This window comes from Streptomyces luteolifulvus (genome assembly GCF_008806595.1).
In the GTDB taxonomy this organism is placed as follows: domain Bacteria; phylum Actinomycetota; class Actinomycetes; order Streptomycetales; family Streptomycetaceae; genus Streptomyces; species Streptomyces luteolifulvus.
Map to the genome: position 1 here is coordinate 1 of NZ_VZRB01000017.1, position 57,100 is coordinate 57,100.

The 57,100-nt window shown below is 71.1% G+C and carries 51 protein-coding genes (1 of these 51 cut by a window edge); 18 read left to right on the top strand and 33 right to left on the bottom strand.

Annotated features, from left to right (window positions below):
* Positions 1-609: 609 nt before the first annotated feature.
* Entirely contained in the window at positions 610-1,617 is a 1,008-nt protein-coding gene (locus F7R91_RS23320; RefSeq protein ID WP_150951053.1) for a stage II sporulation protein M, read from the bottom strand.
* Positions 1,618-1,747: 130 nt separating this feature from the next.
* Between F7R91_RS23320 and F7R91_RS23325 the strand changes: the two genes are divergently transcribed.
* Complete coding sequence (locus tag F7R91_RS23325; protein ID WP_150951054.1) at positions 1,748-2,806, top strand: RDD family protein; 1,059 nt, start codon at positions 1,748-1,750, stop codon at positions 2,804-2,806.
* 105 nt (positions 2,807-2,911) lie between these two features.
* Here the strand turns inward: F7R91_RS23325 and F7R91_RS23330 are convergent, their stop codons facing one another.
* From F7R91_RS23330 to F7R91_RS23365, 8 genes are all read right to left on the bottom strand, one after another.
* Positions 2,912-3,526, bottom strand: a complete 615-nt coding sequence (locus F7R91_RS23330; protein WP_150951055.1) for a hypothetical protein — start codon at positions 3,524-3,526, stop codon at positions 2,912-2,914.
* A gap of 140 nt (positions 3,527-3,666) precedes the next feature.
* On the bottom strand, positions 3,667-5,124 hold the full coding sequence (gene ahcY / locus F7R91_RS23335; RefSeq protein ID WP_150951056.1) for an adenosylhomocysteinase: 1,458 nt from the start codon (positions 5,122-5,124) through the stop codon (positions 3,667-3,669).
* 411 nt (positions 5,125-5,535) lie between these two features.
* Positions 5,536-6,516, bottom strand: a complete 981-nt coding sequence (locus F7R91_RS23340; RefSeq protein WP_150951057.1) for a cation diffusion facilitator family transporter — start codon at positions 6,514-6,516, stop codon at positions 5,536-5,538.
* Positions 6,517-6,634: 118 nt separating this feature from the next.
* On the bottom strand, positions 6,635-7,786 hold the full coding sequence (gene manA, locus F7R91_RS23345; RefSeq protein ID WP_150951058.1) for a mannose-6-phosphate isomerase, class I: 1,152 nt from the start codon (positions 7,784-7,786) through the stop codon (positions 6,635-6,637).
* A gap of 76 nt (positions 7,787-7,862) precedes the next feature.
* Entirely contained in the window at positions 7,863-8,990 is a 1,128-nt protein-coding gene (locus tag F7R91_RS23350; RefSeq protein WP_150951059.1) for an SIS domain-containing protein, read from the bottom strand.
* 53 nt (positions 8,991-9,043) lie between these two features.
* Positions 9,044-9,214: a Trm112 family protein gene (locus F7R91_RS23355; protein ID WP_007382472.1), complete on the bottom strand. Its 171-nt coding sequence runs from the start codon at positions 9,212-9,214 to the stop codon at positions 9,044-9,046.
* A gap of 224 nt (positions 9,215-9,438) precedes the next feature.
* Complete coding sequence (locus F7R91_RS23360) at positions 9,439-10,803, bottom strand: phosphomannomutase/phosphoglucomutase (RefSeq protein ID WP_150951060.1); 1,365 nt, start codon at positions 10,801-10,803, stop codon at positions 9,439-9,441.
* 128 nt (positions 10,804-10,931) lie between these two features.
* The gene (locus F7R91_RS23365; protein ID WP_150951061.1) at positions 10,932-11,354 is read right to left on the bottom strand and encodes a DUF3499 domain-containing protein; all 423 of its coding nucleotides are present in this window, start codon (positions 11,352-11,354) and stop codon (positions 10,932-10,934) included.
* Positions 11,355-11,650: 296 nt separating this feature from the next.
* On the opposite strand from F7R91_RS23365, the gene F7R91_RS23370 reads away from it, so the two are divergent.
* Positions 11,651-12,100: a metallopeptidase family protein gene (locus tag F7R91_RS23370; RefSeq protein WP_161068362.1), complete on the top strand. Its 450-nt coding sequence runs from the start codon at positions 11,651-11,653 to the stop codon at positions 12,098-12,100.
* Positions 12,101-12,184: 84 nt separating this feature from the next.
* On the opposite strand, the gene F7R91_RS23375 is transcribed toward F7R91_RS23370, so the two are convergent.
* From F7R91_RS23375 to F7R91_RS23385, 3 genes are all read right to left on the bottom strand, one after another.
* Entirely contained in the window at positions 12,185-13,684 is a 1,500-nt protein-coding gene (locus F7R91_RS23375; RefSeq protein ID WP_150951063.1) for a DUF5719 family protein, read from the bottom strand.
* A complete protein-coding gene (locus F7R91_RS23380; protein WP_150951064.1) occupies positions 13,681-17,379 on the bottom strand; it encodes a glycosyltransferase family 2 protein in 3,699 nt (1,232 codons plus the stop codon). Before F7R91_RS23380 ends, F7R91_RS23375 begins: the two co-directional genes overlap by 4 nt.
* Positions 17,380-17,570: 191 nt before the next feature.
* A complete protein-coding gene (locus F7R91_RS23385; protein WP_003975777.1) occupies positions 17,571-17,834 on the bottom strand; it encodes a WhiB family transcriptional regulator in 264 nt (87 codons plus the stop codon).
* Between the two features lie 684 nt (positions 17,835-18,518).
* Here F7R91_RS23385 and F7R91_RS23395 point away from each other — a divergent pair.
* From F7R91_RS23395 to F7R91_RS23410, 4 genes are all read left to right on the top strand, one after another.
* Entirely contained in the window at positions 18,519-19,031 is a 513-nt protein-coding gene (locus F7R91_RS23395; protein ID WP_150951066.1) for a cysteine dioxygenase, read from the top strand.
* Positions 19,032-19,065: 34 nt separating this feature from the next.
* Positions 19,066-20,025, top strand: coding sequence for a 2-phospho-L-lactate transferase (cofD, locus tag F7R91_RS23400; RefSeq protein WP_150951067.1), 960 nt, complete (start codon positions 19,066-19,068; stop codon positions 20,023-20,025).
* On the top strand, positions 20,022-21,353 hold the full coding sequence (locus F7R91_RS23405) for a coenzyme F420-0:L-glutamate ligase (RefSeq protein ID WP_150951068.1): 1,332 nt from the start codon (positions 20,022-20,024) through the stop codon (positions 21,351-21,353). The genes cofD and F7R91_RS23405 overlap by 4 nt, the downstream gene beginning before the upstream one ends.
* 94 nt (positions 21,354-21,447) lie before the next feature.
* Entirely contained in the window at positions 21,448-22,449 is a 1,002-nt protein-coding gene (locus tag F7R91_RS23410) for a DNA-3-methyladenine glycosylase family protein (protein WP_150951069.1), read from the top strand.
* A gap of 160 nt (positions 22,450-22,609) precedes the next feature.
* Here F7R91_RS23410 and manB read toward each other — a convergent pair whose 3' ends face one another.
* Both manB and F7R91_RS23420 read right to left on the bottom strand, forming a co-directional pair.
* Positions 22,610-23,692, bottom strand: coding sequence for a mannose-1-phosphate guanylyltransferase (manB, locus tag F7R91_RS23415; RefSeq protein WP_150951070.1), 1,083 nt, complete (start codon positions 23,690-23,692; stop codon positions 22,610-22,612).
* 168 nt (positions 23,693-23,860) lie between these two features.
* Positions 23,861-25,264, bottom strand: a complete 1,404-nt coding sequence (locus F7R91_RS23420) for a peptidoglycan recognition protein family protein (RefSeq protein WP_150951071.1) — start codon at positions 25,262-25,264, stop codon at positions 23,861-23,863.
* A 129-nt stretch (positions 25,265-25,393) separates the two neighbouring features.
* On the opposite strand from F7R91_RS23420, the gene F7R91_RS23425 reads away from it, so the two are divergent.
* The 4 genes from F7R91_RS23425 to F7R91_RS23440 all read left to right on the top strand — a co-directional run bounded on the left by F7R91_RS23425 (position 25,394) and on the right by F7R91_RS23440 (position 31,715).
* The gene (locus F7R91_RS23425) at positions 25,394-26,149 is read left to right on the top strand and encodes a TIGR03089 family protein (RefSeq protein WP_150951072.1); all 756 of its coding nucleotides are present in this window, start codon (positions 25,394-25,396) and stop codon (positions 26,147-26,149) included.
* Between the two features lie 495 nt (positions 26,150-26,644).
* The gene (locus tag F7R91_RS23430) at positions 26,645-27,943 is read left to right on the top strand and encodes an LCP family protein (protein ID WP_150951073.1); all 1,299 of its coding nucleotides are present in this window, start codon (positions 26,645-26,647) and stop codon (positions 27,941-27,943) included.
* 231 nt (positions 27,944-28,174) lie between these two features.
* On the top strand, positions 28,175-29,920 hold the full coding sequence (locus F7R91_RS23435; protein WP_150951074.1) for an LCP family protein: 1,746 nt from the start codon (positions 28,175-28,177) through the stop codon (positions 29,918-29,920).
* A gap of 103 nt (positions 29,921-30,023) precedes the next feature.
* Complete coding sequence (locus F7R91_RS23440) at positions 30,024-31,715, top strand: LCP family protein (protein WP_150951075.1); 1,692 nt, start codon at positions 30,024-30,026, stop codon at positions 31,713-31,715.
* Positions 31,716-31,760: 45 nt separating this feature from the next.
* On the opposite strand, the gene F7R91_RS23445 is transcribed toward F7R91_RS23440, so the two are convergent.
* Positions 31,761-32,789, bottom strand: a complete 1,029-nt coding sequence (locus F7R91_RS23445; protein WP_150951076.1) for a glycosyltransferase family 2 protein — start codon at positions 32,787-32,789, stop codon at positions 31,761-31,763.
* Positions 32,790-32,915: 126 nt separating this feature from the next.
* Here F7R91_RS23445 and F7R91_RS23450 point away from each other — a divergent pair, with 126 nt between their 5' ends.
* The gene (locus F7R91_RS23450) at positions 32,916-34,382 is read left to right on the top strand and encodes an LCP family protein (RefSeq protein ID WP_150951077.1); all 1,467 of its coding nucleotides are present in this window, start codon (positions 32,916-32,918) and stop codon (positions 34,380-34,382) included.
* Positions 34,383-34,421: 39 nt separating this feature from the next.
* On the opposite strand, the gene F7R91_RS23455 is transcribed toward F7R91_RS23450, so the two are convergent.
* Positions 34,422-34,997, bottom strand: coding sequence for an acyl-CoA thioesterase (locus tag F7R91_RS23455; protein ID WP_150951078.1), 576 nt, complete (start codon positions 34,995-34,997; stop codon positions 34,422-34,424).
* 92 nt (positions 34,998-35,089) lie between these two features.
* Here F7R91_RS23455 and F7R91_RS23460 point away from each other — a divergent pair, with 92 nt between their 5' ends.
* Positions 35,090-36,355 carry an LCP family protein gene (locus F7R91_RS23460; RefSeq protein WP_150951079.1) on the top strand — a complete coding sequence of 422 codons (1,266 nt, stop codon included), beginning with the start codon at positions 35,090-35,092 and terminating at the stop codon, positions 36,353-36,355.
* Positions 36,356-36,373: 18 nt separating this feature from the next.
* Here the strand turns inward: F7R91_RS23460 and F7R91_RS23465 are convergent, their stop codons facing one another.
* The 4 genes from F7R91_RS23465 to F7R91_RS23480 all read right to left on the bottom strand — a co-directional run bounded on the left by F7R91_RS23465 (position 36,374) and on the right by F7R91_RS23480 (position 39,565).
* Positions 36,374-36,964, bottom strand: a complete 591-nt coding sequence (locus F7R91_RS23465; protein ID WP_150951080.1) for a GrpB family protein — start codon at positions 36,962-36,964, stop codon at positions 36,374-36,376.
* Positions 36,961-37,821: a class I SAM-dependent methyltransferase gene (locus tag F7R91_RS23470; RefSeq protein WP_150951081.1), complete on the bottom strand. Its 861-nt coding sequence runs from the start codon at positions 37,819-37,821 to the stop codon at positions 36,961-36,963. Before F7R91_RS23470 ends, F7R91_RS23465 begins: the two co-directional genes overlap by 4 nt.
* Positions 37,822-37,929: 108 nt before the next feature.
* Complete coding sequence (locus F7R91_RS23475) at positions 37,930-38,289, bottom strand: four-helix bundle copper-binding protein (protein ID WP_150951082.1); 360 nt, start codon at positions 38,287-38,289, stop codon at positions 37,930-37,932.
* A gap of 118 nt (positions 38,290-38,407) precedes the next feature.
* On the bottom strand, positions 38,408-39,565 hold the full coding sequence (locus F7R91_RS23480) for an acyl-CoA dehydrogenase (RefSeq protein ID WP_150951083.1): 1,158 nt from the start codon (positions 39,563-39,565) through the stop codon (positions 38,408-38,410).
* 206 nt (positions 39,566-39,771) lie between these two features.
* Between F7R91_RS23480 and F7R91_RS23485 the strand changes: the two genes are divergently transcribed.
* On the top strand, positions 39,772-41,115 hold the full coding sequence (locus F7R91_RS23485) for a UDP-glucose dehydrogenase family protein (RefSeq protein ID WP_150951084.1): 1,344 nt from the start codon (positions 39,772-39,774) through the stop codon (positions 41,113-41,115).
* A gap of 239 nt (positions 41,116-41,354) precedes the next feature.
* On the opposite strand, the gene F7R91_RS23490 is transcribed toward F7R91_RS23485, so the two are convergent.
* On the bottom strand, positions 41,355-41,858 hold the full coding sequence (locus F7R91_RS23490) for a CGNR zinc finger domain-containing protein (protein WP_150951085.1): 504 nt from the start codon (positions 41,856-41,858) through the stop codon (positions 41,355-41,357).
* Positions 41,859-41,995: 137 nt separating this feature from the next.
* Here F7R91_RS23490 and F7R91_RS23495 point away from each other — a divergent pair, with 137 nt between their 5' ends.
* Positions 41,996-42,355: a VOC family protein gene (locus F7R91_RS23495; protein ID WP_150951086.1), complete on the top strand. Its 360-nt coding sequence runs from the start codon at positions 41,996-41,998 to the stop codon at positions 42,353-42,355.
* 15 nt (positions 42,356-42,370) lie between these two features.
* Entirely contained in the window at positions 42,371-42,766 is a 396-nt protein-coding gene (locus F7R91_RS23500) for a VOC family protein (protein WP_150951087.1), read from the top strand.
* A gap of 24 nt (positions 42,767-42,790) precedes the next feature.
* On the opposite strand, the gene F7R91_RS23505 is transcribed toward F7R91_RS23500, so the two are convergent.
* The 4 genes from F7R91_RS23505 to F7R91_RS23520 form a co-directional block, all read right to left on the bottom strand.
* Positions 42,791-43,918, bottom strand: a complete 1,128-nt coding sequence (locus F7R91_RS23505) for a dipeptidase (RefSeq protein ID WP_150951088.1) — start codon at positions 43,916-43,918, stop codon at positions 42,791-42,793.
* A gap of 147 nt (positions 43,919-44,065) precedes the next feature.
* Positions 44,066-45,244 (bottom strand): dipeptidase, encoded by a 1,179-nt coding sequence (locus F7R91_RS23510; RefSeq protein ID WP_150951089.1) that lies wholly within the window; start codon positions 45,242-45,244, stop codon positions 44,066-44,068.
* Positions 45,245-45,249: 5 nt separating this feature from the next.
* Entirely contained in the window at positions 45,250-45,774 is a 525-nt protein-coding gene (gene purE, locus F7R91_RS23515) for a 5-(carboxyamino)imidazole ribonucleotide mutase (RefSeq protein WP_150951090.1), read from the bottom strand.
* A complete protein-coding gene (locus F7R91_RS23520; RefSeq protein WP_150951091.1) occupies positions 45,771-46,910 on the bottom strand; it encodes a 5-(carboxyamino)imidazole ribonucleotide synthase in 1,140 nt (379 codons plus the stop codon). Before F7R91_RS23520 ends, purE begins: the two co-directional genes overlap by 4 nt.
* Positions 46,911-47,074: 164 nt before the next feature.
* Between F7R91_RS23520 and F7R91_RS23525 the strand changes: the two genes are divergently transcribed.
* Positions 47,075-47,578, top strand: a complete 504-nt coding sequence (locus F7R91_RS23525) for a GtrA family protein (RefSeq protein WP_150951092.1) — start codon at positions 47,075-47,077, stop codon at positions 47,576-47,578.
* 75 nt (positions 47,579-47,653) lie between these two features.
* Here F7R91_RS23525 and F7R91_RS23530 read toward each other — a convergent pair whose 3' ends face one another.
* The 8 genes from F7R91_RS23530 to F7R91_RS23570 form a co-directional block, all read right to left on the bottom strand.
* The gene (locus F7R91_RS23530; protein WP_150951093.1) at positions 47,654-48,925 is read right to left on the bottom strand and encodes an ATP-binding protein; all 1,272 of its coding nucleotides are present in this window, start codon (positions 48,923-48,925) and stop codon (positions 47,654-47,656) included.
* A gap of 158 nt (positions 48,926-49,083) precedes the next feature.
* A complete protein-coding gene (locus tag F7R91_RS23540) occupies positions 49,084-49,761 on the bottom strand; it encodes a response regulator transcription factor (RefSeq protein ID WP_150951094.1) in 678 nt (225 codons plus the stop codon).
* 266 nt (positions 49,762-50,027) lie between these two features.
* Positions 50,028-51,275, bottom strand: a complete 1,248-nt coding sequence (locus F7R91_RS23545) for a hypothetical protein (protein ID WP_150951196.1) — start codon at positions 51,273-51,275, stop codon at positions 50,028-50,030.
* A gap of 77 nt (positions 51,276-51,352) precedes the next feature.
* On the bottom strand, positions 51,353-52,411 hold the full coding sequence (locus F7R91_RS23550) for a hypothetical protein (protein ID WP_150951197.1): 1,059 nt from the start codon (positions 52,409-52,411) through the stop codon (positions 51,353-51,355).
* 14 nt (positions 52,412-52,425) lie between these two features.
* Positions 52,426-53,289, bottom strand: a complete 864-nt coding sequence (locus F7R91_RS23555; RefSeq protein WP_150951095.1) for a COG1470 family protein — start codon at positions 53,287-53,289, stop codon at positions 52,426-52,428.
* Between the two features lie 90 nt (positions 53,290-53,379).
* The gene (locus F7R91_RS23560; RefSeq protein ID WP_150951096.1) at positions 53,380-54,081 is read right to left on the bottom strand and encodes an LPXTG cell wall anchor domain-containing protein; all 702 of its coding nucleotides are present in this window, start codon (positions 54,079-54,081) and stop codon (positions 53,380-53,382) included.
* Between the two features lie 234 nt (positions 54,082-54,315).
* On the bottom strand, positions 54,316-54,822 hold the full coding sequence (locus F7R91_RS23565) for an ATP-binding protein (protein ID WP_150951097.1): 507 nt from the start codon (positions 54,820-54,822) through the stop codon (positions 54,316-54,318).
* Positions 54,823-55,039: 217 nt separating this feature from the next.
* On the bottom strand, positions 55,040-55,426 hold the full coding sequence (locus F7R91_RS23570) for an STAS domain-containing protein (protein WP_150951098.1): 387 nt from the start codon (positions 55,424-55,426) through the stop codon (positions 55,040-55,042).
* A gap of 249 nt (positions 55,427-55,675) precedes the next feature.
* On the opposite strand from F7R91_RS23570, the gene F7R91_RS23575 reads away from it, so the two are divergent.
* Both F7R91_RS23575 and F7R91_RS23580 read left to right on the top strand, forming a co-directional pair.
* Positions 55,676-56,623, top strand: a complete 948-nt coding sequence (locus F7R91_RS23575) for an RNA polymerase sigma factor SigF (RefSeq protein WP_150951099.1) — start codon at positions 55,676-55,678, stop codon at positions 56,621-56,623.
* A 190-nt stretch (positions 56,624-56,813) separates the two neighbouring features.
* A protein-coding gene (locus tag F7R91_RS23580) for an RICIN domain-containing protein (RefSeq protein ID WP_150951100.1) crosses the window boundary here: on the top strand, positions 56,814-57,100 show its 5' portion. The gene runs 1,300 nt beyond the window's last position; 287 of the gene's 1,587 nt are visible here — the first part of the coding sequence; it begins with the start codon at positions 56,814-56,816; the stop codon falls past the right edge of the window.

The following is a 57,100-nucleotide window of genomic DNA, read 5'->3' on the forward strand; positions in this document are numbered from 1 at the left end:
GCCAGCGTTCGTCCTGAGCCAGGATCAAACTCTCCGTGAATGTTTTCCCGTAATCGGGACGACACCACGAGAGCGGAACAGCCAGGCGGAATAAGCCCGGCCGTTCACAGCGTCCTCGCTGTGTTTTATTTCAAAGGAACCTCGCCCCGGCCGTGACGGCCGGAGACGGGGTATCAACATATCTGGCGTTGATTTTTGGCACGCTGTTGAGTTCTCAAGGAACGGACGCTTCCTTCGTACTCACCCGAGACCATCTCTCGGGCTTTCCTCCGGGCGCTTCCCTTCGGTCTTACGTTTCCGACTCTATCAGATCTTTCCGATCCGATTTCCTCGGTGCTTTCCAGGTTTACGCTTCCGCGTTTCCCTTTCCGGCGGATCCGACTTTATCAGAAATTTTGAGCCGGACTGACCGGCCACCGTTTCCGATTCATCGGGGAAGAGGCTTCTTTGAAATCAAAGTTTCTGGAAGCAGACAGACACTCTCGGTTGCCGTTCCGGGGTAGCACCCGGTTCCAGGCAACTGTTCGAATCTACCTCCCCAGTCCTTCCGTGTCAACGGCTCTCTTGGGGCGAAGGAGAGACTAGCAGCTCAGCCGCGCTATCCGCACATCAGGCGGCCGTCGGCACGGTGGCGCTGCGTTCGGCCGCTTCGACGTCGCCGGTCTCTCCGGCGCGGGCCGCACGACCGCCGAGTACATAGACGTACGCGAGGAAGGCCAGTTCAGCCACGATTCCGATGCCGATGCGGGCCCATGTGGGCAGCCCCGACGGGGTCACGAAGCCTTCGATGGCGCCGGAGACAAAGAGGACGAGCGCGAGACCTATCGCCATGCCCACGGCTGCCCGGCCCTCCTCGGCGAGGGCCGATCGTCGTGTCCGCGGGCCGGGGTCGATCAGGGTCCAGCCCAGCCGCAGCCCTGTTCCGGCGGCGACGAAGACTGCGGTCAGTTCGAGCAGCCCGTGCGGGAGGATCAGGCCGAGGAAGGTGTCGAGCCGGCCGGCCGAGGACATCAGCCCGAAGCCCACGCCCAGGTTGAGCATGTTCTGGAAGAGGATCCACAGAACGGGCAGTCCGAGGAACACTCCCAGCACCAGGCACAGGGCGGCGGCCTGGGCGTTGTTCGTCCACACCTGGGCGGCGAAGGAGGCCGCGGGGTGGCTTGAGTAGTACGTCTCGTACTGGCCGCCCGGGCGGGTGAGCTCGCGCAGTTCGCTGGGGGCCGCGGTGGAAGCCTGTACGTCAGGGTGGGTACCGATCCACCATCCCAGAAGTACGGCGACGGCCGTGGACACCAGGGCGGTGGGTACCCACCAGTGGCGCGACCTGTAGACCGCGGCGGGGAAGCCGTAGGTCAGGAAGCGTGTGACATCGCGCCAGGAAGCGCGGCGGATGCCTGTCACGGCGCTACGCGCGCGTGCCACGAGTTGGCTGAGGCGACCGGTCAGCTGGGGATCGGGGGCGCTCGACTGGATCAGTGAGAGGTGGGTGGCCGTTCGTTGATAGAGGGCGACGAGTTCGTCGACCTCCGCACCGGTGAGGTGGCGCTGGCGCTGGAGCAGGGCTTCCAGGCGGTCCCATTCCGCTCGGTGGGCGGTGACGAAGACGTCGAGGTCCATCGGTCTGCCTGCTCCTAGGCTGTTCGTCGGCGGCTCGTCGTGGGTTTCAGCTTGTCGTACTGCGGCGCGATGCGCCCACAGCTTGGCAGACTGGGCGTTCTCAAGGCAGGTCAGGGGAAGGACGGCGGGCGTGAGTGAGCTGGTGACCGGTGAGGCGGTGGCGCTTGAGCTGCGCCCGGCGAGGCTGCCCAGTAGGACACTGGCCGTGTTGATCGACCTGGCCGCGGCCGTGGCCGCCTACATCGCGGTGAGTCTCGTCCTGGCCGCCTCGACGGCCTCGCTGGACGAGGCCGCGCAGATCGCGCTGTCCATCGCGGCGTTCCTGCTGGTGCTGGTGGGCGGGCCGATCGCGGTGGAGACGCTCAGCCATGGGCGTTCGCTCGGGAAGCTGGCCTGCGGACTGCGTGTGGTCCGGGACGACGGCGGGCCGATCCGGTTCCGGCATGCGCTCGTGCGGGGCGCGATCGGCATGATCGAGATCCTGATGACGTTCGGGGTCGTCGCCGTCATCGCTTCGCTCGTGTCGACGCGCGGGCGTCGGATCGGCGATGTGTTCGCCGGGACTCTGGTCGTCCGGGAGCGTGTCCCCGCCGCGCGGACGGGATTCGTACCGCCGCCTCCGCCCTGGTTGGCGGGGCGTTTCTCGGGGCTTGACCTGTCTGCCGTTCCCGATGGGCTGTGGCTGGCCGTCCGCCAGTATCTGACGCGGATGCAGCAGTTGGATCCCCAGGTCGGCTGGGCCATGGCCGAGCGGCTCGCAGAGGACATCGCGTTGCGTACGGGGACGCCGGCACCGCAGGGCGTTCCGCCGGCGGCTTACCTGGCGGCGGTGGTGCAGGAACGGCAGGCCCGCGAGGCGCGACGGGCCTTCGCCAAGCATGGCGCGGCAGGCGCAGCGGGCGGGGCGGCGGTCGGCGGCGCCGGGCAGCTGGTGGGCGCACCCGGCCCGTACGGGCAACCGGCTGCAGCGCCTCTCAACTACGGCCCCCCGACAGCGTCGGCAGCATCGCCGGTGCCGGCAACGCCACCCGCGGCTGCGGCTCCCTCTCCCTCGGCGTCCTTCCCCTACGCGGGAGCGACGCGCCCCGACGAACGGCCCGAGACCCCGACTCACCGACCCTCGCAGCCCGCACCACAGCCGGCGTCTTCGGACGAGCGCCCCGCCACCGGCTTCGCACCTCCGGCGTAGCGAAAGCCCCGGGCCTCGGCCCGGCCCCCCAGCGGCCAGTTGCCGGCTGCCGGTTGCCCCCTGCCCGCTGTCCCCTGCCTGCCTGCCTGCCTGCCTGCCTGCCGCTCAGCCGAACACGGACGGCGGCGACTCAAGGTCCTCAAGCTCGACGCCCGGCGCCGCGAGCACCACGTCGCCGGCGATGTGCACGGCATGCTGCTCGCCCGTGTCCAGGGCTGTGACCTGGTATTCGTCCACGGTCAGAGGGCCGTTGTCAGTGGCGTGTGTTTCTCTTTTCAGCAAGGCCCAGGACTGGTCCACGGTGCGGGGGGCGAGGACCGGGTCCGTGAAGGCGACGAGGCGCACGCGGGTTGCCGAGGTGGAAGGAGTGAGGCGCAGGAGACGGGTGATGGCGATGAGGAACGCGGGGGATGTGCCGGTGAAGGCGTGGGCGCGCACGTTGCCTTCTGTGGCATGAGCCCCGGTGGGGTCGGTGCGGACCCAGGTGACGCCGTCAAGGGCCGCGCCGCGCACCTGCCAGTTCGCGGCATGGAGTTCGAGGCGGATGGGGCGGCCGAGTTCGTCGAGGGCGAGGTCGACCGAGCCGATGTGGTCGCCCGTGGGGGTGGTCCGTTGGGAGACATAGCGCCAGCCGGAGGGGCCGGGGGCGCAGTGGAAGTGCTCTTCTGCGAAGGGGGTGTGATCGTGCGGATCGTGGAGCGAATAACGGCCGCGGGGCATGGGGGTCCTGGGTCTTGACGGGCTGGTCCGGCCAAAGGGGCAGGCCCCCGGCACGGGGGTGCGGGGGCCTGCCTCGGAGGACCTGCCGCTGAGGAGCGCGTCAGTGCACGGACGCGCTCACAGCGGGAGGAGTTGCGGACTCAGTAGCGGTAGTGGTCCGGCTTGTACGGGCCCTCGACCTCGACGCCGATGTACGACGCCTGCTCGGGGCGCAGGGTGGTCAGCTTCACGCCGAGCGAGTCGAGGTGGAGGCGGGCGACCTTCTCGTCCAGGTGCTTGGGCAGCGTGTAGACGCCGATCGGGTACTCGGACTGCTTGGTGAACAGCTCGATCTGGGCCAGCGTCTGGTCCGCGAACGAGTTGGACATCACGAACGAGGGGTGACCGGTGGCGTTGCCCAGGTTCAGCAGACGGCCCTCGGACAGCACGATGATCACCTTGCCGTCGGGGAACGTCCAGGTGTGGACCTGCGGCTTGACCTCGTCCTTCACGATGCCGGGGACCTTGGCGAGGCCGGCCATGTCGATCTCGTTGTCGAAGTGGCCGATGTTGCCCACGATCGCCTGGTGCTTCATCTTGGCCATGTCCGAGGCCATGATGATGTCCTTGTTGCCGGTCGTGGTGACGAAGATGTCGGCCTTGTCGATCACCTCGTCGAGCGTGGTGACCTGGTAGCCGTCCATCGCGGCCTGCAGCGCGCAGATCGGGTCGATCTCGGTGACGATCACGCGGGCGCCCTGTCCGCGCAGGGACTCCGCGCAGCCCTTGCCCACGTCGCCGTAGCCGCACACGACCGCGGTCTTGCCGCCGATCAGGACGTCGGTGGCCCGGTTGATGCCGTCGACCAGCGAGTGGCGGCAGCCGTACTTGTTGTCGAACTTCGACTTGGTGACGGCGTCGTTGACGTTGATCGCCGGGAACAGGAGGTTGCCGTCCCGCTGCATCTCGTAGAGGCGGTGGACGCCGGTGGTGGTCTCCTCGGTCACGCCGCGGATCTCCGAGGCGAGCTGGGTCCACTTCTGCGAGCCGTCCGTGATGGTGCGGTGCAGGAGTTCGAGGATGACGCGGTGTTCGTCGGACTCGGCGGTGTCGACGGAGGGGACCTTGCCGTCCTTCTCGTACTCGACGCCCTTGTGGACGAGGAGGGTGGCGTCACCGCCGTCGTCCAGGATCATGTTCGGGCCGCCGGTGGGGGTGTTCGGCCAGGTCAGCGCCTGCTCGGTGCACCACCAGTACTCCTCCAGGGTCTCGCCCTTCCAGGCGAAGACCGGGATGCCCTGCGGGTTGTCGGGCGTGCCGTCCGGGCCGACGGCGATGGCGGCGGCCGCGTGGTCCTGGGTGGAGAAGATGTTGCAGGAGGCCCAGCGGACCTGCGCGCCCAGGGCGACCAGGGTCTCGATGAGCACGGCGGTCTGCACGGTCATGTGCAGCGAGCCGGTGACTCGGGCGCCGGCGAGGGGCTGGGCCTCGGCGTACTCCTTGCGGATGGCCATGAGGCCCGGCATCTCGTGCTCGGCGAGGGTGATCTCCTTGCGGCCGAACTCGGCCAGGGAGAGGTCGGCGACCTTGAAGTCCTGTCGGTTGTCGACAGTCGTCATTGCGAGCTGCTCCTTGGGGTTGGGGCGAGGTTGGGTACGGCTGGTCTGCGCGGCGGCGGCCACAGGGGTGCCCGAAGAGGACACAGGCATGCCCGCGTGCGCGCAGCGCAGTCCGTCGGAGGCCCTCTCTCCCTCGGTCGGTCCGCACGGGGACCGCCCGACCGCCATCAGCAGCGACGTCTGGCTCGGTTCCAAGCTACACCGCTGGGCCCGGCGGTCCCCAGCCCGCCTTCGAACACATCAGGCCGTTTCCTGGCGGGGTGGGCGTCCGGACCGGGGTCGGGTGGTGACCCGGGCGACCGCGGACGGGGCGCGGTTTCGGGGCGTTCGGCCCGATCACGCGGGTCTGACGACGGAAGAAGGGGCCCGTAGCCTGCTCGACGGGCCCCGTGGACGGACGGAAAGAGGGTGTCAGTGTCCGGCTGCGTGCGGAGCCGGTCCACCGGGCGTGGCCTCCCGGTCGGGGCCCTTGGCCGCCTCGGCCTCGCTGTAGATGTCCGGTTCGAGGTAGATCACGCGGGCGATCGGGACGGCCTCGCGGATGCGGGCCTCGGCGGCGTCGATGGCGGTGGCCACCTCGGCGGCCGTGCTGTCGTGCCGGACGGAGATCTTGGCGGCGACCAGGAGCTCCTCGGGGCCGAGGTGGAGCGTGCGCATGTGGATGATGCCGGTGACGGCCTCGCCGTCGACGGCGGCGGCCTCGATCTTCTTGACGTCATCGGTGCCCGCCGACTCGCCGAGCAGAAGCGACTTGGTCTCGGCGGCCAGGACGAGGGCGATCAGGACGAGCAGGACACCGATGCAGACCGTGCCGATGCCGTCCCAGACTCCGTCGCCGGTGAGCAGGGCCAGGCCGACGCCGCCGAGGGCGAGGATCAGGCCGACCAGGGCGCCGAGGTCCTCCAGCAGGACGACCGGGAGTTCGGGTGCCTTGGCGCGGCGGACGAACTCCTTCCAGGAGAGGTCGCCGCGCACGGGGTTGGATTCCTTGATGGCGGTGCGGAAGGAGAAGGACTCCGCGATGATCGCGAAGACCAGGACGCCCACGGGCCAGTACCAGTGGTCGATTTCGTGCGGGTGCTTGATCTTCTCGTAGCCCTCGTAGATGGCGAACATGCCGCCGACGGAGAAGAGGACGATGGAGACGAGGAAGGCGTAGATGTAGCGCTCGCGGCCGTAGCCGAAGGGGTGCTGCGGGGTGGCCTCGCGCTCGGCCTTCTTGCCGCCGAGCAGCAGCAGGGCCTGGTTGCCGGAGTCGGCGAGCGAGTGCACGCCCTCGGCGAGCATCGACGAGGAACCGCTGAACGCGAACGCCACGAACTTCGAAGCCGCGATCGCGAGGTTGGCGCCGAGTGCCGCAACGATCGCCCTGGTACCGCCTGACGCGCTCATGTGTTCGCGTTGTCCTTTCGGTGCGTACGCCGTCCAGGCCTTTGCCTGTCCTTTGCCGGTGGGCCATTGTTGCAGCCCCCTCCGGCAACGGCGCCTCAGGTCACCACAACCCCGGCCGTCACGCGACCACGGTGGCCCGGAAGACCGTGCCGGATCCGGACACTTCGGCCTTTTCGCCCGCCGGTACGAAGACGGAACGGCCGGGGGTGAGGGCGTGGTCGCCGGCCCGTACCGAGCCCGCCGTGCAGAGGAGGATCTGCGGGGTCGGGCGGGTGAGGTCGTGGGTGGCGCCGCCTTCCGGAAGGACGTAGCGGGAGAGCCGGAACTCGTCGATCGGGGTCTCGTAGACCTCCTCGCCGTCGGGGGACGCCTCCGGGCGCAGGACGCCGGGGTCGGCTGCCTCGAAGCGGACGATGCGCAGGAGTTCGGGGACGTCGACGTGCTTGGGGGTCAGGCCGCAGCGCAGGACGTTGTCGGAGTTGGCCATGATCTCGACGCCGAGGCCGCTGAGGTAGGCGTGCGGGATGCCGGCGCCGAGGAACAGGGCCTCGCCGGGCTGGAGCCGGACGTGGTTGAGGAGCATGGCGGCGATGACGCCGGGGTCGCCCGGGAAGTGGTGGGCGATGTCGGCGTAGGGCGCGTAGTCGCCGCCGAGGCGGGAGCAGGCGGCCGTGGCCTCGGCGACCGTGTGGGCCATCTCCTCGGGGTCGGCGCTGAGGACCGCCGTCAGTACCTCGCGCAGGGCGGCTTCCTCGGGGTGGGCGTGCAGGAGGTCGACGTACGGCTTGAGGGAGTCGACGCCGAGTCCGGCCAGCACGTCGGCGGCCTGCACGGGATCACGGAAGCCGCAGAGGCCGTCGAACTCGGTGAGCGCGCAGATGAGTTCGGGCTTGTGATTGGCGTCCTTGTAGTTGCGGTGCGGGGCGTCCACGGGAATGCGGCGGCGCTCCTCGTCCTCGTAACCCTCCTTCGCCTGCTCCGGATTGGGGTGCACCTGGAGGGAGAGCGGGGCGCCGGCGGCGAGGATCTTGAACAGGAAGGGCAGGCGGGGTCCGAACTTGGCGACGGACTCGGCGCCCAGTTCCTTCTCCGGGGCCGCATCGATGACGTCGACGAGCGTTCCGCGGTCGGTGCGCGAGGGCGCGCCGGGGTGGGCCCCCATCCACATCTCCGCCTGCGGTTCGCCGGTCGGCTCGGCCCCGAGCAGTTTCGGGATCGCGGTGGTCGATCCCCAGGCGTAGGGGCGGACGGTGTTGTCGAGGCGGTCCATGGGGTTCTCTCTGCCGGTTCTCTGCGCGTGTCTTTGGGGCTCTGTGCGTACGTCGCTCAGAGCGTCCTGGGCAAGATCAGGCGCCCGAAGCGAGCGCCAGGTAAACGGCGGCGAAATCCGTGATGGCGATCAGTTCCGCGAGGGTCTCCAGTTCGCCGCCTGCCTCGGGCTCCAGCTCGCTGATCGGCGTGTCGTGGCTGAGAGCCAGGTCACGGGCGGCGGGAGCGGCGGTGAGGCCGCCGATCGGGCGGTCACGCAGCAGCACCACGCGTGCGTGGAGGGCGGGCGGCTCCTCGACACGGTCGCGGAAGAAGTCGTCGGGGTCGGCGCTGGCGGCGAGCGGGCCCGCGAGCAGGGCATGGTGTGCGGCGAGCGCCTCGGGCAGTTCGGCGACGAGGGCGGGGCGGCCGCCGAGTTCGGCGAGGGCGGCGGCGAAGCGGCGCCCGGCGGGGCCGGCCGAGACGCCTTCCGTCCAGATCACCGGGAGCGCGTCGGCGAGTTCGGCGGCCAGTGTCTTGGCGGCGTTGCTGTAGGTCGCGATGGCGGGACCGCAGCGTTCGGCGATCTGGTCGAGCCGGTCGGCGACCTTCTCCAGGGCGTCCGGCGGGGCGGTGAGCAGGCCGGTGCGGTCGAGCAGGGTCAGCAACGGGGTGAGCAGGGCCCACAGGACCCCGGGGGCCGAGGCCGCGAGGGGTTCGTCCTGGTCGTACGGGGCCGTCGCCAGCGGTACGAAGAGGCCGTGGGCGCCTGCCACCGCTTCGGCGACCGGAGTGCGGGCGGGGGCCACGGCCACGACCGTGCAGCCGCGGCGGTACGCCGCGTCGGCGAGCAGGGACAGGCCCGGCTCGGTGCCGTCGGGGGTGGCGATCAGGAGCAGGTCCACCGAGCCGGTCCAGCCGGGCAGTTCCCAGCGCAGGGCGCCCGCGGCGGGGGCGACGCCGCTCGGGGCGAGGCGGGTCACGGGGCTGCCGGCGCCGGCGAGCGTGCCGAGGAAGTCGGCGGCGTGCGTGGCGGCCGCGCCGGGGCCCGCGATGAGGACCGCGCGGGGGCGGCCGTCGGGCTTGAGGTCGTGGACGCCGGCCTCGACGGCGTGCCGGGCGGCCGTACGGACACGGGCTCCGGCCTCGGCGGCGCCGCGCAGCAGTCCGCGGCGGTCGGCCGCCGAGAGTGCCTCGGGGGAGTCGAGCAGCGATTCGTCGAGCATGGGCGGCAGTCTCCGATCGCCGGGTCGTCGGTTACGCGGGTCGCCGGGGGGGGTCAGGCGGGGCGGCGGGCCTCGTCGACGAGCAGGACAGGGATGCCGTCGCGGACGGGGTATGCCAGGCCGCAGTCCTGGCCGGTGCAGATCAGCTCGGTGTCCTGCTCCTTGAGGGGGGCGTGGCAGGCCGGGCAGGCGAGGATCTCCAGGAGACCGGCTTCGAGCGGCATGGGGGTTCCCTTCGGGCGGGGGTGTGCGTGTGCGCTACGTGTGCGGATGTGCCTGGTCAGGGTACCGCCGTGGGGGGTTGCGTGCGGGAGTTGCACTGGGCCGGCGTTCGTGGGGCGAGCGCAGGCCGGCGCGGGCGGGTGGGCCGCGCGACCCCGTGCTGCAGGGGTGCCGCCGCGCCCACCCGTGCCGCCCCTGCGGCACGACTGCCCGCGGTGACGCGGCTTCAGCCCCTGATGATCGCCAGTGCCTCGTCGCGTACCTTCGCCATCGTGGTCTCGTCCTTCGCCTCCGCGTTGAGGCGCAGCAGCGGTTCCGTGTTGGAGGGGCGGACGTTGAACCACCAGTCGGCGGCGGCGATCGTGAGGCCGTCCAGCTCGTCCAGCTCGATGCCTTCGCGGCCCTCGTACGCCGCCTTGATCGCCGCGAGGCGGCCGGTCTGGTCGTCGACCGTGGAGTTGATCTCGCCGGAGCCGGCGTAGCGGTCGTACTGGGCGACGAGGGCCGACAGGGGACCCTCCTGGCCGCCGAGGGCCGCGAGGACGTGCAGGGCGGCCAGCATGCCCGTGTCGGCGTTCCAGAAGTCCTTGAAGTAGTAGTGGGCGGAGTGTTCGCCGCCGAAGATCGCGCCGGACCTGGCCATCTCGGCCTTGATGAAGGAATGGCCCACGCGCGTGCGTACCGGCGTGCCGCCGTTCTCCTTGACCACCTCCGGCACGGACCACGACGTGATCAGGTTGTGGATGATCACGCCCTTGCCGCCGTGCTTGGCGAGCTCGCGCGAGGCGACCAGGGCCGTGATGGCGGACGGGGAGACCGGATCGCCGTGCTCGTCGACCACGAAGCAGCGGTCGGCGTCGCCGTCGAAGGCGATGCCGAGGTCGGCGCCCTCCTCGCGGACCCGCTTCTGGAGGTCCACGATGTTCGCCGGGTCGAGGGGGTTGGCCTCGTGGTTCGGGAAGGTGCCGTCGAGCTCGAAGTACATCGGGACCAGGGTCAGCGGCAGACCGGCGAAGACCGTGGGGACGGTGTGGCCGCCCATGCCGTTGCCGGCGTCAACGACGACCTTCAGGGGGCGGATGGAGGCCAGGTCGACGAGGGAGCGGAGGTGGGCCGCGTAGTCCTCCAACGTGTCCCGCTGGGCGATCGTGCCCTCCGTGTCGGCCGGTGCCGGGCCGCCCGAGTCCACCCAGGACTGGACGAGTTCACGGATCTCCGCGAGGCCGGTGTCCTGGCCGACCGGGGCCGCGCCCGCCCGGCACATCTTGATGCCGTTGTACTGGGCCGGGTTGTGCGAGGCCGTGAACATGGCTCCGGGCAGGTCGAGCGCGCCCGAGGCGTAGTACAGCTGGTCGGTGGAGCACAGGCCGATCTCGGTCACGTCGACGCCCTGGGCGGCCGCCCCGCGCGCGAAGGCACGCGACAGCCCGGGGGACGAGGGCCGCATGTCATGGCCGGTCACGATGGCGCGTGCTCCGGTCACCCGGGCGAACGCCGCCCCGAAGAGTACGGCCAGTGACTCGTCCCACTGGTCCGGGACCACCCCGCGTACGTCGTACGCCTTCACGATCTGCGACAGATCAGCAGTCACGGCCAACCCTCCTGAAAGTCCTATGCGTCATCCCAAAACTACCCGTCCGGGCCGTCAGGAGGGGGAGCACAAGGAGAACGGGAGGAGGGGGAGCACGAAGGGAACGAGAGGAGGGGGAACGATCCGGCTCAGTTGTCCGGGGAGCGAAGGACCCGCAGATGGCCGCGGCGTGCGACCTCCATCGGGTCGGCCGTCCGTGCGCCGCCGCCCGCGCCGGCCGCTCGCTCGTGCGGGCGGGCCGCCTCGCGGACGGCGTTGGCGAGTGCCTCCAGGTCGTCACCGCTGGGCCGGGCCGGAGCCGAGCCGTCGAGGAGCCGGACGACCTCCCAGCCGCGCGGTGCGGTGAGGCGCTCGGAGTGCTCGGCGCAGAGGTCGTAGCAGTGGGGTTCGGCGTAGGTGGCGAGCGGGCCGAGGACAGCGGTCGAGTCGGCGTAGACGTACGTCAGCGTCGCGACGGCGGGTCGGCCGCAAGCGGTGCGCGAACAGCGACGTACAGGGCTCACGACGTTGGACGGTACCGCACTCTTGAGCGGGCCGCGACGACTCTCCACCAGGTCACTCCACCGTGTCGTGCTGTGCAGCGCCTCACGCACCCGTCTCGGCGCACCTCGCTGACCTGCACGGACGCAAGTGTCCCAAGGGAGGGGCGGTTCCGGATCCGGTCATCACTTGGAACAAACCATGCCAATTGCCTTGAGGTCGACGGACTCGCAGAGATACGGAATCGAGCCCAACCTTGGCTGGAATGGTCAACCGACGACATGCCGTGCGCGGTGGCCGGACCTCGTCCGCGCGGCAGCGTGGGGGCCGGGCGTCCGGCACCGTCGAGGATTACGCTTCACCAGTGATGGACAACCCCGTACCGCCCCGTGCCCCCGGCCGCGGGCCCCGCCGCCGTGATCGCCATGGGCGGGGCATGCGTGGCCCGATCGCACCGCCCCAGGTACCGCTCGCGTCGAGCCGCGCCGAGGCGTTCGCGGACCTGGTGCAGGACTCCGTGGAACGTCTGGAGCGGCGGTGGCCGCAGCTCGCCGACATCGACTTCCTGGTCCTCGAGGTGCCGCGGCTGGACGGGCCCGGGCACTCCTGGAGCGACGAGGGTGTTCCGCTGGGCGGCACGATTCCCGCACGGGAGGGGCGTCCCGCGCGGGTTGTCGTCTACCGGCGGCCGGTAGAGATCCGTACGAAGGGACGGGACGAACGGGCGGCCCTGGTGCACGAGGTCGTCGTCGAGCAGGTGGCCGAGCTGCTGGGACTGACCCCGGAGACGGTGGACCCCCGGTACGGGGAGGACTGAGGCTCCCTCCCCCGGACCTCCCGCCCCGGACCTCCCTCCCCTTTAGCTCTCTCCCCTGGACTTCTCCCCCCGGCGTCCCGTCCGCTACTTCTGCAGCACCGACAGATCCTGGTCGGCCTCCGGTACCGCCACCGTCCCCCGGTCGTCCGGCAGGATCTGGACCGTGAAGCCGGATATGCCCCCCTGGGTCGCCGCCAGCGTCCGGGCCGCATGGACCGGGCCGCCCGACAGCGGCTCGACGGTCAGCGCGTAGGTGCCCTTCAGACCGCTCGGGACCGGGGCCTGAACGTCCTGGGTCGTGCCCGCCTTGATCGTGTACGTCTTCGAGACGGCCGTACCGCCTTCGCTGCCCGCCGACGCGGTGACCTTGACTTTGGCGGTGCTGCCGGGGGCCGTGAGGGACAGGGTGGTTCCCTTGGCGCTGTTGCCGGCGGCGGTGGCGCGCTTGCCGACCGGGTCCGTGGCCGGGATGAACGCCGTCTCCTGCTGGTCGCCCTTGCCCCGCAGGACCCGCAGGGCGGCGACCACCGGTACGGACCGGTTCGTCGGCGTCAGGACCAGCGAGCCCGCCTCTCCGCGGGTGATGTCGCCCAGGTCGACGGCCGTTGTCATGCCCGCCTTCACATGCAGCGTCTCGCTGCCGGCGGGTGTGATCCGGCCGGTCGGTGAGGCGAGCCGCACCTTCAGGTCGGCGTCGGCGTCACCGGGGGTGAAGGCGACCAGACGGACGGCCGTGGCGTCCTTCGGGATGCCGGGCAGGACGAGGCTGCCGCCCGGCTCCGCGGACGCGGCGAGCCAGTCGCCGCCCAGCTTTTCGTCCAGGGCCTGGACGGCGGCGCCGACGCGTCCGCTGCGGACGTTCACATGCACGGTGAGGTTCGTCTGCTTCTCGGTGGTGAGCGTGGACAGCAGGACCGCCTCGCTGAAGTGGGGCGGGACCGTGATGCCCTCCGCCACCTCGGACTTGACGGCTCCGCCCGGGCCGTAGAGCTCAAGGTCGACGACCGCGCCGGAGTCGTCCGGGTTGGTCAGGTACACATAGTCGGTACGGTCCGCGTCCGTGCTGGCGCCCGGAAACCAGAACTCCGTGTCCGCTGCGGTGCAGTTGACGCCCTGCAGGCCCCGTCCGGTGCCCGCGGCGACCTCGGTGGTCTGCTGCACGGTCCAGCCGGGCGCGAACTTCCCCTCGGCGGTGCCGAGAAGCGCGGGCGCGTCACTGCCGGAGGCCTCCCCGGTGACGGGCTTGCCGGGCTCCTTGGGCTCCAGGACGGGCTTGTCGGCCTTCTTGGAGTCGGTCTTCTTCCCGCTCTCACCGTCGGCCGACTCCTGTGCCGCCGCCCGGAGTTCGGCCTTGCCGCTGGTCTGCGCGCCCTTCGTGACAGGCGTGAAGGACGTGTACGACGTCTCGGCGAGGTCGGAGGTGCCGGGCGCCGGGCACAGCAGGCCCGTGCGCTCCACCGGCAGTTCGGCGGCCGCCTCGGCGGTGTCCGTGCCGGAGGCGTCCGGTGCGGTGAGCGCGGCGAAGCCGGTGATGGCGGCGAGCGCGGTCGCGCCGGCGATCAGGGACAGGGTGGTGCGGTTCACTGCTGACTCCCGTCGGGGCGCTCACTGCCCGTGCCGTTCGGGTGCTGCGGCTGCGCCGGGTCGTATGTCGCGTCGTAGCCGTCGTATCCCTCGTAGCCCTCGTAGCCCTCGTAGCCCTGCTGGTACGTCTGCTCGTACGGCGCGGTCCCCGACGGTCCGCCGTAGGCGTACGGGTCGTACTGGCCGCCCTGGTACTGGTCCGCCTGGTACTGGTCCGCCTGGTACGACTGCTGGTTGTACGCGCCCGTCTCGTACTGCTGGGCACCCGGGTACTGCTCGCCGCCGTACGTGCCGTGGTCCGCGCCGGCGTACCTCGGTGTCTCCCACTCGCTGTAGGACTGCTGCTGCGGAACGGCCACCACGGGGGCCTCCTCCTGCGGAGACGACGGCAACTCCTGGTCCTGGGCGGCCTCCTCGGCTGCCTCCGCCTGGGCGCGCAGACGGCGGGCCCGGCGGCCCTCGCCCACGGCGGCCTCGGCGGGCACGGCCGGCTCCTCGGGGAGGTCGTCGTCGACGTCCCGGCGCCGGCCGGGCAGGGCGAGCACGACCAGGACGACGGCCAGGGAGACCTGGGTCCACAGCCAGCCGGTGTGGGCCATCGGGGCGTCGTAGGTGACGTCCAGCTTTCCGCCGGAGGCGGGGAGCTGGAAGCCCTGGGCCCAGCCGTCGACCTCGGTGGGGGTGAGCGGCCTGCCGTCCAGGGTGGCGGTCCAGCCCTCGTCGGCGGTGTCGGCGAGGCGCAGGACGCGGCCCGCGGTGCCGGCCGGGAGCGTGGTGTGGATGTCGACGGGGCCGGCGGCGACGGGCCGCGGGTCGGCGGTGCCGGAGGGGGTGACGACGGCCGCGCGGGAGACCTCCTGGTCGACGCGCCACAGCCCGCTGCCGTCCTGCTGGCTGAGCCGGCTCAGGCCGGGTGTGGCGTCCAGTACGCGGGTGACCTCGCGGGGCGCGCCCTGGTGGACGAGGACGTAGCGCACCGCGAAGCCGCCGAGCTGGTCGGCCTGGTCGGCGCCGGAGCCGGCGACGAGGTTGGCGACGACCTTGTCGAGTCTGCTGTTCTCGCCGACGGCCGTGGAGAGTTCGGCGTCGCCCAGGCGGGCGCCGGAACCGCGCACGAGCATGTAGCCGACATGGGCGGCGGAGTCGCTGTCGAGGACGAGGGTGCGGGCCTGGTCGCGGGTGTTGCTCTCCTCGGCGACGAACGCGGGCACCTGCACAGGGTCGCGCCGCTCCAGCGGGCCGTCGGCGCCGCCGATCATCCAGCCGGCGGCGACGAGCAGCGGCCCCGCGGCCGAGGCGAAGGCGATCAGCGCGGCCACCGGCTGGCGCCAGCCGAAGCTCTGCTCGGCCACGCGCGCGCGTGCCCCGTCGGCGCCGAGGACGGCGGCGGCCAGGAGGGCGAGGCCGTAGACGAGGGTGGCGGGGCCGGCCCAGGTCGAGCCGTTGGACAGGGCCGCGAAGACGAGGCCCACCAGGGCCGCCGCCCACGCCGTCCGGATGCCGGACTGCCGTTCGGTGCGCAGCAGGGCGGCCAGCGCGGCCAGCACCACGCCGATGAGCATCAGCCCGCTGACCGTGCCGGGGCCGCCCGGGCTGGCGCCGAGCAGGTCGAGCGCGGAGGCGGACGAGGCGCCGTACTCAAGGCCGGCCTGCCGGAAGAAGCCGAACGGCAGCAGTGTCAGCGACCAGGGGGCGAGGACCAGCAGGGGCGTGCCGAGCTGGGCCAGGAAGCGCAGGCCGTAGGCGAGGATCTCGCCGCGGCGCACGGCCAGCACGGCGATGCCGAGGACCAGCGCGATCGGCCACACGATGGGGGTGAACGCGGTGGTGATCGTCAGCAGGAGGGCGTATGCCCAGGTGGCGCGCCAACTGCCGCGCGCGTCCGAGGCGTTCGCCAGGCCGCTTGCCGCGACGCCCGCGCGCGCGAGGAGCGGCAGCAGGACGGCGAGTATGGCGGTGCCGATGCGGCCCCCGGCGAGGGCGCCGGTGGCGGCGGGCAGGAAGGCGTAGACGACGGCCGCCCACGCGCGCAGCAGGCGCGACTCGACGAGCGGGCGGGCGGCGAAGTACGCGGTGAAGCCGGCCAGCGGGACCGAGGCGACCAGCAGGACCGTTACGGCGAGCCCGGTCGAGCCGAGCAGCGCGGAGGCCAGCATGGCCACGACGGCGAGGTACGGGGGCGCGGCCGGGGTGCCGCCGGCGCCGACCGCGTGCCAGGCGTCGAGGTAGCGGGACCACAGGGCACCGGAGTCGGCCGGGGCGGGCAGCAGGGCGCCGCCCGCGAGCGCGCCGCCGCCCAGGAGGTTGCGGCAGGCGACGAGGGAGACGAGCAGCAGCACCAGGAAGAGCACCGGGCCGGGCTTGCGCGCGATCCGCTTGAGGCGGGCGAACTGTTCGATCTCCAGGAAGTCCGCGTCGTCCCCGCCGGGGCCGGACTCGACCGCCCCGCCGTGCCGTCCGGCCGCGGAGGCCTCGGGGTCGGAGCCGCCGAAGAGGTTGCCCGCGGCCTGTTCGACGGTGGCGCGCACGGTCGCGCCGGGCGGCGGGAACAACGGGCGCAGCTCGTCCTTGCCGACCGCCGGGCGTCCGCGTCTGCGCCGTCCGGCGATGATCCGCTCGGGCCGCAGCAGGGTGCCCAGGAGGCCACGGATCTCGTCGACGGCCTGTCCGGGCACCTTGCCGACGAGGTAGGCGAGGGTCCGCAGGAAGGTGCCGAGCACGAGGCGCAGCAGGACCCAGGGCAGCGCCGCCGTACGCGTGTTGACGAGCAGGGTGTAGACGGCGCCGGCCTTGTCGACCTTGTGCGGGGAGGCGGCGGTGCGGCCCACGCAGTCGACCGCGCGGCGCTCGCGGGAGGCCGCCTCCGCGTGGCGTACGACGGCGTCGGGGACGACGAGGACGCGGTGGCCGGCGGCCTGGGCGCGCCAGCACAGGTCGACGTCGTCGCGCATGAGCGGCAGGCGCCGGTCGAATCCGCCGAGCTGTTCGAAGACGTCGCGGCGGATCAGCATGCCGGCCGTGGACACGGACAGCACGGACCGGACGTGGTCGTGCTGGCCCTGGTCCTGTTCGCGGCGGTCCAGTCCGGTCCACCGGCGGCCGGAGTCGGCGATGGTGACGCCGACCTCGAGGAGCTGCCGCCGGTCGTACCAGCCGCGGAGTTTGGGGCCGACGACGGCCACGTCGTCGCGGCCGAGCTCCCGTTCGTTCTCCACGACCCGCAGCAGCTCGGCCAGGGCATCGGGTTCGGGGGCGCAGTCGTCGTGCAGCAGCCACAGCCACTGCACCGGATCTCCGTACGGCAGTTCCGGCATGTCGTAGGCCTCGTCGCGCCATGTGCGCGTGACGGGGTCCCAGCCGCTCGGCCGCTTCAGATAGGGCAGCTCGTCGGGGGTGAGGACGGGCGCGGTGCGGCCCGCCTCCTCGACGGCCTGGCCGAAACCCGTACGCCGGGCGAGGTGCAGCACCCGGTCGGCGCCGAGGGCATCGGTCAGCAGCTGGGCGGAGGTGTCCGCGCTGCCCGTGTCGGCCGCCAGGGCGTACTGCACGGGGCGCTCCTGGCCGAGCAGCCCGGCCAGCGCGTCGGGGAGCCAGCGGGCGCCGTCGTGAGCGACGAGGACCGCGGTCACCACATGACGCGGAAACTCAGGAGTGGCAGCGTCGGATCGGGCTGCCGTGTGGCTGTGCACGGACATCGAGGTACGGGCCCCGGTTCGGTGGACTGTGGTGGACGCCTGTGCCCCGTGGGGGCAGCGGGGAGTCTCGGACGAGGACCACACTATCGGCTGGGCACGACGGCGGCCCGCCGCCTGTGGATAACCCATGGGCGACGGGCCGTTCGTAATGTCCTCATACAGGCGGATACGCCCTGGGAGCCGACGACGGTTCAGACGGCGGCCTTTTTCAGCCGGCGGCGCTCCCGCTCGGACAGGCCGCCCCAGATGCCGAAGCGCTCGTCGTTGGCGAGGGCGTACTCGAGGCACTCGGAGCGGACCTCGCAGGCGAGACAGACCTTCTTGGCCTCGCGGGTGGAGCCGCCCTTCTCGGGGAAGAAGGACTCGGGGTCGGTCTGGGCGCACAGCGCGCGCTCCTGCCAGCCGAGCTCCTCGTCCGCGTCGTCGACCAGCAGTTGCTGCACCAGCTCGGTCATGTGCGCCCCTCGTCCGTCTTTCGCGTCCCCGTGATGTAGCCGTTACCTGTTCCGGCTGAACGACACGAGTGAAATTACAAGTGTGCTGCTCCGGGCGAGTCAAGCCGAGATCTGCTATTGGGCTCCTTATTCACTCTGCGGAACCAAGGCCTAGCGGAAAGTGTTCAAATCGGCTTAAACCTTGACAAGCAGACAGGGCCCGGAAGGGCGTCCGACCCCGCGCAGAGCCATTCCGTGCCTGTACAGGGAAGGACGCCCAGGATGTCGATCCCGTTCCGACACCTACGCCGAAGCGAACCGGATCACAGTCGGATCACAGGATGGCATCGAGGCTCGTGCGCCCGGTTGTCCGCCAGGTGTCCCCGGGAGTGCATGCACAAACCTTTCGTCTCCGAGATGAACCGGATGAGGTGAAACATGTCCCACATACCGGGCGTCGAGTTGACAGCAAAGGTGTGAACCGGTGTCCTTGTGGGCATGCTCGCGAACTTGGCACTCACCTCGACCCGCCCCGCCGGGTCCCACGGTGCTGCCCGCGCTCGCTGTAGCTGTTGCTGTTCCTGCTGTTGAGCCGTACCGCGCTCCGGCTTCCGTCCGCCCGTCGAGGCGGCTCCGCCCGCTCCTGACCGGGCGTGACGACCTGCGACACCCCAGCACTCTCCCGCCGAGGAACCACCGCATCCCATGAACAGCGACAGCGACCTTCAGATCGCCGGCGACATCCTCGAAGTCCCGCACCTCCTCCAGGCGCCGCGCGAGCACCCGGCCACCGTGTCCGACTTCGTCGGCCTGGCCCGCTCCATCGCCGCCGACCGCTCCCAGTGGGAGCACCTCGTCCAGTACGACGCGACGACGCGCTGGTACCACCGGCTGCGCACCGGCCCCGGCTACGAGGTGTGGCTGCTGTCCTGGGTGCCCGGCCAGGGCAGCGGGCTGCACGACCACGGCCCCTCCTCCGGGGTGCTGACGGTCGTGGAGGGCACGCTGAGCGAGCGCACCCGGCGCGGCACGCGCGCGTTGGAAGCAGGTGCGCAGCGGGTGTTCGCGCCGGGGTACGTCCACGAGGTCGTCAACGACACGCTGGAGCCGGCGGTCAGCCTGCACGTCTACTACCCGGGTCTGACCGAGATGCCGATGCACACGTCCTGCACCGCCGCGCCCGCGACGTACGACGACGTGGACGCCGTAACCGCCTGACGCGTTGTCGTACCCGCCTGCAAGACTTGCTCCCATGCGCATTGTGGTTCTGGCAGGCGGCATCGGTGGTGCCCGGTTCCTGCGCGGTCTGAAGCGGGCCGTGCCGGACTCGGACGTCACGGTCATCGGCAACACCGGGGACGACATCCACCTCTTCGGGCTGAAGGTCTGCCCGGACCTCGACACCGTGATGTACACGCTCGGCGGCGGCATCAACGAGGAGCAGGGCTGGGGACGGGCCGACGAGACCTTCCATCTCAAGGAGGAGCTCGCGGCGTACGGCGTCGGACCCGAGTGGTTCGGGCTCGGTGACCGCGACTTCGCCACGCACATCGTGCGGACGCAGATGATCGGCGCCGGGTATCCGCTGAGCGCGGTGACTCAGGCGCTGTGCGACCGGTGGAAGCCGGGTGTCCGGCTGATCCCCATGACGGACGACCGGGTCGAGACGCATGTCGCGGTCGAGATCGACGGTGAGCGCAAGGCCGTCCACTTCCAGGAGTACTGGGTGCGGCTGCGGGCCTCCGTGCCGGCCGAGGCGATCGTGCCGGTCGGCGCCGAGCAGGCCCAGCCCGCGCCGGGCGTCCTGGAGGCGATCGCGGCGGCCGACGTCATCCTGTTCCCGCCGTCCAACCCGGTCGTCTCCGTCGGCACGATCCTGGCCGTGCCCGGCATCCGCGAGGCGATCGCCGACGCCGGAGTGCCGGTGGTGGGCCTGTCCCCCATCGTCGGGGACGCGCCCGTGCGCGGGATGGCCGACAAGGTGCTCGCGGCGGTCGGCGTGGAGTCGACGGCCGCGGCGGTGGCCGAGCACTACGGCTCGGGGCTGCTCGACGGCTGGCTCGTGGACACCGTGGACGCGGGCACGGTGGAGCGGGTGGAGGCGGCGGGCATCCGCTGCCGGGCCGTGCCGCTGATGATGACCGACGTGGACGCGGCCGCGCGGATGGCACGCGAGGCACTGGAGCTGGCGGAGGAGGTGCGTGCGGCGTGACCGAGACCTCCCCGAGCGGCGACGAGTCGTCTGCCGTCGGCTACAGAGTCTGGGCCGTGCCCGGCCTCCCCGAGGTCGCGCAGGGCGACGACCTCGCCAAGCTGATCGCCGCCGCCGAGCCCGGCCTTGCCGACGGCGACGTGCTGCTCGTCACCTCGAAGATCGTGTCCAAGGCGGAGGGCCGCGTCGTCGAGGCGGTCGACCGGGAGGCAGCGATCGACGCCGAGACCGTGCGGGTGGTGGCGCGGCGCGGCGCGCTGCGGATCGTCGAGAACCGGCAGGGGCTCGTCATGGCCGCCGCCGGGGTCGACGCCTCCAACACCCCTTCCGGGACAGTGCTGTTGCTGCCCGAGGACCCCGACGCGTCCGCGCGCGCGATCCGGCAGGGCCTGCGGGCCGCGCTCGGCGTCGACGTCGGGGTGATCGTCACCGACACCTTCGGGCGCCCGTGGCGCGCGGGGCTCACGGACGTCGCGATCGGCGCGTCGGGCGTGCACGTGCTCGACGATCTGCGCGGGGGCACGGACGCGTACGGCAATCCGCTCGGCGCCACCGTCGTCGCCACGGCGGACGAGCTGGCCGCCGCGGGTGATCTCGTCAAGGGCAAGGCCGCGGGACTGCCCGTCGCCGTGGTGCGCGGGCTGCCGCACATGGTCGCCGACGATCAGGGACAGGGGGCACGGGCCATGGTGCGGGGCGCGCGCGACGACATGTTCCGGCTGGGCACCTCCGAGGCGGTACGGGAGGCGGTGACCCAGCGCCGTACCGTACGGGCCTTCACCGACGAGCCCGTCGACCCGGGCGCGGTACGACGGGCCGTGGCCGCGGCCGTGACGGCACCGGCGCCGCATCACACCACGCCGTGGCGGTTCGTGCTGCTGGAGTCGGAGGAGTCGCGGACGCGGCTGCTGGACGCGATGCGGGACGCGTGGATCGCCGATCTGCGGCGGGACGGGAAGTCGGAGGAGTCCATCACCAAGCGGGTAGGGCGGGGGGACGTGCTGCGGAAAGCGCCGTATCTGGCCGTGCCCTGTCTGGTCATGGACGGGTCGCACACATACGGGGACGAGCGGCGGGACGGGGCCGAGCGGGAGATGTTCGTGGTCGCCGCCGGCGCCGGGGTGCAGAACTTCCTGGTCGCACTGGCCGGGGAGCGGCTGGGGTCCGCGTGGGTGTCGTCGACGATGTTCTGCCGGGACGTCGTCCGCGAGCAGCTGGGGCTGCCGCGGGACTGGGATCCGATGGGGGCGGTGGCGGTCGGCCATCCGGCGGAGGAACCGCGGCCCCGGCCGGACCGGGATGCGGGGGCTTTCATCGAGGTGCGGTGACGCACGCGCGCGTACGCCTACTCTCATAGGGCCCTCCCGCTTCCACTCTCGTAGGACCTCTCCCACTCCCCCAGGACCTCATAGGACCCCCTCCGTGGCAGGACGCTTCGCTCCCCGGCCCACCCGTACGACCGTGCGCGGCGGCCATGTCGCCGTGCCCGCGGGGGTGCCGCGGCAGGCCCCGGCACCGGGGCGGGTGCGGACCTGGGTACCGGACGGGCCGCTCGATCTCGGGCTGGTCCTCGGACCGCTCAGACGCGGACCGGGTGATCCCACGTTCCGTGCGCTGCCGGACGGGTCCGTGTGGCGGACCTGCCGGACGCCCGCCGGGCCGGGGACACTGCGGGTGATGGCGTACGGCGGGGAGGTGCGCGGGGAGGCGTGGGGGCCGGGGGCCGAGTGGCTGCTGGAGCGGTTGCCCGGGCTGCTGGGGGCCGATGACGACCCGTCCGCTTTCGTGCCGCGGCACCGGCTGGTGGCCCTTGCCCGGCATCGGCGGCCGGGGCTCCGGCTGACGCGGACCGGGCTGGTGCTGGAGTCGCTGATTCCGTCGGTTCTGGAGCAGAAGGTCACCACGGACGAGGCGTACCGGGCGTGGCGGCTGCTCGTACGGAAGTTTGGTGAGCCCGCGCCGGGGCCCGCTCCCGGGCGGATGCACGTCATGCCGGAGCCGCGGACCTGGGCGCTCATCCCGTCATGGGAGTGGCATCGGGCGGGCGTCGACAACAAGCGGGCGTCGACCATCCTGCGGGCCGTGCGGGTCGCTGCGCGGCTGGAGCAGGCGGTGGGGATGCCGGCGGAGGCCGCGCGGGCGCGGCTGGAGCTCGTGCCGGGGATCGGGCCGTGGACGTCGGCGGAGACCGTGCAGCGCAGTCATGGGGCGCCGGACGCGGTGACGGTGGGGGATCTGCATCTGCCCGGGATCGTGGGGTGGGCGCTGGCCGGGGACCGGGACGCGGACGACTCCGTGATGCTGGAGTTGCTGGAGCCGTATGCGGGGCAGCGGCATCGGGCTGCGCGGTTGATTCTGCTCAGTGGGAGGACGCCGCCGCGGCGGGAGCCGAAGATGCGGAAGTGGGACATCGGGCGGTTTTGACGGCACCCGGTGCCGGTGCGGGCGGGTGAGTCGCGCAACCCGGCGCTGACGGGGTGCCGCTGCGCCCACCCTCCCCCACTCTCGGCTTCGCTCGAGCGGGGGGACCCCCATCGCCCCAGCGGCACGACTGCCCGCAGCTACGCACCCCTTCAGTCACGAGCTACTGGTCCGAAGAGAACCGCACCGCCCCCGCCGGGATCCGGGCGTCGCACCACACGCGGGCGCCCTCGCGGAGTTCGTTGTCGGCGCCGATGACCGCGCCGTCGCCTATGACCGTGCCGGTGAGGACGGAGCGTTGGCCGACGCGGGCCCTCGTGCCGATGAGGGAGTCGGTGATGACCGCGCCGGGTTCGATGACCGCGCCGGGGAGGATCGTGCTGCCGAAGACGCGCGCGCCCTCCGCGACGAACGCGCCCTCGCCCACCACCGTGCCGCCCGTCAGCTTGGCGTCGGGGGCGACCCTTGCCGTGGGCAGGACCAGCCGGTCGCCGCAGCGGCCGGGGACCGCGGGGGACGGCGCCCGGCCCATGACCAGGTCGGCGGAGCCGCGGACGAAGGCCGCCGGGGTCCCCAGGTCCAGCCAGTACGTGGAGTCGACCATGCCCTGGAGATGGGCTCCGGCCGCCAGCAGGTCCGGGAACGTCTCACGTTCCACCGAGACCGGGCGGCCCACCGGGATCGTGTCGATGACGGAGCGGCGGAAGACGTATGCCCCCGCGTTGATCTGGTCGGTGACGATCTCCTCGGGGGTCTGCGGCTTCTCCAGGAACGCCGTGACCCGGCCGGTCTCGTCGGTGGGGACCAGGCCGTACGCCCGTGGGTCCGTCACCTTCGTCAGATGGAGGGAGACATCGGCGCCGGTCGTCCGGTGGGTGCGGACGAGTGCCCTGATGTCGAGGCCCGTCAGGATGTCGCCGTTGAAGACCAGCACCGGGTCGTCGGGGCCCGAGTGCAGTCGGGAGGCGACGTTGCGGATCGCGCCGCCCGTGCCGAGGGGCTCCTGTTCGGTCACGTACTCGACGTGGAGGCCCATCGCCGAGCCGTCGCCGAAGTACGGCTCGAAGATCTCGGCCAGGTACGAGGTGGCGAGGACGATGTGTTCGACACCGGCCGCTCTGGCTCTCGCCAACTGGTGCGCGAGGAACGGGACTCCGGCCGCCGGGACCATGGGCTTCGGCGTGTGCACCGTGAGCGGTCGTAGCCGGGTGCCCTTGCCGCCGACCAGGAGGATCGCTTCTGTCACCTGTCGTCTCTGCTTCCTGCCGGGACCGGCCGAACTGTCTTTCGGCCGGCCAGTGTATGCAGACCTCTGTCCGACGCCTTCGACGACGGTGCGGCGTTCCGCCCCTTGTCCCCCGACGGCGGTGCATGTGTCCTCCGGCCGTTCCCCCGAGTCGCGCTCTCCTAAGGTCTAGCGCCCCTGGAACGCCGCCGCGGTCGAGCGGGCCGAACCAAGCTTGCTGTAGAGCTTCTTGCCGGGGCACTGGGTGGAGAAGCCGTCCCGGTGACCGGAGATCACATTCAGTCGTACGTTCTTGCCTTTTGCGTAGAGATTGCCACCACCGGACTTCAGATATGTGGTTCCCCGCGGATTGGCTCCCCACAGACCGAGCTTCCACGCGGTGAGCCGGGCGATGGCCGTCACCGCGGCGGCAGGCGGCTTCTTGGAGCCGAAGCTGCCGACCACCGCGATTCCCATGCTGTTCGAGTTGAAACCAAGCGTGTGGGCGCCCAGGACCGGCTTCGCCACGCCCCCCGCACGCCCCTCGTAGATGTTTCCGCACTTGTCGACGAGGAAGTTGTAGCCGATGTCCCGCCAGCCCATGCTCTTGACGTGGTAGCGGTAGATACCTCGGATGACGGAGGGGGCCTGCGAGCAGCTGTATCCGTTGCCCGACGCCGTGTGGTGCACGAAGGCCGCCTTGACCTTCTTCGTGTAGACGAACTTCTTCTCCCGCAGCGACTCGTTCGCGCCCCAGCCGCGCCGGGTGACGATCGTCGGGCGCGGCCCGATGAACGGCTTGGTCCGCTGCTGCCGCGTCAGCTGTCCGGCGCGCAGGGTGTACAGCTCCCGTTCGGTGGCGCGTGCGCTCAGCGCCGGGATCTCCGTGGCGCCGAGGGGTGCGAGCTCGGCATTGGCGGCGGAGGTGGCGAGCGATCTGGCCGTCTCGGCGGCCGACGCGGCGACGGACCGCGCGCCGGCGACCGCGGCGCCGACGCCCCGGGCGCCCGCCGTGGTGGCGAGCGGGGGCGCCTCCTCGCCGGGGTCGACGAGTTCGAGGCGCAGGCCCGAGGGGAGCGGATCGTAGGCCGTCAGGGTGCGGTTGCCGCGGCCGGTCTCCTCGGCCCTGCTCCGGCTCGACGGACGGACGCGCACCTCCACGCCGTCGGAGTCGCCCACCCACAGCGGTGCCGTGGCGCCGCGTACGCGACCCGAGGAGCCCTCGGCCGTGTCCGGGTCGGCAAAGTGGTCGGCGTTGTGGGTCTCGATGTCCTGCCAGCCGGACCAGGTGTCCGTGCCGGCCGCGCGGGTGCGGACCTGGACCCGGCCGTGCAGTTCGGTGTCCGGGTCGTCCCAGATGACGCCGACCGTCGAGAAACGGGGCACGTCCCGGCGGGACAGGCCCTGTTCGGCGGCGGAGCCGAGGACACGGTCGCGGACGAGCGGGACGAGGGGCAGCGACTGTGTGCTGCCGGGGATGCTGGAGGCATGCGGCTCGGCCCCCCGCGCCACCGCCTCCGCGGGCGGGGTCAGCGGCAGGGCGAGGGCGGCGGCACAGGTGACGCCGATGGAGGTAGCAAGGAATCCACGCATACTCCTGACCTTGGGCATATCCATACATATCTGTCCATCGGGGAATTGACGGTCCATCGGCTGCCGTTCCGCCGAACCGGTGGCGCCGCCGTTCGCCGGGCGCCCGCGCCCCCGCGTACGCTTCTGCGGGTGAACGCCACCGATCGCACCCCTGCCGACCTGCTGCGTTCCGCGCTCGCCGCGGATCCCGGACGCCCTCTGGTGACCTTTTACGACGACGCCACGGGCGAACGGGTCGAACTGTCCGTGGCCACCTTCGCCAATTGGGTGGCCAAGACCGCCAATCTGCTCCAGGGCGACCTCGGCGCGGGGCCCGGCGACCGGGTCGCGCTGCTGCTGCCCGCGCACTGGCAGACGGCGGTGTGGCTGCTGGCGTGCTCCTCGGTGGGCGTGATCGCGGATGTGGCGGGGAATCCCGCGGCGGCCGACGTGGTGGTGAGCGGGCCCGACACCCTCGACGCGGCGCGCGCCTGCGGCGGGGAGCGGGTGGCGCTCGCGCTGCGGCCGCTCGGCGGGCGCTTCCCGCAGCCGCCGGCCGGGTTCGCCGACTACGCCGTCGAGGTGCCGAGCCAGGGGGACCATTTCGCACCCTTCGCACCGGTCGACGCGGACGAGCCCGCGCTGATCGTGGCCGGACGGGAGTTCAGCGGGGCCGAGGTCGTCGAACGGGCGCGCGCGGAAGCGACGCCGCTCGGGCTGACGGGGCCCGGATCGAGAATCCTGTCCGGACTGCCGTACGACACCTGGGAGGGCCTTGCCGCCGGGCTGTACGCCCCGCTCGCCACCGGGGGGTCCGTGGTGCTGTGCCGGCACCTGGACCAGCTGGACGGTGCGGCACTGGCCGAGCGGATCGAGAGCGAACGGGTCACGGCGACGGCGAGGTAACGACAGACGGCCACCCGCTCGCAGTACAAGGCTACGGGCGAGGAGGGCCGGGCGAGGAGGGCCAGGCACTCGGACGGGACTCAACGCCACGAGCGAGACGGCGCCACGCACATCACCCGTACGGCACCCGGCGCCACGAGCAAGGCGGCCCCAGGCACATCACCCGTACGGCACTCAACGCCACGGGCGAGGCAGTGCCGGGCACACCCACCCGTACGGGACTCTCCACCACGGCGAAGCAGTGCGCCGGGCGCGTCAACGCTCACGAGCACGCCACGGCAAGGCGTCGCCCGGCACCTACCCGTCCCGAGCCCCCGCCACAAGCCAGACCCCACCACGCCCATCACCCGTTCGTGAGCCCCGGCCCCCGCGCAGGAGCGCCCCGCCCATCACCCGTTCGGCCGAGTTCCACCCACCCCCCGCGCCCCGTGCACGCCATGGTCGTAGGAGGAGCACGCACGAGACGCTCGTATGCGATGAGGGGTGGAAACGGACGTGACCGACAGCGCGGGCGGGACCTTTGGGCGTCGGGGTGCCGAAGGGAGCTTCGGGCCCGGGGCGGGGGCGTCCGCGAGCGGGCGGGGGCTGATACGCCGACGCCGGCGGAAGTGGCTGCGGTGGACCGGGCTCGGCGTCGCCGCGCTGATCGTCGCGACGGTGGGGGCCGGCTGTGCGGTGTACGCGAAGCTGGACGGGAACATCACGCCGGACGAGACCGCGGCCGCCGAGCTCGCGCGGTACGAGAAGGAGCGCCCGACCTCGATCGCCCGGGGCGCCCGGAACATCCTGCTGATCGGCTCGGACTCCCGGTCCGGGGACGGCAACGCCCGCTACGGCCGGGACTCCGGGACCGAGCGGTCCGACACGACGATCCTGCTGCATCTGTCCGCGGGGCGGCGCAGCGCCACCGCCGTCTCCGTGCCCCGCGACCTGATGGTGGAGGTGCCGAGCTGCCGGCGTCCGGACGGCAGCCGCACCGAGCCGATGTTCGCGATGTTCAACTACGCCTTCCAGGTGGGTGGTTCGGCCTGCACCATCCGGACCGTGGAGAAGCTGACGGACATCCGCATCGACCACCACATGGTCGTCGACTTCCATGGTTTCAAGGACATGGTCGACGCGGTCGACGGAGTCGAGGTGTGCCTGCCGGAGCCGATCCACGACAAGGCCGCCAAACTGCGCCTGCCCGCCGGCCGGGTGCGGCTGAACGGCGAACAGGCCCTCGGATATGTCCGCGCCCGCAAGTCCCTCGGCAACGGCAGCGACACCGACCGCATGGACCGCCAGCAGCGGTTCCTGGGCGCGCTCGTCGCCAAGGTGCAGAGCAATGACGTCCTGCTGAATCCGGTGAAGCTCTATCCCGTGCTGGACGCGGCCACGTCCTCGCTGACCACGGACCCGGAGCTGGCGAGCCTGCGCGGCCTCTACGAACTCGTCCGCGGGGTGCGGGACATCCCTGCCGAACGTGTGCAATTCCTCACCGTTCCGCGGGAGTCCTACGTGTACAACTCAAATCGCGACCAGCTCGTGGAGCCCGAGGCACAGAGGCTGTTCGACCGGCTGCGGGCGGACGCTCCGGTCGTGGTCACCAGGGGCGCACCCTCGGATTCCACGACGAAAGACCGCAATTCGCTCCGGCAATCCGATGGTTACAGCGCGTACGAAGAAGACTACGAAGAGGTCTTCTTCGGCTACGGGAAGTCCGGCGGAATGCGCGCCGACGATCCCGCGACGGCCGTTTCCCCGCCGCCGACGTTCCGCGGCAACACCGCCTCCGAAGACACCTGTGAGTAAAGCGCTCGCCAAGGCGGCGAACTAATGTCCAAGGAAATGGGCGAATTGCCCAGGTGTAGGGACGTGGAATTTGTCACCGGCGTCGCTCAACGCTGAACTGGGCGGATAGTGTGAGCGATCCGGTGCACCGGGCCAGAGGACCGTCCTGGGGTCGTGCACTGTAGGACCGAGACCCGAGCGCCTTGAGGGGGGAAAGGCGCCGCGTGGCCCCAACGGAGGATTCGGACAACCGTGGACGCGCAAGGCCGTGGGCGGGCGGACAACATCGATCCCGCAGACCAGTGGGTGCTCAATCCGAACACCGGCGAATACGAACTGCGACTGGCTCCTTCCGCTCCGCAGTCGGCCGTACCCGGACCCCGTAGAACGGGCAGACCCGCTTCCGGGGGCGGCAGGTCCGCTGTGCGCAGCCGGACGACCGCCCCGGGACGGGACACCGAACTCCCCGGCCAGGTGCCGCCGCAGCGCCGGCGGCGCGGTGCGCCCGAGGAGGAACCGCTGCCGGGCCGGCGCGGGCACCGGCCGGTCAGGAAGTCGAAGGCCAAGAAGGCCCTGATGTGGACCGGCGCCATCATGGCGTTCGTCCTGGTCGCCGGCGCGGGCGCCGCCTACCTCTACATCAGGCACCTGAACTCCAACATCGACTCCGTCTCCGACGACGGCGCGAGCACCGGTGGCTTCCAGAAGGACCAGGCGATCAACCTCCTGCTGATCGGCACCGACAAGCGCACGGGCGACGGCAACGACGGCTACGGCGACAAGGGCAGCGTCGGGCACGCCGACACGACGATCCTGCTGCACGTCTCCAAGGACCGGACCAACGCGACCGCGCTCAGCATCCCCCGCGATCTGATCGTCGACATCCCGGACTGCCCGACCACGCAGGAGGACGGCTCCCAGAAGGTCATCCCGGGCTCCACCGGCGTCCGTTTCAACACCAGTCTGGGCCAGGACGACCGAACGCCGAGCTGCACCGTGCGGACCGTCACCGCACTGACCGGGATCAAGCCCGACAACTTCATGGTGGCCGACTTCAACGCGGTCAAGACGCTGACCTCGGCGGTCGGCGGCGTCGAGGTCTGCCTGGCCAAGGACATCAACGACCCGGACTCGCATCTCAAGCTGTCGGAGGGCAAGCACACCATCGAGGGCGAGGATGCGCTTGCGTTCGTGCGTACCCGGCACTCCGTCGGGTTCGGCGGCGATCTGAGCCGGATCCAGCTCCAGCAGCAGTTCCTCAGCTCGCTGATGCGCAAGCTGAAGTCCAACGACACCCTGACCAGCCCGTCGAAGATGTTCAAGCTGGCCGAAGCGGGCACGAAGGCGCTGACCGTCGATTCCCAGCTCGACAGCATCGGCAAGCTGAAGGACCTCGGTATGGAGCTGGGCAAGCTCAACACCAAGAACCTGAGCTTCACCACCGTCCCGGTGATCGACAACCCGGCCGAGCAGGTCAAGGCGACGGTCGTCGTCAATGACGAGAAGGCCCCCGAGGTCTTCGACCTGATCAAGAACGATGTGTCGCTCACCGAGGTCAAGCAGCAGAAGAAGAAGGAGAAGGCGGCCCTGGCCGCTCGCCTCAAGGGCACCAAGTCCGCCGCCTCCGAGGTGCGGGTGCGCATCCTCAACGGCGGTGAGAAGTCCGGCGCCGCGCAGACGACGCTCAGCTGGCTTCAGGTCGAGGAGGGCGTCACCAAGTCCGAGAACGCGGGCAACGCGGACGCGGTGCAGTCGCGGACGACGCTCGAGTACGCTCCCGAACAGGCGGACCAGGCACGGCGGCTGGCCGCCATCATGGGCCTGAAGGGGTCCATGATGAAGCCCGGCGAGAGCGTGACGAATGCGCAGGGCCTCCCGACGATGACCCTGACCCTGGGCAAGGACTTCAAGGGCGCCGGTGTGAAGCTCAACGGCTCTTCGACGGCGTCGTCGGACATCGACAAGACCACGGCCGACGAGGTCAAGTGCGCCAGTTGAAACTGTGAAGTGACCAGACGGGCCTGTCGTACGTCTAACAGGGCGTACGGCAGGCCTGTTCCATGGCGTGCCAGGGGTGTGCAAGGGGCGGGGAGGACGGGAAGTGACGCAGAACAGTGTGCGGGGGGAAGGGACGCTCGAGGGCGTCCGGCACGCTCGTGAACCCGTGCGGGAAGCGGTCGTCGGCGGCGGAGGGGCCGACGGCGGGAGCGGCGACGGCACAGGGGACGGCGGGGCCGACGGCCGGCACGGCAGACGCCTGGTGCCACGTCGCAAACACCGGGTGCTGAGGTGGTCCGCGACGACCCTCGCCGTACTGATACTCGGGACGGCCGGCGCGGGTTACCTGTACTACCAGCACCTCAACAGCAACCTCCGCAAGGGCGAGCGCACCAGCGGCGACTCCAAGGCCCAGAAGACGGCGCCGAACGCGGCCGGGCAGACGCCGATCAACATCCTGATGATCGGCTCCGACAGCCGTAACTCCGACGCCAACGTGGCGCTCGGCGGCAGCAGGGACAACCGCGGCAACCCCCCGCTGGGCGATGTGCAGATGCTCATCCACCTGTCCGCGGACCGCAAGAGCGCAGCGGTGGTGAGCATTCCGCGCGACACCCGCGTCGACATACCCAAGTGCACGGACCCGAAGACCGGCGAGGCGTACCCGGCGACCAACACAATCATCAACGAGTCGCTGGCCCGCGGCGGGGCCGGCTGCACGCTGGCCACCTGGGAGAACCTCACCGGGGTCTACATCGACCACTGGATGACGATCGACTTCGCGGGCGTGGTGAGCATGGCGGACGCCATCGGCGGTGTCGAGGTCTGTGTGAACCAGAACGTGTGGGACCGTCCGCTGCCGGGCGTGCCCGGCGGTTCCGGTCTGAAGATGACGGCCGGCACGAAGAAGGTCCAGGGCAAGCAGGCCCTCCAGTGGCTGCGCACCCGGCACGCCTGGGGCAGCGATCTGCTGCGGGCCAGGGCCCAGCACATGTACATGAACTCGATGATCCGCACGCTGAAGAGCCAGAACGTCTTCACCGACGGCGGCCGGCTGAAGGATCTGGCCGAGGCGGCCACCAAGTCCCTGACGGTCTCCGAGGAGATCGGCACGGTCAAGAAGCTGTACGACCTGGGGATGCAGCTGAAGACGGTGCCGACGAACCGCATCACCATGACGACCATGCCGTCCGTCGAGGACAGCCTGGACAGAAACCATGTCGTGCCGGACGGGGCCAACGCCGACAAGCTGTGGGAGATGCTCCGCGACGACGTACCGTTCGACGCCAACGGCAAGGCCACTGGCTCGAAGGACTCGGAGGGCTCGGAGGACTCGAAGAAGGCGAGCAAGGAGCAGGCTTCCGAGGACCCGGTCCCGGCGAAGGACCAGATCGGCGTCCTGGTGCAGAACGCCACCCGCACCTCCACGCTCGCCCCGGTCAGCGGCCGCGCCGGCACGCTCGCCCAGGCGCTCGCGGCGAAGGGGTTCACAAGGGCGGCGACGGACACGACGGCCGCGCTGTCCGTGGAGCGGACCGTCGTCCGTTACCCGAGCGCCGAACTGGAGGGTGACGCACAGGCCGTCGCCAAGTCGCTGGGGATTCCGCTGAGTTCGGTGAAGAAGTCGACCGACGTCTCCGGTGTCACGCTCGTCGTGGGCGCCGACTGGCGTGAGGGCACGTCCTACCCGAAGCAGTCGGCGCCCAAGGCCGGTGACCTGCCGAGCAACGCCGACGCCATCAACGGCTCGGACAAGGGCCAGTGCATGGACGTGTACAAGCCCTACCAGTGGTAGCGGACGGCCGCCCCGGCGGCCCGTCCTGGCGCCCTGCCGTGGTGCTCAGTCGGCGCTGAGCACCGCGGGCCGCCGGGAGGCGATGACCTTGCGGGCCAGTGACCTGGGGCTGGTGAGGTAGCCCCAGCCCCAGGACATGTGCATGGTGGCGAGGGCGACGGGGATCTGGAGCCGCGCCTTCAGCGGCAGGCCCCTGCCGGCGGGCACGGAGCCCGCGACGATCGCAGCCAGATAGCCCCCGGGGACCACGAGGCCCCAGGGGGTGAGCGCGACGCCCGCCACCAGGCCGGCGGCGATCGCGCACACCGCGGTCGGCGCGGCGAGGTAGCGCAGATTGATGGAGCCCGGGTGGTAGCGGGCCACGACATGGCGCCAACGCCCGTAGTTCTTGTACTGCTTGGCGAGCGCCTTGACGTCGGGCCGCGGCCGGTACGACACCTTCAGCTCGGGCGAGAACCAGATCAGCCCGCCCGCCTCGCGTATCCGGAAGTTCAGCTCCCAGTCCTGGGCACGGATGAACTCCTCGTTGTAGCCGCCCTGTTGCTCCAGTGCCTCGCGCCGGAACACGCCGAGGTAGACGGTCTCGGCCGCATGGGCCTGCCCGCCCGTGTGGAAGGCGGCGTTGCCGACCCCGATCTTCGAGGTCATGGCGGCTGCGACCGCGTGCTCCCAGTCGTTCTCGCCCTCGGCGTGCATGATGCCGCCGACGTTCTGCGCGCCGGTCTCCTCCAGGAGCCGTACGGCGGTCGCGATGTAGTTCGGCGAGAGCATGCCGTGGCCGTCGACCCGGACGACGATCGGGTGGCGGGAGGCCTTGATCGCGGCGTTCAGCGCGGCCGGTGTGCGGCCGGTCGGGTTCGGGACGGTGTGCACACGGGGGTCCTCGCGGACGAGTTCGGCCGCGATCTCGTCCGTGCGGTCCGTGGACGGACCGAGGGCGATCACGACTTCCGTCTCGCCGGCGTACTCCTGCGCGAGGATCGCTTGGACCGCTCCGCGCAGATGCCGCTCCTCGTTGAGGACGGGCATGATGACAGACACGGCGGGGAGCGGCACGTCGGACTTGGCGTTCATAGGGGGCTCACGTTACCGCGAACGGGGGACACCGTTGCGCGCCGCCCGCTGCGGTGCCCGGGCCGCACATCGTATGGGCCTACGGTGCTCACGATCCCACGTACGGCCCTCGCGGAGGTGTCCCTCATGCCCACGCCGCCCCGCTCCCCCTCCCGGCCGCCGCGGCGCCGCCCCCAGCCGTCCCGCGGCCGGCGGCCGGCCGTACAGCGGAAGAAGCCCCGCTGGGCCATGCGGGCGGTGACCACGCTGTCGGTCGTGGTGCTCGCCTCCGCGGGGATCGGGCATGCGGTGGTCACCAGCCTGGACGCGGACATCGCCCGGGTCGACCCGTTCCGGGACATGAAGAACCGTCCGCAGGCGGGCCACGGCATGAACGTGCTGCTCGTCGGGACCGACGGCCGCGACCGGGTCACGGAGGAGGAGCGGCGCGCGTACCGGCTCGGCGGCGCTCCGTGCCACTGCACCGACACGATCATGATCGTGCACCTCTCGGAGGACCGGGAACGGGCGAGTGTGGTGAGCCTGCCGCGCGACTCGTACGCCATGACGCCGGCGCACACCGATGAGGTCTCCGGGAAGCGGCACGGCGGGCACCCGGTCAAGCTCAACGCGGCGTACGCGGAGGGCGGGCCGCAGCTGACCGTGCGCACGGTCGAGAACATGACCCATGTGAAGATCGACCACTATCTGGAGGTCGACTTCACCAGCTTCATGAAGACGGTGGACGTGCTCGACGGGGTCCGGATCTGCACGGCCGAGCCGCTGAAGGACCGATACAGCGGGCTCGACCTGCCGGCCGGCACGCACACGCTGCGCGGTGGGCAGGCGCTGCAGTACGTCCGTGCCCGGCACGTGGACGGCGCTTCCGACCTCGGCCGGATGCACCGCCAGCAGCGCTTCCTGGCCGCCCTGATCGAGCGGGCGACCTCCTCGGGGGTGCTGCTGAACCCGATGAGGTTCCGGGACGTCACACGGGCGGTCCTCAGCTCGGTACGGGCCGACAAAGGGTTCGGAACGGACGAACTGCTCGATCTCGGGCGGGCGATGCGGAACTTCTCACCCTCGTCGTCGGAGTTCACGACGGTGCCGATCGGGCGGATGGGATACGCCGTGAAGGGCGTCGGTTCGACACTGAGGTGGGACCCCGTCAGGTCGGGCCGGCTCTTCCGGGCACTGCGCGAGGACGAGCCGCTGGCCGTGTACAAGCACAGGAGCCGCGCCCTCGCGGTTGCCGTGGCCCCGCAGCAGATCCGCGTCCAGGTGGAGAACGGGACCTCCGAGGCCGGGCTCGGCAAGCGGGTGGACGCGGCGCTCGCGGCGACCGGGTTCCGTACGACGCGGGTGCCGAAGAACGCGGCGGACCGTTCCCTGAAGCGGACCGTCGTCGCCTACGACCCCCGCTGGGACCGCTCGGCGCAGTCGCTGGCCGCGGCGCTGCCGGGGAGCGAACTGCGGGCGGTGAAGGGGCAGGGGCCGGTGCTGAAGGTGATCGCCGGGGCCGACTTCCGGAAGGTGCGGAAGGTACGGGCCGACGATCCGTACCAGGGGGAGGAGTCCGCGGTGGTGAGGGGGGACGAGATCGGGTGTGCGTGACGAGGATCTCAGACCGGGTTCAGTCCTGTTCGTCGCACCTCAGTCGTCCAGGCCCTCCGACATCCGCTTCTCCCGAAGTTCCATGATCGCCCGGCGGCGGGCCAGGCGGTGGGTGCGGCGGATCTGGGCCTCCTGGTAGCGGCGCTCGTCGCGCTCGGTCTCCGGTATCACCGGCGGCACACGGCGCGGTTTGCCGTCGGCGTCCACCGCGGCGAAGACCAGATAGGCGGAGCCGACCTGGGTGGGCGGGGCGGACTCGTTCCAGCGTTCGGCCAGGACCCGGACGCCGACCTCCATGGATGTCCGGCCGGTCCAGTTGACCTGCGCCTTCACATGGACCAGGTCGCCCACGCGCACCGGCTCCAGAAAGGCCATCTCGTCCATGGAGGCGGTGACCGCGGGCCCGCCGCTGTGCCGGCCGGCCACCGCGCCCGCCGCGTCGTCGACCAGCTTCATGATCACGCCACCGTGCACGGTGCCGAGGAGGTTGGTGTCGTTGTGGGTCATGATGTGGCTGAGCGTGGTGCGGGACGCGGACGTCGGCTTGCCCGGAATGTCGGACTCCGCTGTCGGGGCCTGGTCTGTCATGGCCTCCACCCTATGCCGAGACGACATCCGGGGAATTTGTGTCAGGTTGGCAACAGCGCTGCCCTTATTTTCCGACGACCCTTGTAAGGGACGGTACCGCGCCCTGCACACTGGGGCCCATGAACGATTGGCCCCAGGGATGGTCCGGCGACAACCGTGGCAACTACGGACGCGGCAACGCGAACGCACAGCCCGAGGGCGCGCGTGTGATGCGGCAGGTTCGCCGCGGTCCCGCGTCGCCTCCGTACGGCGGTGTGCCCCAGCAGCCGTCGTACGTCGACGGCCGGGGCCATGGCGGCTACGACGACACCGCCTACGACGACGGGTACGACAACGGCTACAACACGGGCCAGGTCTACGGCTCGCCGGGCGGACCGGACGACCCGTCGGCCTACGGCCGGCCGGCGCCGAACTGGCGCCGCCGCTTCAAGGTGACCACGATCACACTGGTGACGGTGCTGGTCGTGACGACCGTCGCCACCTACTTCTGGGCCGACTCCAAGCTCAACCGTGAGGTCGACCTGTCGAAGGTCATCGACCGGCCCGAGGCGGGCGAGGGCACGAACTACCTGATCGTCGGCTCCGACAGCCGCGAGGGCATGTCGGCCGAGGACAAGAAGAAGCTGCACACCGGCTCCGCCGAGGGCAAGCGCACGGACTCGATGATGATCCTGCACGTCGGCGACAACGGCGACACGCTGATCTCGCTGCCGCGCGACTCGGACGTGGAGATACCGTCGTTCGTCGGCTCGGAGTCGGGCAAGACGTACAAGGGGACGGGCCGGCACACGAAGCTGAACGCCGCGTACGCGGAGGACGGCCCCGAACTGCTGGTGCGCACCGTCGAGTTCAACACCGGGCTGTACATCGACCACTACGTGGAGATCGGCTTCGCCGGCTTCGCGAACATCGTGGACGCGGTCGGCGGCGTCGAGATCGACATCCCGAAGGCCTTCAAGGACAAGAAGTCCGGCGCGGACTTCCAGGCGGGCAAGCAGACCCTCAACGGCGAGGAGTCCCTCGCCTTCGTCCGCACCCGCTACGCGTTCGCCCGCTCCGACCTCGACCGCACGAAGAACCAGCAGAAGTTCCTCGCCGCCCTGGCCAACCAGGTCGCCACCCCGGGCACGCTCCTCAACCCCTTCAAGCTGTACCCGACCATGGGCGCCGGCCTGGACTCCCTGATCGTCGACAAGGACATGAGCCTGTACAACCTGGCGTCCATGTTCTTCGCGATGAAGGGCGTCAACAGCGGCGACGGCAAGTCGATGAACATGCCGATCTCCGGCTCCTCCGGCGGCAACCTCGTCTGGGACAAGGCGAAGGTCAAGACGCTGGTGAGCCAGCTGAAGAACGACGAGACGGTGACCGTCTCGGACAACTGAGCCGGCCTCGGCGGTGGGTCAGGCCGCCGGAGACCATCCGGTCGCGGCGGCCCACTCCTCCGCCACCACGATGATCAGGTCGACCACCGGGTCCTTGACGTCGGTGTAGGTGCCGATGTCGGGGACCGTGCCGGCCACGACGAGCTTGAAGGCCGCGTACGCCGGTACGGCCTCGGGGTGCGCGCGGAACCAGTCGCGGAAGAGCAGCGCGAGCCGTTCGTTCGGGGAACCGGTGCGGCGGACGTGCAGATTGACGTCGCCGTCCGGGTGCCCTCGGCGCGCCCAGCACCGCTTCGTCCAGAGCGCCGGATCGTCGTTCCGGCCGGCCGGGACATGGTCCTGGCGGTACGGCGTCGTCTGGAAGCCGCGGTGCGCGAGCGGTGCCTCGAAGGCCGCGGCGGCCGCCTCCAGACCGGCCACGCTCACCTGGAGGTCGTAGACCGGCTTGGCCGCCATGCCGGGAACGGCCGTACTGCCGATGTGCTCGACGCCAACGGCCAACGGCCCGAGGGCGGCCCGCAGTTCGGCCGCCAGCGCCCGGCCTCGCACCTGCCAGGCGGGGTCGGGAGCCAGGACGACGGGACGCGCGGAGGCGGTGCCGGGCTTCATCCGGCCGAGTGTACGGGCGCCGACGGGACCGCCTCGACCGCTCCCCAGGCCAGCAGTGCGACATGCGGCAGGGTCAACTCCCCTACCTCGTCGGCGAATTCAGCACTCAGCCGCTCGTACTCGTCCCGGATCCGCCGCGCGGTCTCCCGCTCCTGCGAGGTGACGACATGGCCGACGGTGGCGATCCCGGCGGCCGCACCGCCCCACCACTCCTCGACCGTCGTCCGGTGGTCCCAGTCGAGTTCAGTCGCCTCCGCCGCCACAAACCCTGCCCCGCCCAGCAGTTGGGCGACCCCCTGCGGCGTACGGACGAAGTCCTCGCCGGCATCCAGCCGCGGCAGATACGCCGGCGGCACGGAGCCGCCCGCCGCACAGGCCCGCCCGAGCAGGTCCTGCCCGGCGCCGCGCCGCGCGCCCCACAGCGTCAGCGCGATCCGTCCGCCGGGCCGCAGCACCCGCCGCAGCTCCGCGAGCACGGCACGCGGACGTCCGACGTGGTTGAGCACGAAGTTGCCGACCACGGCATCGAACTCGCCGTCCGCAAAAGGAAGTTCCGGCAGTACGGCACCCACGGCGTCGACCCCGCGCGCCCGCGCCGCCGCCACCATCCCGGCAGCGGCATCCACGGCCCGGACCCGCGCCCCACGCCCCTGAGCCACCACGGCCGCTGTCCCCGTCCCGGTCCCGGCATCGAGGACATACGTCCCCTCCCCCACGCCCGCCGCATCCAGCAGCGCCCCCACCGGATGGGCACACAGCCGCCCGAAACTCCCCGCATACGCCTGTGCCCGCCCGGCCCAGGCCCCCCGCTCGAAGGCATCGAAGGCCTCCGTCGCACCCGTCGCGTCCGTCGTCATGAGCCCAGCCTGTCGCACCAAGACAGCCTGGTCGCGGGCGGGGTCGCGCACTCGCCGACGTGTTCGAGGGCACCCGGAGAGGGTGCCCTCGAAACGTTCAGGCAGGGGTCACATCGTGGCGCCCGCCATGGTGCGGCAGCTCGCTGCGCAGCGGCGACACGCTTCCGCACAGCGCATCATCTGGGGATCGTCCGGCATGGACATACACGCCTCGGCGCACATCTCGCACGCCTTGGCGCACATCGCGCACATCTCGGCCGACATCGGCGAGCGGCGCATCATCATGTCCGCGCATATACGGGTCATCTCGGAGCAGTCCATGAGCGCGCGCATGATCTGCATCTGGGCCTGACCGCCCATCTGCATGCAGGAGCTCATGGTCTCCTCGCAGATGCTGTGGCATGACATGCACGCCTCGACGCAGTCCTGCATCTCCTTGCTCATCGGGGTCGCGGTGGGCTGCTGCATGGCTCCTCCTGGAGGGTGAGGGGGCCCGGACCGGGCCTGTGCCCTTCCGTCCTACGCCCACCGGCCCCTGTCCGCCACAGGAGGGACACCATGTCTTCCGTACGGGTGGACCGCCGCGCTACGGCAGGTTCCGCGCCATCACGATCCGCTGGACCTGGTTCGTGCCTTCGTATATCTGCGTGATCTTCGCGTCGCGCATCATCCGCTCGACCGGGTAGTCACGGGTGTAGCCGTAGCCGCCCAGCAGCTGCACCGCGTCCGTCGTGACCTCCATCGCCACGTCCGACGCGAAGCACTTCGCGGCGGCGCCCTGGAAGGTGAGGTCGCTGTCGCCGCGCTCGGACTTGGCGGCCGCCGCGTACGTCAGCTGGCGGGCGGCCTCGACCTTCATGGCCATGTCGGCGAGCATGAACTGGATGCCCTGGAAGTCGGCGATCGGCTTGCCGAACTGCTTGCGCTCGAGGACGTAGCCCTTGGCGTAGTCCAGGGCGCCCTGGGCGACGCCCAGCGCCTGCGCGGCGATCGTGATGCGGGTGTGGTCCAGGGTCTTCATCGCCGTCGCGAAGCCCGTGCCCTCCTCGCCGATCATGCGGTCCACCGGGATGCGGACGTTGTCGAGGTAGACCTCGCGGGTCGGGGAGCCCTTGATGCCGAGCTTCTTCTCGGGGGCACCGAAGGACACGCCCTCGTCCGACTTCTCCACGACGAAGGCGGAGATGCCCTTGCTGCGCTTGTCGGGGTCGGTGACCGCCATCACCGTGTAGTACTCGGAGACGCCCGCGTTGGTGATCCAGCGCTTCACACCGTTGAGGACGTAGTGGTCGCCGTCGCGGACCGCCTTCGTCTTCATACCCGCCGCGTCGGAGCCCGCGTCCGGCTCGGAGAGGCAGTACGAGAACATCGCCTCGCCCTTGGCCAGCGGCGCCAGGTAGCGCTTCTTCAGGTCGTCGGAGCCGGAGAGGATCACCGGCAGCGAGCCCAGCTTGTTCACCGCGGGGATCAGGGAGGAGGACACACAGGCGCGCGCGACCTCCTCGATCACGATCACCGTGGCCAGGGCGTCCGCGCCCGCGCCGCCGTACTCCTCGGGTACGTGCACGGCGTGCAGGTCGTTCGCGACCAGGGCGTCGAGCGCCTCCTGCGGGAAGCGGGCCTCCTCGTCCACTGCGGCGGCGTACGGCGCGATCTTCGCCTCGGCCAGCGAGCGGACGGCGTCACGGAGCATGTCGTGCTCCTCGGACGGGCGGTACAGGTCGAAGTCAGCCGATCCGGCCAAGGTCTCTCACGCTCCATAAGACGCTGCGATGCTGCGCTCATTGATACTGGCGCTAATTACCGTTAAGTAACTCAAATTTTAAAGGTCCGCCCACTCGAGTGATACGTGAGCTTGGCGACAGCGGGGAAGCTGCCCACGGCGGGGCGCGGGCATGCCCGGACTATGCTCAGGCAGCGCACCTCAAGAACTCCCTCTCTGGAGCACCCATGAGCCTCAAGATCACCGTGATCGGCACCGGCTACCTCGGCGCCACGCACGCCGCGGCCATGGCCGAGCTCGGGTTCGAGGTCCTGGGGCTCGATGTCGTGCCCGAGAAGATCGAGATGCTGCAGCGGGGCGAGGTCCCCATGTTCGAGCCTGGTCTCGAGGAGCTCCTGCGCAAGCACGTGGCCGGGATCGAGGGCTCCAGCGGGCGGCTGCGGTTCACCATGGACTGGTCCGAGGTCGGGGCGTTCGGGGACGTCCACTTCGTCTGTGTGAACACCCCGCAGCGGCACGCCGAGTACGCCTGCGACATGTCGTACGTCGACTCCGCCATCGCCTCCCTCGCGCCCCATCTGAGGGGCCCCGCCCTCGTGGTCGGCAAGTCCACCGTGCCCGTCGGTTCCGCCGACCGTCTGGCCGCCTACCTCGTGGAGCACGCGCCCGCCGGCGGCGACGCCGAGCTGGCCTGGAACCCGGAGTTCCTGCGCGAGGGCTTCGCCGTCCAGGACACGCTGCACCCCGACCGGATCGTCGTCGGCGTCCGCAGCGAGCGGGCCGAGAAGCTGCTGCGGGACGTGTACGCGACGCCGATGGGCGAGGGCACGCCGTTCGTCGTCACCGACTTCCCGACCGCGGAGCTGGTGAAGACGTCCGCGAACTCCTTCCTCGCCACCAAGATCTCCTTCATCAACGCCATGGCCGAGGTGTGCGAGGCCGCGGACGGCGATGTGGCGAAGCTCGCGGAGGCCATCGGGTACGACGACCGGATCGGGAAGAAGTTCCTGCGGGCCGGGATCGGCTTCGGCGGCGGCTGTCTGCCGAAGGACATCCGCGCCTTCATGGCGCGCGCCGGTGAATTGGGCGCCGACCAGGCGCTGACCTTCCTGCGCGAGATCGACTCGATCAACATGCGCCAGCGCGGGCAGATGGTGGAGCTCGCCCGGGACGTGCTGGGCGGCGGGCCGTTCCTCGGCAAGCGGGTCGCCGTGCTCGGCGCCACCTTCAAGCCCGACTCGGACGACGTCCGCGACTCGCCGGCGCTCAACGTCGCCGGGCAGATCCATCTGCAGGGCGGGCAGGTCACGGTCTACGACCCCAAGGGCATGGACAACGCCCGCCGGCTCTTCCCGACGCTCGGCTACGCCGACTCCGCGGTCGAGGCCGTGCGGGGCGCCGACGTCGTACTGCATCTGACCGAGTGGCGGGAGTTCCGCGAGCTGAACCCGGCGGCGTTGGGCGAGGTCGCGGCGGCCCGGGTCATCCTCGACGGGCGCAACGCGCTCGACCCGCAGCTGTGGCGGCGGGCCGGGTGGAGGTACCGGGCGATGGGACGTCCTACCGCGTGAGGCCGTCCCGCTCGGGGGAACCCCGGTACGGACCCGGCACGACGCCGGCATGGCCCCGGCATCGGGTGGGCGCCGCTCCGGCCGGGGCTCAGCCGGCCGGAGCGGCGCCCACCCCATTGTCCACGTCTCCCCCACGCTTCGGGAATCGCTTGCCGAAGGTCGGTGCTCGGGCCAGGTCACCGGTCGGTCCCTCAGCCCTTCACCTCCTTCGCCCCTGAGCCCTTCACTCCCTCAGCGCCTCAGTCCTTCGCCCGGTAGCGCCGCATCTTGGCGCGTGCGCCGCACACCTGCATCGAGCACCAGCGGCCGCGGCCGGCCGGGCTGCGGTCGTAGTACGCCCAGTGGCAGGTCACGGACTCGCAGGCCTTCAGCCGCGTCCAGGTGCCCGCGACCAGGGCCTCGGCAACGGCCGCCGCGACACGGGAGGGCAGCGGGCCCCGGTCGGCGGGGGTGAGCAGCGCGGAGCCGTCCTGTTCGTCGACCGCCACGACCAGCGGCGCGCCCGCCAGCAGCTGCCCGAGCGGGGTCACCTCGCGGTGCGGCGGATGGCCGGCGTGGGCGAGCAGTACGGCGCGCAGTGACTCGCGCAGTTCCCGCGCGGCCGGCAGGTCGCCCTCCGTGAGCCCGAACCGTGCCCGGCCGTCCGCCGTGTCGAACGAGTCGGCGCCCGACTCGATGTCCAGCGTGTTCACCAGGGACTCGACCAGAGCCAGGGCTCCCGGCGCGGGCGATCTCTCACTCATGGCTGCACGCTACCTTCCGAATCCTCTTGCGACGTTACCTCCAATGCAGGAGCATGAGGTAACGGTTACCAGCTAATTGCGTCTGCCGGTAACTGACCTCATCGAGATCACCGACCGCATCGACCAAGGAGAACGTCATGGCACTCGCGAAACTCGGCGTCGTCGTCCTGGACTGCCCCGACCCCCGCGCGCTCGCCGGTTTCTACGCCGAGGTGGTGGGCGGCACCGTCGAGGGCGGCGGGGACTGGGTGGACCTGAAGGTGCCCGGCGGACAGCCGCTGGCGTTCCAGGCCGCGCCCGGGTATGTGGCACCGAAGTGGCCCGCGCCCGACGCCTCGCAGCAGTTCCATCTGGACCTGGTCGTCGACGACCTCGACGCGGCCGAGAAGGGGGTGCTCGCGCTCGGCGCGAAGCCGCTGGACACGGAGGACCGCTCACGCGGCTGGCGGGTTTACGCGGATCCGGCGGGGCACCCGTTCTGCCTCTGCGCCTGCTGAGCCGGGAGGAACCTCATGGCGTCGTCCGTGGCCCGTCTGCGTTCCGTCGTCCTCGACTGCCCCGACCCGCTCGCGCTCGCGGCCTTCTACGCGGGGGTCGCGGGCGGTACGCCGCAGGCCGAGGACGACGACTGGGTGGTGCTCCAGGTCCCCGGCGGGCCACGGCTGGCCTTCCAGCGGGCGCCCGGTCTCACCCCGCCGGAGTGGCCGCGGGCGGACCGGAACTCACAGCAGTTCCATCTCGACTTCGCCGCCGGGTCCACCTGGGAGGAGATGGACGCGGCGCACGAGAGGGTACTGACGCTGGGCGCACGGCCACTGGACCTGGAGGACCGCGAGAAGAAGGACTTCCGGGTGTACGCCGATCCGGCGGGGCACCCGTTCTGCTTGTGCAGGATCGACGACCCCTGAACGAGGCACCTGTCCGGCGTCCCGCTACCCGTCCAGCTCCGCGATCCTCGCCGTAGACGGCCGGCGTCGCAGCTGGGCGGCCTTCGCCGTGAAGTCCGCTCCGCGGAGGACCCGTTGGGCGTTGGCCCAGGTGAGGAGGGCGAGGTCCGGCTCGGGCCAGCCGCGGCGGAGTAGTTCGGCGATCAGGTGGGGGTAGCGGGAGGCGTCGGGGAGTTCCTGAGGGTGGGCCGTACCGGAGTCGTACGTGCCGGACAGGCCCACGGACTCCGGACCGGCGACCTCGCGTACGTGGTCGAGGTGGTCGGCGACGTCCCGGACGGTCGGGCCGGTCTGCTCGGCGGTCAGCGGGACCATGCACAGGCCCTTCGCGGCGCCCAGCTCGGCGAGCAGATCGTCGGGGAGGTTGGCGGGGTGCGGGCGCAGCGCGCGGGCGGCGGAGCGGGTGCACAGCACCGGTGCCTTGGAGGCGGCAACGGCCCGGCGGACCGTCTCGTCACAGGCGCCCGAGAGGTCCGGGATCACGCCGAGGCGGTTCATCTCGCGCAGGACCTCCTCGCCGAACCGGGTCAGCCCGGCCTCGCTCGCCCAGGACGCCCCCGACAGTGTCAGGACGCGCACGCCGAGCATGTGCAGGGAGCGCAGGATGCCCAGCGAGTCGCCGAGCGCGGCGGCCGAGGCGGGGCCGAGCAGAACGGCGATGCGGCCGCAGTTGCGGGCGTCGGCGGTCTCTCCGGCCGTACGGGCGAGGCGCAGCCCCTCGGGATGGGTGCGCACCACCGTCCTCACCAGGTCGAGCTGTTCCAGGGTGGCCCCGACGGCCCGGTCGCCGTGCAGGCCCTCGGGCAGGCGCAGCGACCAGAACTGCGCGCCCACATGGCCCTCGCGCAGCCGCGGGATGTCCGTGCCGACGGCGCTCTCTCCGAGCTCCAGGTCGAACCAGGGCAGGTGCCGCAGCGCCCAGGGCAGCCCGCAGTAGCCGTCGGCGACGGGATGGGCGGCGAGGACGGCGCGGGCCCGCTCCAGCCAGGCGGTGTCCGGGTCCAGGACGGATGTGCGGGGCCCGGTCGCGGGCAGTTCCGGGAGGGACTCCGGCAGGTCGCCGAGCGCTCCGGCCTCCGGGTCGGCGTGCAGTTCGTCCTGGAGGTCTGCCATGGCGGGCTCCGTACGTCGTGAGCTGCGTCGTGATCGTCCTGGTGCAGTACGGTCACCGTCGCACGGGGCCGAGGGGGCTTCCTGGTGGGTGGGGCGTTCGGGGGTACCGCACCCGAGGAGTGCGGCACCCCTGACCGACGAGCCCGGTCAGCCGTCCAGGGACTCGATCGTCGCGTTGGAAGGCCCGCGGGCGGCCCGCAGACCGCGCGCCACGTCCTCCGCCGCGCCCAGCACCCGCACCGCGTTCCGCCAGGTCAGCTTGGCGAGGTCGGCCCTGGACCAGCCGCGGTCCAGCAGCTCGGCGATCAGGTTGGGGTAGCCGGAGACGTCGTTCAGGCCGTCCGGGGTGAAGGCCGTGCCGTCGTAGTCCCCGCCGATGCCGAGATGGTCGATGCCGGCCACCTCGCGCATGTGGTCGAGGTGGTCGGCGACCGTGGACACCGTGGCGGGTGGGCGCGGGTTCCCCTCCTCGAAGGCGCGGTGCACCTTCATCGCCTCGGGCGTGGTGTCGAGATGGTGGAAGCCATGGGCGTGCATGTTCTCGTCGGCCCGGGCCGTCCAGTCGACCGCCGCCTGGAGCACGAACTTCGGTACGAACGTCACCATCGCCACGCCGCCGTTGGCGGGCAGCCGCTCCAGGACGTCGTCCGGGATGTTGCGCGGGTGGTCGCAGACGGCTCGCGCCGACGAGTGGGAGAAGATCACCGGCGCGGCCGTGGTGTCCAGCGCGTCCCGCATCGTCGTCGCCGCCACGTGGGAGAGGTCGACGAGCATGCCCTCGCGGTTCATCTCACGCACGACCTCACGGCCGAAGGCCGACAGACCGCCGACGCCGGGTTCGTCCGTCGCCGAGTCCGCCCACGCCACATTGTGGTTGTGAGTGAGCGTCAGATAGCGGACGCCGAGCGCGTACAAACCCCGCAGGGTGGCGAGGGAGTTGGCTATCGAGTGCCCGCCCTCCGCGCCCATCAGCGAGGCGATACGGCCCTCCGCGCGCGCCGCCTCCATGTCCGCGGCCGTCAGGGCGGGCCTGAGGTCGGCCGGGTGACGGGCGATCAGCTGCCGTACGCAGTCGATCTGTTCGAGCGTGGCGGGGACGGCGTCGGGCAGGTCCGAGCGCACGTACACCGACCAGTACTGCGCCCCGACGCCGCCCTCGCGCAGCCGGGGGATGTCGGTGTGCAGATGGGCGTTCTGGCGGCAGGCGATGTCGCGGGCGTCGAGGTCGTAGCGGACCTGCTGGCGCAACGCCCAGGGCAGGTCGTTGTGCCCGTCGACGACCGGGAACTCGCGCAGGAGCTCCCGGGCTTCCTCCAGAGAGCTCACGCCCCTCACTTCCCGAAGCCGAAGCCGCCGCCCGCGCCCTCGACCTTGGCTCGCAGCCGCTTGCCCTTCTCGGTCGCCTGGTCGTTGAGCTCCTGCTGGAACTCCCGCATACGGCCGAGGAGTTCCTCGTCGTGCGTGGCCAGGATGCGGGCCGCGAGCAGGCCGGCATTGCGCGCACCGGCGACCGAGACGGTGGCAACGGGCACTCCGGCCGGCATCTGCACGATCGACAGCAGCGAGTCCATGCCGTCCAGGTACTTCAGCGGCACGGGGACGCCGATGACCGGCAGCGGGGTGACCGAGGCGAGCATGCCGGGCAGATGGGCGGCGCCGCCCGCACCGGCGATGATCACCTTGAGCCCTCGCTCGGCGGCCTGCTCACCGTACGTGATCATCTCGCGCGGCATACGGTGCGCGGAGACGACGTCGACCTCGTAGTCGATCTCGAACTCGTCGAGGGCCTGGGCGGCGGCCTCCATGACGGGCCAGTCGGAGTCGGAACCCATGACGATGCCAACAGCGGGGCTCATTCGGTGATCGTCCCTCTCAGGTAGCCGGCAGCGTGACGTGCGCGCTCGAGGACGTCGTCCAGGTCGTCGCCGTAGGTGTTGACGTGGCCCACCTTGCGTCCGGGCTTCACGTCCTTGCCGTACATATGGATCTTCAGCTGGGGGTCGCGTGCCATGCAGTGCAGGTACGCGGAGTACATGTCGGGGTAGTCGCCGCCGAGGACGTTGACCATGACCGTCCATGTCGCGCGCGGGCGCGGGTCGCCGAGCGGCAGGTCGAGGACGGCCCGGACATGGTTGGCGAACTGGCTGGTGACCGCGCCGTCCTGGGTCCAGTGGCCCGAGTTGTGCGGACGCATCGCGAGCTCGTTGACGAGGACGCGGCCGTCGCGGGTGTGGAACAGCTCGACGGCGAGGTGGCCGACGACGCCGAGTTCCTTGGCGATCCGCAGCGCCATCTCCTCGGCGGCGAGGGCGAGGTTCTCGTCGAGGCCGGGCGCGGGCGCGATCACGGTGTCGCAGACGCCGTTCACCTGCTGGGACTCGACCACCGGGTAGGCCACGGCCTGGCCGTGCGGGGACCGTACGACGTTGGCGGCCAGCTCCCGGACGTAGTCGACCTTCTCCTCGGCGAGCACGGGGACGCCGGCGCGGAAGGGGTCGGTGGCCTCCTCGGCGGAGTCCACCACCCACACCCCCTTGCCGTCGTAGCCGCCGCGCACGGTCTTGAGGACGACCGGGAATCCGTCGCCCTCGGCGGCGAACGCGGCCACGTCGGCCGGATCGCTCACGATGCGGTGCCGTGGGCACGGCACGCCGATCGCGTCGAGCTTCGCCCGCATCACACCCTTGTCCTGGGCGTGCACGAGCGCGTCGGGGCCGGGGCGCACGGGGATGCCGTCCGCCTCCAGGGCCCGGAGGTGCTCGGTGGGGACGTGCTCGTGATCGAAGGTGATCACATCGCAGCCCTGCGCGAACGCGCGCAGCGTGTCGAGATCGCGGTAATCGCCGATGACGACATCGCTCACGACCTGCGCCGCGGAATCCTGAGGGGTGTCACTGAGGAGCTTGAACCTGATGCCGAGCGGGATGCCCGCCTCGTGTGTCATACGAGCGAGCTGGCCCCCGCCGACCATGCCGACTACCGGGAACGTCACGCCCCTAGGGTATCGGCCACGCCACCGCGGCTGGTTTCCGCTCCTCCTTACCGGCCTTTTCCCGCGCCTTTCCCAAGCTGTGAGATCGTCCACAGGCGTTTGCCGAGGCGGCTGGTTAGCATGGCTTGGTTGACGAAACCGACCGACTGGGGGCCTGTACGACCATGGGACGTGGTTCCTCAGGGGTGCGTAGGCTGGTGCACGAGGTCGCGAAGTTCGGCGCGGTGGGAGGGGCCGGTGTCCTGGTCAACCTCCTCGTCTTCAACCTGGTACGGCAGCTGACCGACCTCCAGGTGGTGCGGGCGAGCGTCATAGCGACGGTCGTCGCCATCGGGTTCAACTACGTCGGGTTCCGCTACTTCACCTACCGTGACCGCGACAAGAGCGGGCGTACGAAGGAACTCACCCTGTTCCTGCTGTTCAGCGCGGCCGGCCTGGTGATCGAGAACGGCGTCCTCTACGCGGCCACCTACGGTTTCGACTGGCGCAGCCCGCTGCAGAACAACATCTTCAAGTTCATCGGCATCGGCATCGCGACGCTGTTCCGCTTCTGGTCCTACCGCACGTGGGTGTTCCGCACACTGCCGGCCATGGAGACCATGACAAGCGCGGAATCGTTCCTGGAGACAGAAGCGAAGAAGCCGCGCCCCAAGCAGCGCGTCAACTGACCTTCGGGCCCCTCGCGGCCGGTGCTGCAGCCCCCGGCCGGGCGCGGCTGAGTGGCGCAGCCCTTCGTGGTTCGGTCAGCGGACCGTCGGTCCCTCTTCCGACTTCGGTTTCTTCAGTGGTGTGCGGGACAGGAACAGGCCGAATACCGGCGGCTGGGTCTGGAGCATCTCCAGCCGTCCGCCGTCCGCCTCCGCAAGGTCCCGCGCCACCGCCAGGCCGATGCCCGTCGAGTTGCGCCCGCTGATCGTCCGCTCGAAGATCCGTGCCCCCAGGTCTGCGGGGACGCCGGGGCCTTCGTCCGTGACCTCGATGACCGCCTGGTTCCCGGTGACCCGGGTGCGCAGCGCCACCGTGCCGCCGCCGTGCATGAGGGAGTTCTCGATCAGTGCCGCCAGCACCTGCGCGACCGCGCCCGGCGTGCCCACCGCCTGAAGGTGCCGCTTGCCGGAGCTGACGATCGCACGGCCGGCACTGCGGTAGGCGGGCCGCCACTCCGCGAGCTGCTGCTGGATGACCTCGTCGAGGTCGAAGGCGACGGCGGAGCCGGTACGGGGGTCGCGGGAGTTGGTCAGCAGCCGCTCCACCACGTCCGTCAGTCGCTCCACCTGGGCCAGCGCGACGTTGGCCTCTTCCTTGACGGTGTCCGGGTCGTCGGTGAGGGTGATCTCCTCCAGCCGCATGGACAGCGCCGTGAGGGGCGTGCGCAGCTGGTGAGAGGCATCGGCGGCGAGCCGGCGTTCCGCGGTGAGCATACGGGCGATGCGCTCGGCGGAGGCGTCGAGGACATCGGCGACCCGGTCCAGCTCGGGGACGCCGTACCGCTTGTGCCGGGGGCGCGGGTCGCCCGAGCCCAGGCGTTCGGCGGTCTCCGCGAGGTCGGTCAGCGGGGAGGCGAGGCGGTTGGCCTGGCGGACGGCCAGCAGCACCGCGGCCACCACCGCGAGCAGCGCGACCAGGCCGATGATCAGCAGCGTGCGCCCGACCTCACGGGTCACGGAGGAGCGGGGCTCCTCAACGGTGACCGTCTCGCCCTTCTCGCCCTCGGCCTTGCCGCTGATCACGTCACCGGACGGCGGGGTGCCGACCTCGATGACGCGCTCCCCCGGGATCCGGATCTCGGCGTAACGGTCCCGGGAGACCTGCTCCCGGAGGGCGCCCGCGTCGACGGCCTCGGAGCTGAGCAGCCGGCTGTCCACGATGCTGGCCAGCCGCTGCGCCTCGGAGTCGACCCGCTCCTGGGCACTGTTGCTGATCGTCCGCGTCTCCACGATGACGAGGGACACCCCGAAGACGGCGATCACGACGAGCACGACCGCAAGGGTGGACTGAATCAGACGACGACGCACAGGACTCTCCGGTCGGTGGCTTTACGACGACCAGTGTGCCCCGGTGCCTGGACACACCGGGCCGGGGCAGCGCCGTCAGGGGCGCGGGGAACTGCACGACCAGCCACGGACGACCCGCAGCCGCGCACACGCACCAGCCGCCCCGCCCGACCGCCGCGCTAACTTTTCTCGAACCGGAACCCCACACCCCGCACGGTGGCGATGTACCGCGGATTGGCCGCATCATCGCCCAGCTTCTTCCGCAGCCACGAGATGTGCATGTCCAGCGTCTTGGTCGACGACCACCACGTCGTGTCCCAGACCTCACGCATCAACTGGTCCCGCGTGACGACCCGCCCCGCGTCCCGCACGAGCACCCGCAGCAGATCGAATTCCTTGGCGGTGAGCTGCAGTTCCTCCTCCCCCATCCAGGCCCGGTGCGACTCGACGTCGATGCGCACACCGTGCGTCGCGGCCGGCTGCTGCGGCTCCGCGGCGCCGCGCCGCAGCAGGGCCCGTACGCGGGCGAGCAGCTCGGCGAGCCGGAACGGCTTGGTGACGTAGTCGTCCGCGCCCGCGTCGAGGCCGACGACGGTGTCCACCTCGTCGGCCCGCGCGGTCAGGATGAGGATGGGGATGGTGTGTCCCTCGGCGCGCAGCCGACGGGCGACCTCCAGGCCGTCCATGCCGGGCAGGCCGAGGTCCAGCACGACCAGGTCGACACCGCCCTGCATTCCGGCGTCGAGCGCGGTGGGGCCGTCCTCGCGCACCTCGACCTCGTACCCTTCCCGGCGCAGTGCGCGGGCCAGCGGCTCCGAGATGGACGCGTCGTCCTCGGCGAGCAGTACACGGGTCATGAGGTGATGGTAGACCGCCCTTGACAAGAGCCGGGGTGTGATCGACGGCCGCGATTCTTACCTTCGGACATACCTATGACTTTGGGATGCGATCCTGTGGACTGCCTTGGAAACACGTCCGCGGTTGCACCGGAACCCTGTGATTCGGATGCCAAGTCGTTCTAATTCGAGCACTGTCATGAAGTATGGTGAATCTACGCCCGTAGCACCGCAGCCACGCGAAGGGCCGCCGCACCCAGGGAGTACGGCGGCCCCTTCCGCTGCCGTCAGCGGGCCTGCCGCCGGGGCAGGAACGTGAACACCGCCGCACCCAGCAGCACCGCCGTGCCCGCCACCAGGCCCAGCGCCTTCAGGGCGCCGTGGCTCTCGGAGCCCGTGTCGGCCAGGCCGCCCGAGGTGCCGCCGGAGGAGCCGCCCGTGGTGCCGCCGGAGGAACTGCCTCCGGACGCACCGCTCGCCTGCTCGGTGGTGTCGAGGGTCAGCGAGACCGCCGTCCTGTCCGGCTTGCAGGTGGTCGTCGTACCGAGGGCCTCGATGGTCAGCACGCCCGGGGAGAGCGTCGACTCACCGCTCGCGCCAGGCTTGTAGGTGCCTGTCAGATCGGGGATCTCGATCGGGTCGCCGGTCTTGATGGGCTCGGAGTTCGTGGGGCCCTCGACATGCACGGTGCCCTTGTCCGCACCACCGAGGACCACCTCCATCGACGGCTTGACCGAGTCCTTGGGGATGTCGGCCGGGCTGTCCATCACGGACTTCTTGAACTGCACGGTGAGACCGAAACTCCCGGCGTCCTTCTTGGCGTTGATCTGGATCGGGGAGGTCGCCTTCTTCTCGCCGAGGGGCGATTGGCAGCTGTAGGGGATGTCGACCTGTTTGCCGATGAACTCGGTCCGGCCGCCGGTGCCGTCGCTCTCACTGGCGGAGGCGCTCGGGGTGGCGCTCACGGTGTTCGTCGGAGTGCTGGTCACGGTGGCGGAGCCGGTAGGGGTCGGGCTCGTCGACGAAGTCCCCCCGCCCGCCGTCACGTTGATGGTGCCGGCCGGCTTCACCGCCTCCGTGGGCGCGCACTTGGTGACGGTGCCGAGGACATTGATGTCGTACGCGTCCGGGGTCAGCGTCAGCTCGCCGGGAGCCGTCAGTGTCAGCTTGCCCTTCATGTCGGACATCACCATGTCCGAACCCTTGGGGATGACCGGGTTCTCCTGCGGCCCCTCCATCGCGATGCCCGCGGTCTGCGCGCCCGCCGCCTTGAGGGTGCCGGTCGGCTTGACGGAGTTGGCCGGCAGGTCGATGGGGCCGGGGTTCTTCGAGGCGGCCTGCACGAACTTCCACACCACCTCCACCTCGTCGCCGACCTTCGCGGTCGCCGGGGCGGTGATCTCCACCTTGGTGGTGCCGTCCACGGGGTCCACGCCGGAGCCGGACGGCGGGATGCAGTGGGTCGCGAACGCCACCTCGGCGGCGTGGGCGGGAACGGCGGCCACGCCGAGCAGGGCGCCCGCGCCACCGAGCACGAGCGCGACACAGGACGCGCCCGCTCTCCGTCCGCGACACCGCCCGGCACCGCCCGGTATGACTCTCCTTCGCTTGCTCACATGGGTCCCTTCCTGGTGGGAGCCGTGGGGCTCGTCGGGCTGTCGTCGTGCGGTGCGGAGAGCCGGCCGGCCGTGCCCGGATCGGAGTCCGGGGTGAACCACGGCAGGGTCGTGGTGGGGGATGGTGTCCGGGCGGGGGTGTGCGATCCCGGCAGACGGAGGGCGAGTGGGGGCAGGCGCAGCCCGCGGTGGCGGACCCCGCGCGGGCGGCGCGGCCCGACCCGGTCCACCACGGCCATCCCGGCGCGGAACAGCGCGGCCGGCACCACCAGGCAGGCCAGGATCCAGAAGAGGGTGACACCCCAGGGCCGGCCCACGCCCCAGGGCTGTTCGGCGAGGACCTTGCCGCCGTACTTCAGTGAAACCGTGTAGTCGCCGTGCGCCCCGCCGGGCAGTTCGACCGGAAGCCTGATCTGCGCCTTCCTGCCGGGCTGGATCGTGCCGCGCCACTGCTGCTCCTCCCACTGCGGGGCGAACACGCCGTGGGAGGTGCCGATGTGGAACACGGGGTTCTTGACGGCCGAGGTGCCGACATTGCCGACGGTGAAGACGAGGGTGCGCGCGGGCGGCGCCCCGAACCAGGTGAGCAGGCCGCTCGACCCGTCGAGCCGGGTGTCCGTGAGGACGGACAGCCGTCCGCCGGCCGGTTCCGCGGGCAGCGGTTCGACCGCGTGCCCGGCCACCTGGAAGATCGCGTCGGCCTCCGCCGCGGCCCCGGTCGCCGTCGCCACGTGCACCACGCAGGGGCAGGGCACCGGCGGCTCGGCCACCGGCAGCTTCTTGCCGAAGCGTCCCCGGGCGTCGGTGGTGACGGCCCGTCCGTCCGCGTTGGCGCAGGAGTTGGTGCCGCCGACGACACCCCGCGACGGCACGGACTGCCCGCAGATCAGCAGCATCAGCAGGGTGTGCGGCCGCCAGCCGCTGCCGGTGACCGTGATCGAACCCCCCGTCCCCGCCTGTGATGTGGAGAGCCTCACGCTCGGCCTGTCGGCCGCCGTCGCCGTGCCCGACAGAGGCAGCAGAAGCAGGGCGAGCACCGCCGCCAGCGCCGTCATCCGCACCTTGCCGCTCACCTCGCCGCTCCCGTCAACTCGGCTTCGCCACGGTGGTGTTCGGGCGCCGGGCCGTCATCGGGGTCACGGCGCCCGCGACCTCGTAAGACGACCAGCGCGCCGAGCGCGGCCAGCGCACCCGCGGCCCCCGCCACCGCGCCCCACGGCACGAACCGTGCCGACGCCTGTGCCGAGTCGCGCGCCCCGCCCGCCGCGGTCACCGTCAGCCGCACGTCGACCGCGTCCAGGGCGGGCCGGCCGGGCCAGGGCTCGGTGAGCCGCAGCCGGCGGCCCGGCGGCAGTTCGACGGACAGGGTGCGCGGGGCGCGGTCGAGAAGGGGGCCGAAGACCCCGTCGGCGCGCACGGCGAGCCGCGGCACGAGGACGGTCGTACCTCGGTTGACCAGCTCGTACGCAATGCGGTCGCCGTGTACGGCCACGTTCTCGACGGTCAGCGCCGAGAGCTCGGGGCCGCCGACCCGAAGGCGGAGCGGCACGGACCGGGAGCGGCCACGGGTGTCACGGACGAGGATCGTGCCGGAGCGGTCGCCGGGGGCGGCTCCCGGCGGGACGGTCACCGTGAACGGGACGTCGGCGCGGGTCCGCGCGGGGACCCGCACACCGCTCTCGGCGAAGGTGACACGCACGCCTGTGCCACGCAGCCGCACGGTGACCGGCTCGTCGCCCCGGTTGACCACGGACACCCTGTCCTCGAGGACCGACCCCGGCGCGCCTTCGGCGTAGAAGGACGGCCGCCCGCCGCCCGAGGGCACGACGGACCACCCGTCCGCGGCCGTCGCCGCCGGGGCGGCGGCCATCAGCAGCGCGAGGGGCAGCAGAGACAGCAGGGTCAGGCACGGGACACGGGCGGTTGACGGCATGGGCGGCTCCGGCGTCGTACGGAGGTGCGGTTCGTACGGACGTGGGGGGCGTACGAACGTGGGTGGCGTGCGAAATGGGGCGGGCGTGGTTCAGTGGCGCGGCCGCGCCGTCTGGTTCCTCCGCGTCAGCCACAGCGCGCCCGCCGCGCCCGCGAGCAGCACCGTGCCGCCCAGCGTGCCGAGGGCGATCGCCGAGTCCTCGGGGCCGGTCTGCGGGAGCTCGGCACCGGAGCCGCTGCCGCTCTGGGACGTGCCGCCCGAGGAACCTCCGGCCGCCGCCGTCACGTCCAGGGTGAGCGAGGGACCCGGGCTGTTCGACGGCGTGCAGGTGGTCGTCGTGCCGAGGGCCTCGATGGTGAGCACACCCGCCGTGAACGTGACCTTTCCGGTCTTCTTCGGGGTGTACGTCCCGCTCAGGTCGTTGATCTTGATCGGGGTGTTCGCGGGGATCGCGGCCTGGTTCGCCGGGCCCGTCACCCGTACGGTGCCGCTGTCGGCGCCGCCCAGCTCGATGGTGGCGCTCGGCTTCATCGACCCCTTGCCCAGCTCGACCGGGCTGGACGAGACGCCCTTCTGCCAGGACATGGTGATCTTGTAGCCGCCGCCGCTCTTGACGCCCTTGATGTCGATGGGCGAGACGGCGCTCTTGTCGCCGATCGGCGTCTTGCACTGGTAGTTGACGTCGACGACCTCGGCGTGGGCTGCGGGGGCGGCCATCAGCACCGCCGAGCCGGCCAGGGCCGCGGCGGACGCGAGCGCGGCGGTTCGTATGTGGTACGTCCGGTTCGACACGGTCCCCTCATTCCTGACGGCACATCAGATCGGCCGTCAAGGTACGCCCGGGGCCTTGAGGAGGGAAGACACAGCGCGCGCCGGATCTGTGGTGATCCGGCGCGCAAGACGTGTCGTACGAAGAAGGGTTCGCGCCGCGAGTGACCGCCGATCGGCGGCGAGTGGGGCGCGCGGCCGGCTTCCAGGACCTGCCGCTCACCCGGGCCGACCAGGTGCCGCCGCTTCCCTGCGGGCCTATGCGGGCGCGCCCAGTTCCGCCCACACAGTCTTGCCCGCGACCCCGGGAGCCCGGACGACTCCCCAGTCCAGGCACAGCCGCTGCACGATGAACATCCCGTGACCGCCGGGGCGCCCCGCGCGGTGCGGGGTACGGGGAGCCGGCTGCCCTCCGCCCTTGTCGGAGACCTCGATGCGGATCACCTTGTTGTCGCAGGAGATCCACAGTTCGTCCGGGCCCTCGGCGTGCAGACAGGCGTTGGTGACCAGCTCGGAAACGACGAGCAGCACATCCTCGGCGGCGGCCCGCTGATCGGCGCCGGCGGCGGGCAGCCAGCCCCACGCGTAGAGCGCCTGGCGGGCGAAGTCGCGGGCGAGCGGTACGACACCGCTCTCGCCGTCGAAGCTCAGCCTGCGGACGTGTTGGCCCCCCGACGACACAGCCGCGCCCCCCTCGGACGCCCCGGAAGCCCCGCTGGGCTCCGGGCCGCGGTCGCCCGGCGGGTAAGGCCGGGTGGTGCTCATCAGCGCTTCACCTCACCGATTCACCGGTTCACGATTCAAAAGTCACTGCACGGTCAGTACGGCGGCCGGCGGTACGGCATTCAGTACGTCGTGCGGTACTGAGGTCTCCTGCCCGACCGGACCGGCAGAACACCCCCTATTCGGCATGAAACGCGTTGCGCCTGAAAACCGCCGGCACAGAGGGGCTGCCGGCACACGGTCCACCGGGCCGGCGGGCTCAGCCCTCGCCGCCCGCATCGTCGGCCAGGGCCGCTGTGACGCTGTCATGGACAGCGAAGACCGCTTCCGCTCCCGTGATCTCGAAGACCCGCGCCACGACGGGCAGCATGCCCGCGAGATGCACCCCGCCACCGGCCGCCTCCGCCTTCAGTCGCGCGCCGAGCAGCACATTGAGCCCGGTGGAGTCGCAGAACTCCAGGCGCGAGCAGTCGATCACCAGGCGACTGAGCCCCTTGGCGAGGCACTCGTCGAGTGGCTCACGCAACAATTCGGCGGTGTGGTGATCCAACTCACCCACCGGGGTCACGACGGCGCTGGAGCCCTCTTCCCGCACCTCAACCAGAAGCCGGCCTGACTGGGTACTGCCGACCGTCCCGCGGTCCATGCCGTCTCTCTCTCCCGACGTCGTGGGTGCTGCTGACGCCCTCGAACACTACGCCTTCTCCACACACCCCGACACCCGAACAACCCCCCACAAACGGACATAACTCCACAAAACGCACTTGCGGCGGGCTCGGGAAAGCAGGTAGGGCTAGTAGGACACGCGACCGACACGGCCGGCTTTGGAGGCGCCGCACACCGCAGTGCACGCACTGGCTTCGGCAGCCATATGCCGACAACGATGGAGGACATCATGTCACCCCGGCTCGACGCATCGCGCACCCATGAGGCGACGTCGACTTCCCCCCCGGAACATCTGAATCCCATCGAGCGCGACGACGTACTGACCGACGTCGCGCAGGACGACCGGGAGCACCGGGACGACCAGGACGACCTAATCGCCGGACTTCCGGAGATCCCCCCGTACGACGAGGTGGCTCCGGTCGACGCACGGGCCCTGTCCAAGACCCTCTTCGCGCGGCTGGAGTCGCTGGAGGAAGGGACCCACGAGTACGCGTACGTCCGCAACACGCTCGTCGAACTGAACCTGGCCCTGGTCAAGTTCGCCGCCTCCCGCTTCCGCTCGCGCAGCGAGCCGATGGAGGACATCATCCAGGTCGGCACCATCGGCCTGATCAAGGCGATCGACCGCTTCGAACTCAGTCGCGGCGTGGAGTTCCCCACCTTCGCGATGCCGACCATCGTGGGCGAGATCAAGCGTTTCTTCCGGGACACGTCCTGGTCCGTGCGCGTACCGCGGCGGCTGCAGGAGCTCCGGCTCGACCTGGCCAAGGCCGGTGACGAACTGGCGCAGCGGTTCGACCGCGCGCCGACGGTGCCGGAGCTGGCGAAACGCCTCGGCATCTCGAACGACGAGGTCGTCGAGGGCATGGCCGCGTCGAACGCGTACACCGCCTCCTCGCTGGACGCCCAGCCGGAGGAGGACGACGCCGAGGGCGCCCTGGCGGACCGGATCGGCTACGAGGACCACGGGCTCGAAGGCATCGAGTACGTCGAGTCGTTGAAGCCGCTGATCGCCGAACTCCCGTCCCGGGACCGGAAGATCCTCTCCCTCCGCTTCGTCGCGGGCATGACCCAGTCGGAGATCGGCGAAGAGCTGGGCATCTCGCAGATGCATGTGTCGCGCCTGCTGTCGCGGACGCTGGTGCGGCTGCGCAAGGGGCTGACGGTCGAGGAGTGACGGCCTCGTCGTGATCGGTGTGCCCGGCGCCCGGAAGGGGCGCCGGGCACACTGCTTGCACGGGCCGTTCACTGGTTACCCACAGAAACGTCTTTTCCCATCGGGCACCTTCCATCACTATGGCTCCGGCCGACTGGCCGGTCTGCCAGGGCCGTGGCAGATGGCGCCATGGTGTGCGAGGAGGCGGGGAATGGCTCGGGCCGACGACGGGACCGGCAAAGGAGCGGAATCCGGAGACGGTTCCTGCAGGGCCGCGTACTCCGGCGCCTCCGACGCGCGGCTCACGGAGCTGCTGCGCGCCGACACGGCCTCCGCGTACGCGGCCCTGCAGGAACTGCGCGCACGGCACCGCCCGGCGGTCCTCGCCCACGCCCGTCTGTGCACCACCAGCGAGTCCGCGGCACGGCAGTTGGCGGCGCAGGCGTTCACGCTGGCTGCCCGGGAGACGGCGCGGGGCATCGACCCGGGCGTTCCCTG

What these genes read in the sequence shown, in the direction of transcription:
- F7R91_RS23320 (WP_150951053.1), bottom strand. Translation starts at nt 1,617, where the DNA reads ATGGACCTCGACGTCTTCGTCACCGCCCACCGAGCGGAATGGGACCGC.
- F7R91_RS23330 (WP_150951055.1), bottom strand. Translation starts at nt 3,526, where the DNA reads ATGCCCCGCGGCCGTTATTCGCTCCACGATCCGCACGATCACACCCCC.
- ahcY (WP_150951056.1), bottom strand. Translation starts at nt 5,124, where the DNA reads ATGACGACTGTCGACAACCGACAGGACTTCAAGGTCGCCGACCTCTCC.
- F7R91_RS23340 (WP_150951057.1), bottom strand. Translation starts at nt 6,516, where the DNA reads ATGAGCGCGTCAGGCGGTACCAGGGCGATCGTTGCGGCACTCGGCGCC.
- manA (WP_150951058.1), bottom strand. Translation starts at nt 7,786, where the DNA reads ATGGACCGCCTCGACAACACCGTCCGCCCCTACGCCTGGGGATCGACC.
- F7R91_RS23350 (WP_150951059.1), bottom strand. Translation starts at nt 8,990, where the DNA reads ATGCTCGACGAATCGCTGCTCGACTCCCCCGAGGCACTCTCGGCGGCC.
- F7R91_RS23355 (WP_007382472.1), bottom strand. Translation starts at nt 9,214, where the DNA reads ATGCCGCTCGAAGCCGGTCTCCTGGAGATCCTCGCCTGCCCGGCCTGC.
- F7R91_RS23370 (WP_161068362.1), top strand. Translation starts at nt 11,651, where the DNA reads ATGGACAACCCCGTACCGCCCCGTGCCCCCGGCCGCGGGCCCCGCCGC.
- F7R91_RS23380 (WP_150951064.1), bottom strand. Translation starts at nt 17,379, where the DNA reads ATGTCCGTGCACAGCCACACGGCAGCCCGATCCGACGCTGCCACTCCT.
- F7R91_RS23385 (WP_003975777.1), bottom strand. Translation starts at nt 17,834, where the DNA reads ATGACCGAGCTGGTGCAGCAACTGCTGGTCGACGACGCGGACGAGGAG.
- F7R91_RS23395 (WP_150951066.1), top strand. Translation starts at nt 18,519, where the DNA reads ATGAACAGCGACAGCGACCTTCAGATCGCCGGCGACATCCTCGAAGTC.
- cofD (WP_150951067.1), top strand. Translation starts at nt 19,066, where the DNA reads ATGCGCATTGTGGTTCTGGCAGGCGGCATCGGTGGTGCCCGGTTCCTG.
- F7R91_RS23420 (WP_150951071.1), bottom strand. Translation starts at nt 25,264, where the DNA reads ATGCGTGGATTCCTTGCTACCTCCATCGGCGTCACCTGTGCCGCCGCC.
- F7R91_RS23445 (WP_150951076.1), bottom strand. Translation starts at nt 32,789, where the DNA reads ATGAACGCCAAGTCCGACGTGCCGCTCCCCGCCGTGTCTGTCATCATG.
- F7R91_RS23450 (WP_150951077.1), top strand. Translation starts at nt 32,916, where the DNA reads ATGCCCACGCCGCCCCGCTCCCCCTCCCGGCCGCCGCGGCGCCGCCCC.
- F7R91_RS23455 (WP_150951078.1), bottom strand. Translation starts at nt 34,997, where the DNA reads ATGTCGTCTCGGCATAGGGTGGAGGCCATGACAGACCAGGCCCCGACA.
- F7R91_RS23460 (WP_150951079.1), top strand. Translation starts at nt 35,090, where the DNA reads ATGAACGATTGGCCCCAGGGATGGTCCGGCGACAACCGTGGCAACTAC.
- F7R91_RS23465 (WP_150951080.1), bottom strand. Translation starts at nt 36,964, where the DNA reads ATGAAGCCCGGCACCGCCTCCGCGCGTCCCGTCGTCCTGGCTCCCGAC.
- F7R91_RS23470 (WP_150951081.1), bottom strand. Translation starts at nt 37,821, where the DNA reads ATGACGACGGACGCGACGGGTGCGACGGAGGCCTTCGATGCCTTCGAG.
- F7R91_RS23475 (WP_150951082.1), bottom strand. Translation starts at nt 38,289, where the DNA reads ATGCAGCAGCCCACCGCGACCCCGATGAGCAAGGAGATGCAGGACTGC.
- F7R91_RS23485 (WP_150951084.1), top strand. Translation starts at nt 39,772, where the DNA reads ATGAGCCTCAAGATCACCGTGATCGGCACCGGCTACCTCGGCGCCACG.
- F7R91_RS23490 (WP_150951085.1), bottom strand. Translation starts at nt 41,858, where the DNA reads ATGAGTGAGAGATCGCCCGCGCCGGGAGCCCTGGCTCTGGTCGAGTCC.
- F7R91_RS23495 (WP_150951086.1), top strand. Translation starts at nt 41,996, where the DNA reads ATGGCACTCGCGAAACTCGGCGTCGTCGTCCTGGACTGCCCCGACCCC.
- F7R91_RS23500 (WP_150951087.1), top strand. Translation starts at nt 42,371, where the DNA reads ATGGCGTCGTCCGTGGCCCGTCTGCGTTCCGTCGTCCTCGACTGCCCC.
- F7R91_RS23505 (WP_150951088.1), bottom strand. Translation starts at nt 43,918, where the DNA reads ATGGCAGACCTCCAGGACGAACTGCACGCCGACCCGGAGGCCGGAGCG.
- purE (WP_150951090.1), bottom strand. Translation starts at nt 45,774, where the DNA reads ATGAGCCCCGCTGTTGGCATCGTCATGGGTTCCGACTCCGACTGGCCC.
- F7R91_RS23525 (WP_150951092.1), top strand. Translation starts at nt 47,075, where the DNA reads ATGGGACGTGGTTCCTCAGGGGTGCGTAGGCTGGTGCACGAGGTCGCG.
- F7R91_RS23540 (WP_150951094.1), bottom strand. Translation starts at nt 49,761, where the DNA reads ATGACCCGTGTACTGCTCGCCGAGGACGACGCGTCCATCTCGGAGCCG.
- F7R91_RS23550 (WP_150951197.1), bottom strand. Translation starts at nt 52,411, where the DNA reads ATGACGGCGCTGGCGGCGGTGCTCGCCCTGCTTCTGCTGCCTCTGTCG.
- F7R91_RS23555 (WP_150951095.1), bottom strand. Translation starts at nt 53,289, where the DNA reads ATGCCGTCAACCGCCCGTGTCCCGTGCCTGACCCTGCTGTCTCTGCTG.
- F7R91_RS23565 (WP_150951097.1), bottom strand. Translation starts at nt 54,822, where the DNA reads ATGAGCACCACCCGGCCTTACCCGCCGGGCGACCGCGGCCCGGAGCCC.
- F7R91_RS23570 (WP_150951098.1), bottom strand. Translation starts at nt 55,426, where the DNA reads ATGGACCGCGGGACGGTCGGCAGTACCCAGTCAGGCCGGCTTCTGGTT.
- F7R91_RS23575 (WP_150951099.1), top strand. Translation starts at nt 55,676, where the DNA reads ATGTCACCCCGGCTCGACGCATCGCGCACCCATGAGGCGACGTCGACT.